Below are 43,390 nucleotides of genomic sequence, written 5' to 3' on the forward strand. Positions count from 1 at the left end.
TAGAATCGATAAATGATGAAATATTGGCGAAGCTATGATTAAGGGGCATAAAAAAATCCGATGACCTGTGATCATCGGATTTTGATCCTATTATGCCAAATGTCAATTGCTTAACTGATCGGCATTGAAGCAATGCTTGGCTTTTTATTCATGGCTTACAAGCTTTCACTGTACTCAGTCATGACTTGTTCAACCCAGCTTGCGATACGTTCATCACTAAGCTCGTATTGGCTGTCTTCATCAAGGGCTAGGCCAACAAATTGTTTGCCATCTTCAGTGAGTGCTTTTGACGCCTCAAATTCATAACTTGCATCGTTAGGCCATTTTCCTAGCAAGGTAATGCTTTGATCACAAATTTCATCGTGTAACATGCCAAGTGCATCTTGGAACCACTGACCATAACCTTGTTGATCGCCCATACCAAACAGAGCCACGGTTTTGCCGTTTAGGTTAACATCTTTAATGTCATCCCAGATTGATTCCCAATCTTCTTGCAACTCACCAAAATCCCAAGTTGAAATGCCGAAGATCACGAAATCAAATTGCTCTGCATTTTTTAATGGCTCATCTTTGATATTGTGAAGGCTCACGATGTCGTGACCAATAATATCGCGAATTTTCTCTGCCGCTATTTCTGTGTAGCAGGTTGTAGAACCATAAAATAAACCAATCTGCATCGTATTTATCACTGTGTATTTGCCTGATATGATAGGCGTAAGTTTACCGTAAGGTATAATCAATTGATACCTTGATAAGGATGAGAGTACGCGTGGCTGATAATAATTCACAAGCCCAAAAAGGTGTAATAACAGCAAATAACGCCGAACATTTAGAGTTATTTTTAGATACGCTGTATCTTGAGCAGGGAGTCAGCGAAAACACATTAGCCGCTTATCGCAGTGACCTTGAAAAGTTTTGCCAATTTTTAAAAGATAAAGACCTACTGGCTGTCCGCTCAGATGATATTGAAGCGTATTTAGCATACCGTGTTGATTTAGGACTGAAGTCGCGCAGTACAGCGCGAAGCATCAGTGCACTTAAGCGTTTTTATCAGTATTTTGTACGCGAAAAAGCCATTGCTGATTCGCCGATGGTCAGTATTGCTCAGCCAAAAGCAGGGCAGTCATTACCAAAAACACTGTCAGAAGCCGAAGTAGAAGCTCTGCTTGCAGCCCCAGACATAGAAGATGCAATGGGGCTTCGCGATAAAGCCATGCTTGAGCTGTTATATGCCACAGGGCTTCGTGTTACAGAGCTGGTGGGGCTCAGAATGGAGCAAATTAATTTGCGCCAAGCGGTGGTCTTTGTAAAAGGTAAGGGTAATAAAGAGCGTTTAGTTCCCTTAGGCGAAGAAGCAATGTACTGGCTTGAGCAGTTTTTAAAAGTGGGTCGTTCGCAAATGATTAAACATGCCACTGACTTTGTGTTCCCATCAAAGCGCGGGATTGGCATGACACGACAAACTTTTTGGCATCGCATCAAACACTATGCTATTTTGGCATCAGTTGAATCGCCGTTATCACCGCATACGCTCAGACACGCGTTTGCAACGCATTTGCTTAATCATGGGGCGGACCTTAGAGTCGTGCAAATGATGTTAGGTCACAGTGACTTATCAACAACACAAATTTATACCCATGTAGCGAATGAAAGATTGAAGTCGGTACACGAGCAACATCATCCACGTGCTTAGTGCAAGATTTTTAAAGATGTACCGGTCTATATAAAAAATGATCAGGATATAGGATATTTATGAAAAAGTTAGTTTTAGCCACAGCACTACTAGGCACAAGCTTAAATGTGTTTGCCAATGGCGTATCAACAACAGACGCTGCTGATGCCCCTATTATTGCTAAGTTTGCTGAATTAGGCGTAACCGTTAAGCAAATCAACCCAAGCCCAGTGGCAGGTCTTAAAGAACTAATTACTGACAAAGGCGTGTTGTACGCAAGCCCTGACGGTCAATTTCTAATGCAAGGAACACTGATTGACCTTAATAATCGAGTTAATTTAACAGAGCATGCTCTAAGTGACGTTCGTAAAGAAGGTGTTGCTGAGTACGAAGACTCAATGATCGTTTACAAAGCGAAAGACGAAAAGCATTCGATCACAGTATTTACCGATATCACCTGTGGTTATTGTCGTAAATTACACCGTGAACTTGATGACTTCTTAGATGCGGGTATCACGGTTAAATACCTTGCTTTCCCACGTGGTGGTTTACGTGGTAAAGGTTACCAAGATTTAATGAATGTATGGTGTGCTAAAGACCCTGCTGAAGCATTAACAGAAGCAAAAGCGGGTGCAGAAGTCGCTGCCGTGCCTGGTTGTAACGCACCAATTGCAGAGCACTACCAACTAGGCCAAAGCTTTGGAATGTCGGGCACACCGGCAATTATTTTAGAAGATGGTACCATGATCCCAGGTTATCAATCAGCTGCGCAAATTAGCCAAGCGCTTGATGCTTTACCAAAAACATCTTCATAACCGATTTTTTAACGAAAAGGCCTATTTGTCGTAGGCCTTTTTTATTTGTCTTAAGCAAAGAAGTACCATTTCCGACATGGAAAAAATAATTCAAGCTCGTCCTCATGTTGATGATTCGCATTTACCACACCATTTACATCCTGTAATTAAGCAAATATATGCGACTCGACAGGTGCAAAGTGCCACTGAACTCGATAATAGCGCTGCAACATTACATGACTTTAAGCTGTTTAAAGATATCGACAAAGCTGTTGTGCTATTGCAACAAGCGCTAGCTGATCAAAGTCGCGTGTTAATCGTCGGTGACTTTGATGCCGACGGTGCAACCAGCACAGCAACCTTAATGCAAGGTCTTGCTATGTTCGGCTTAAAGAACCTTGATTACTTGGTACCAGACAGATTCAGCCTAGGTTATGGCCTAAGCCCCGCACTTGCTGAGCAAATAGTAACCATGCAACCCGAGCTTGTGATCACCGTTGATAACGGTATTTCATGTATCGATGGCATTGCCATTGTAAAGCAAGCAGGTATTAAGGTGCTGGTAACTGATCATCATTTACAAGGTGAAGCCCTACCAAATGCAGATGCTATTGTGAATCCGAATCGCCATGACTGTCAGTTTCCATCGAAATCGATAGCAGGCGTTGGGGTGGCTTTTTATCTGCTGATTGCTTTACGTAGCCACTTACGTGAACAAGGGTACTTTCAGCAAAATCCAATGCCAAATTTGGCTGAGTTACTTGATATTGTAGCCCTTGGTACCGTTGCCGATGTGGTCGCGCTTGATGCCAATAACCGAACCTTAGTTCATCAAGGTTTAGCACGTATTCGCAGTGGTAAAACACGCCCAGGTATTAGTGCCCTAATCGAAGTGGCAAATCGCAATGCGGCCCGTTTAAGCGCCAGTGACTTTGGTTTTTCATTGGCACCACGCTTAAATGCAGCAGGGCGTTTAGATGATATGAGTTTAGGTATAGCTTGTTTGTTATCAAGCGATATAAACCAAGCTCGCCGTATTGCCAGTGAGCTCGACAGCCTCAATCATGAGCGCCGTGAAATAGAGCAGGGTATGCAAACTGAAGCACAAGCGGTGCTTGATCGTTTAGCATTTAAAACCGAGTCAGTGCCTGATGCCATTTGTTTATACCAAGCTGATTGGCACCAAGGCGTGATTGGTATTTTGGCTGGTCGCTTAAAAGAAAAGTATCACCGCCCGACGATTATTTTTGCAGCGGGTGATAACGGCGAAATAAAAGGCTCTTGCCGCTCTATTGAAGGGCTGCATATGCGTGATTTGCTTGAGCGAGTAAATACACTCTACCCGCATTTGATCAGTAAATTTGGTGGCCATGCCATGGCAGCGGGGCTGAGTATCAATGAGCAGTGTTTTATTGAATTTAAAACCGTGTTTGAGCAAATGGTGACAGACACACTCACTGAAGAGCATAAGCAAAGTATTTTACTTACCGATGGTGAATTACCTAATGAGTGCTTTTCGATGGAGTTTGCAAACCAGCTAAAAAATGCCGGCCCCTGGGGTCAGCAATTTCCAGAGCCAGTGTTTGAACATGTATTCGAAGTAATACAGCAGCGCATTGTCGGTGAAAAACACTTAAAACTAGTTTTAAAACATCAGTCTGGACGATTAGTTGATGGCATTGCATTTGGGGTTGATGTGCGTGCATGGCCAGATACCGAAGTGCGTTATGTGAAAGCTGCTTATCAACTCGATATAAATGAATTCCGTGGTAAATTCTCGTTACAGTTGATTATTCGAGAGCTACAAAAAGCGACATAAAAATATCGTTATAATCGACATAAAAGGCTAATAAAACGCTCGGTTTTTTGTTAAAATCGGGCGTTTTTAATATTTGTAGATAATTTACCGTATTTATTGTCGATATCGGTGCGCGGTAAATCAGCCATTTTGGAGTAATGTACATGTTTGAAGTGAATCCTGTGATTAATCAAATCAAGGAAATTCGCGAACGTACTGAACTGCTTCGGGGGTACCTTTGACTACCCTCTTAAGAAAGAGCGGTTAGAAGAAGTTAACGCAGAACTTGAAGATTCAGCAGTGTGGAATGAGCCAGAGCGAGCTCAAGCACTTGGCCGTGAAAAGTCGGCACTCGAAGCTATTGTTGAGACCATTGATAATCTAGTGTCTGGTACCGAAGATGTTGAAGGTTTAGTCGAGCTTGCTGTTGAAGCAGAAGATGAAGAAACCTTCGCTGAAGCTGAAGCTGAATTAGGCGATTTAAGCGCACAGCTTGAAAAGCTAGAGTTCCGTCGTATGTTCTCAGGCGACCATGACCAAAACGATGCTTACCTTGATTTACAATCAGGCTCTGGCGGCACTGAAGCCCAAGACTGGTGCAACATGCTACTGCGTATGTATTTACGTTGGGGTGAAGCAAAAGGTTTTAAAGTTGAACTGGTTGAAGCAACTGATGGTGATGTGGCTGGTATCAAAGGCGCAACTGTGCGCTTTGTTGGCGAATATGCATACGGTTGGTTACGTACAGAAACAGGTGTTCACCGTTTAGTGCGAAAGAGCCCGTTCGACTCAAGTGGTCGTCGTCATACCTCATTTGCATCGGCATTCGTTTACCCAGAAATCGACGATAATATCGAAATTGATATTAATCCGGCAGACTTACGTATTGACGTTTACCGCGCATCAGGCGCAGGTGGTCAGCACGTAAATACAACAGAGTCAGCGGTTCGTATTACTCACATACCAACCAACACTGTTGTACAGTGCCAAAATGAGCGTTCACAGCACAAGAATAAAGACCAAGCAATGAAGCAGTTAAAAGCGAAATTGTTTGAACTTGAAATTCAAAAACAAAATGCTGAGAAACAAAGCCAAGAAGATGCTAAATCTGATATTGGCTGGGGTAGTCAAATTCGTTCATACGTACTTGATGACTCGCGCATTAAAGACTTACGTACTGGCGTTGAAAACCGTAATACACAAGCGGTTCTTGACGGCGACTTAGATAAATTTATTGAAGCCAGCCTTAAATCTGGCCTATAACCACCAAGCTAAAAAAGAGCTAAAAAATGACTGATCAAATCCAAGACGAAAATAAGTTAATCGCTGAGCGTCGTGGCAAATTAGACGCAATCCGCGAAAATTGCCCAGCCAACGGTCATCCAAACCAATTCCGTCGTGAACATTACACGGCTGATTTGCAAGCTGAGTTTGGTGATAAATCGAAAGAAGAATTAGTTGCTGAGCAACATGTTGTATCAGTTGCAGGTCGTATTCTTGCAAAACGTGGTCCTTTCCTTGCGTTACAAGACATGAAAGGCCAAATTCAAGCGTACGCATCAAAAGACGTACAAAAAGAATTAAAAGCAAAATACGGTCAACTTGATATCGGTGACATCATCGGTGTTAAAGGCGCACTAAATAAATCAGGTAAAGGTGACCTTTACGTAGAAATGACAGAGTACGAGTTACTGACAAAGTCATTACGTCCGTTACCAGAAAAATTCCATGGTTTATCTGACCAAGAAACTAAATACCGTCAACGTTATGTTGATTTAATTACGAATGATGCGACACGTGAAACTTTCCGTATTCGCTCAAAAGTTGTTGAAGGTATCCGTCGTTTCTTAGCTAATCGTGACTTCATGGAAGTTGAAACACCGATGCTACAAGTGATCCCAGGTGGTGCGTCTGCACGTCCATTCGTAACACACCACAATGCACTTGATATCGACATGTACTTACGTATTGCCCCTGAGCTTTACTTAAAACGTTTAGTTGTGGGTGGCTTTGAGCGTGTATTTGAAATCAACCGTAACTTCCGTAACGAAGGTTTATCAACGCGTCATAACCCAGAATTCACGATGATCGAATTCTACCAAGCATACGCTGATTACATTGACTTAATGAACATCACTGAAGACATGTTACGTACTGTTGCGACAGACGTACTTGGTTCACCAATTGTGGTAAACACAACGAAAGATGAAAATGGTGAAGTTGTAGATTCAGTAGAGTACGACTTTGGACAACCTTTTGCGCGTTTAACAATGAGCGAGGCTATCCTTAAGTACAACCCAGACTTTGATGCTGCGGTATTTAATGATCCTGAAAACCATTTTGAAGAACTTAAAGCGTACGCAAAGCAAGTACACGTTAAGATCCCAGAAAACTGTGTATGGGGCCCGGGTAAATTCTTATGTGAAATCTTCGAAGAGACAGCTGAGCATAAGTTAATTCAACCAACTTTCATTACCGCTTACCCGTGGGAAGTGTCTCCACTTGCGCGCCGTAACGATGAAAACCCATTTGTGACTGACCGTTTCGAATTCTTCGTAGGTGGCCGTGAATTAGCAAATGGTTTCTCTGAGCTTAACGATGCACAAGATCAAGCTGAGCGTTTTGCTCGTCAAGTTGAAGAGAAAGACGCAGGTGATGATGAAGCAATGCACTACGATGAAGATTACATTCGTGCGTTAGAGTACGGCTTACCACCAACAGCGGGTGAGGGTATTGGTATCGATCGTCTAGTGATGTTATTTACTGACTCACCAACAATTAAAGACGTGATCCTATTCCCACACATGCGTCCTCAAGCTGACTAATCAGCTAAATGTTCTGAAAACGCCGCTTTTTAGCGGCGTTTTTGTTATCAGAATTTTCTGATTTTTATTGCTCTCAATTTTTATATTTAATTGTAATTAGCTGATCTAAAAGAAAATGCTGAATTATTCTTCAAACGAAGTTACTAAGTTGTAAAGTTTTTCTACTAATTCTAAGTCCGATAGTATTATTTTTAGACAAGATATGACATCATTACGCCATTCTCTTCAACGTTTAAACGGACTTAATAATAATGACAAAAAAGCCTTCGCAGTCTTCAGTAGAGACAACGCCAAGCGAGCATCAACGTGAAGCTTTTTATCGTGCCTGCATCGCCGAATTCCAACAATTGGGTTATCAAGACCAATACCTAGCCGAATTAACAGATGAACTAATCCCACTGACGGGTCTTGAGCCGTTGAGTGATAAAGAAAAAACGACTAAAGGGTAAACAAAAACGAGTTGTTTTTGTGCGTTGTGGATAATCTATAACCATCTGTACGATTTTCCTTGAAAAGTGTTTGACATATTTCCTGAAGTCTTTATTATACGCCCCACAAGACGGAGAGGTGGCCGAGTGGCCGAAGGCGCTCCCCTGCTAAGGGAGTATAGGGTTTGTAGCTCTATCGAGGGTTCGAATCCCTCCTTCTCCACCATTTTTTTTAAAATGGCATGTCTTGAAAGTAATATGTGTGGACGCGTAGCTCAGCTGGATAGAGTACCTGGCTACGAACCAGGCGGTCGGAGGTTCGAATCCTCCCGCGTCCGCCACTTTTTACTTTGACTCTGCATCGAGTATAAGATGTTAGTAAATTTGGTCGGAGGTTCACTCTTTCAAGAGACGTCCCGCGTAAGCCAATTTTTACTTTAACTCTGCTAGGAGAATAAATTAGCAATATTCAAATGTGCGTGTGGACGCGTAGCTCAGCTGGATAGAGTACCTGGCTACGAACCAGGCGGTCGGAGGTTCGAATCCTCCCGCGTCCGCCATATTTGAAAGCTCACATCGAGTATAAAGATACAAATTTGGTCGGAGGTTCACGTCTTTCAAAAGACGTCCCGCAACCGCCATATTTGAAAGCTCACATCGAGTATAAAGATAAATCATTGCAAGATTATAAAATGCAACTGCGGACGCGTAGCTCAGCTGGATAGAGTACCTGGCTACGAACCAGGCGGTCGGAGGTTCGAATCCTCCCGCGTCCGCCACTTTCTCTTAGAAAGTGACATAAGCCGACAAGCTGTCGGTTTTTTTGTGTTTAAGACATGGTCAATGCGCGACTTAAACATGCGAAACATACTGCGGACGCGTAGCTCAGCTGGATAGAGTACCTGGCTACGAACCAGGCGGTCGGAGGTTCGAATCCTCCCGCGTCCGCCACTTTCTCTCATGTAGAGTTAAAGTGACATAAACCGACGAAAGTCGGTTTTTTTGTGCCTGCAATTCGCGTAGGTGTGGTTGTAGGAGCGACTTCAGTTGTGAACATCACGCTTCCACACCACAAATTAAATCCCCAACTCAAAATACAAAAAATGCACCCCGTAGGCGTGAAACTTGTTTCGCGCGCATCTAGATGCTGTCGCCATAAATGGCGACCTACAGAATAGGATCATTCTTTAAAATAAAAAACTCATGCTTAATCGAACTGTGCGTGGCTCAATGGGGTGAAAGTGATTATCTTCTACCCCTTCTGTTGGTTCGCCCGCTAGTCTTGATGAGTAGTAGTAATCAATGTCATGGTCATTACTATCAAACAAGTTAAGCAATTCAAGTGCTGCTTTCCAATGAGTTTGCTGATAACTCACTAAACCATTCACCACAGTTAAAGGCTCTGAACGTTTGCTGCCATCATCACTCAACATACGTTTACCTATATGGCGTAAACGTAATGAGCTTTGCCACTGTTGTGCAAACTGCCAGCTAATCCCGGCACTTGCAACCACTGGTACAGCTCCCTCAATACGGTTGTTGTTATTGCTAATGTCTAAACGAGAATACGTAAATGACGCTTCTGCATCTAAGCTTAATGTGTCACTAAGCCAGTAGTAGGCACTTAGTTCTATACCATAGCGCTGTGATGCATCACTGGCCTCAGTGTTACCTGCATCACCAACAAACAACAATTCTGAGTCGAGTTCTAGCCACCAAAGGGCTGCAGAAAAGTTAAATTGTTGCTCATCGAAGTAGCGCAACCCTAACTCTGCACCGTTACTCTTAACGAGTAAGTCTACGGTGTTTGTTGCCTCAAATGTTACTGGGTCTTGAGCAATGGTTGCGCCACGAGCATCATTTGAATGAAAAGACTGCCCCCAGTTTGCATAACCAGCAAGGTTATCAGTAAATAAGTAAGTTAGACTCGCCTTAAAGCCGAGTAAATCATCATCTGCATCTCCAGAATTTAAACTGTTGTCGCTATCAACGTGAGCATCTAAATAATCATATCTAACACCAAGGGTTGCCTCTAACTGTTGGCTTAAATGAAGTTGTGTTTGCCAGTATGCTGTATAGCTTGTTTCCTCGACACTGTCTTGTCGTACTGTTGAAAGGTACTTTCGGGCTTGTGTATTGTATAGGCCAACTTTATTCACATTATCATGCCGAAGCTCTGTTCCAACGGTATGATTAACGGGAATATCACCTACATTAGCTGTAAATTGATAGCTTAGTGTTCCACCTGAGATAGTGCGATTATCTCGTTGGTTAAACTGATCGCCATTAATTGGATCATTAAGGAAATATGAGAAGTTAGAGTATAAATTTAGCTCGTAGTCGATGAGGTATGCACTTACTGATAAGTTTTGTCCTTGCCAATTTGTCGATAAGCTATACCGACTTGACTCTCCGCCAAGTGTTTTATCGAGTGAGCCAAGCTCTGAAATGATACCTTGCTCAATAGCCCTTTGCGGGATCTGATCTGCTGAATTCCAACTGTTGTCATAAGCCATTGCCGTAATTGATAAGTTACCTTGTTCTGAATCACGACTATAACGTAGCAATGCGTTTTTTTTATTAACGTCTTCATTAATATCCTGCCAAGGCCCATCATAAACTTGCCACTCTGTCGCGCCTACCAGTTTGCCACTACCGATTGAGGTACTCCCTAATGCAACACCTCTATAGAAGTTATCTTCCCCTACAGTGATACTGAGCTGATCATGTTTAGGGTTGTCAGATAAATGAAAATAAGCACTGCCAGCCGTTGAAAAGTCGCCTTGGCGCACATCATAACTGCCTTTTTGATAACTAACAGTGGCAATTGTTTCTGGAATTATAAAGTTTAAGTCAGTATAGCCTTGCCCATGACCATGACTGCGCATATTGATAGGCATACCATCAATGTTCGTGGCAAAGTCTGTTCCATGATCAAGATTAAAGCCACGAATAAAATATTGATTCGCTTTTCCAGAGCCGCTGTGTTGGGTGACAGCCATACCGGGAATTAACTCAAGCAATTCAGTAGATCGAAGCATGGGTCTATTTTCTATTTCACCCTGACCAATAATACCGCTAGAGGCGCTTATAGACTCACCAATTAATCCAGTACGGTGACCATAAACCGTTATTTTTTCTATATTAGCAAACGCGTTAAAAGAGCAGCAGAAGGTTACAACACTGATACATAGCTTATTCATTTGAAAGATCCTTATTTGAAAGGTGCTAATCAACAAACGAGTAATTGCTAATATTGGATGCAAGAAACGTTTAAAAAATTGAGTTAATTTGCTTCATGGTCAATTTGTGTTAGATTTAATAAAATATTCCAAAAATAATAACAAGTGGGAATTTTATTTTATGTATGTGAAAGGTGCATATCAAAACAGGCTGGCTATAAGTTGCACCCTGATACTCTTGGCAGGTTGTCAAACAAGCACTGAAAAAGCCCCGATAACCGACCAACAATACTTCGAGCAGGTAATGTTAGCGCCTGCTATTTTGCCAAACGATTTAACCAATACTGGCTGTTTATCGCTTGAGAGTGAAACTAAGCTGCAAGGCTATAAATCAGCGGCTGAGGTTAATTACCAGCAAGCAGGTTGGCAAAACAGAGTGGCAGCCGACTGGCAGTATTTTTTAGCCCCAGAGCAACCGGGCAAGCTACTCCTAATCGATTATCAAGTTCAAGCAGGGCAATTAGCTTACCGGTATTTAAGTGACGGCAGCCATAATGAGCTGTATGAACCTTGGAGCTCATCGAAGGTTCAAGCGTTTAGCGGTGCGCTGTCAAAAGTAAGGCAAACTCACCCAGAGCTTGGTGCAGCTTCTTTTGCTGGTGATACGGCACTCGCTGATTTGATCAGCAGTATCAATAGTTACGAAGCATTTGGCAAAGCCGATGGTAATTCAAATGCGATAGCCAGTTATTTTGTCAATGTAGCAGGGCGCGAGTATTTACGTGGGCTTTTTAATGATGGCTGGCTAAAACTACAGGATCAGCGTTTGTTATTTAACGGCGCATATGGCTCAGAGCAGTTTATGCCATCAGACGAATACTGGCATAACCCTGCTAATAATGAGCTTGATGCAAAGATAAGCCGGTACAAAGCAAGCAGTGATGATCCTGGCTATTTGGGGTATCGTTGTGAGGGTTGTGGTTTAACGGGCAACAAAGCAATGACCACACTTGCTCAAGCGGAATGGTTAAAACGTCTGGTTAGTCATCAGCGTGAACCAAGTACGCAAATGCCTTTTTTACAAGCAAGTGATGTTGATGTGCTACTTAACGGCACAGGTCATACAGATGAACATGCTCCTGTAGGCGGTATGATGGTGGGTATCAGTCATATCGTTACAAATGCATTGGCAAATGTTATTGCACCAAATGATAGTCGCTCAGCAAAAGAAGTGCTCGATAGCGCAACGAATGGGCAGTGGCGTGTTTGGCAAAAAATTGGCTGGGGGCCAAGTGAAACGCGCTCCACCACAGAAACAGTTATGTTGGCACATGTGTGTTTAGGCAATTATCAAGGTGGCCGTGAGTTTACTTTTAGTGTGCAGCAGTCAACTTTGGGGGCCGACGAAGCCAATTTACCAACAGTCGGTAAGCAAATGCAGCAAAAGTTGCAGCATGCTTTTACAAAATTATTAGATTAACGCGTTCAATAAGAATTAAGGTACAGCTATGCGTCGTTCAATTATCGCTTTATCAATTACTTTAGGTGTTGCTTTTAGTGCACCTATGCATGCTGAGGGGTGGCAATCAGATGTTATCGGGGTCACGCAGTCACAGCTTTCGCCCAGCTACTGGCTAGCACAAGGTGCATCGGCAAAAGTGATCATGACAGAGGCGCAAATTGCGGCCTTCAACGAGAAACTAGTAAAAGATAATAAATACATTGTTGATCCTCTTTCATTTCAAAAGTCGCTCACTAAAGACGAGCTAACAAGCGCCATTCATTCAGCAAGTTCAATTCCAAAAAGCCCGCGCTTTTTTACCGATGGCCGCCAACTCACAGCGAAAGATTTTGCTAAATATCAGGAAAACTTAAACCTTAACAAAGTCGGAGATAACAATGAGGTACGCTTTGCTGTGGTCGTTAAGCGCACCGCATTACGCACTTTTCCAACCTGGGATCGGGTATTAAATAGCGGCCTTGATCAAGACTTAGATCGTTTTCAAGAAAGCGGTATGTTTCCGGGCGAAGCGGTTGCTGTATTGCATCAAAGCGCAGATAAAAAATGGTTGTTAGTTCGTGCTTACAACTACCTTGCATGGACGCCAGCCAAAGATCTTGCCTTTGCTGATGCGGATAAAATAAAAGCTTATCGCGAACAAGCTAACTTTTTGGTGGTAACTGGGGCAAAGGTCAATACTGCTTATGTGCCAAGCGATGAAACCCTCTCAGAAGTGCAGCTCGATATGGGAGTACGCTTACCATTGGTTGATAGTGAGCAAGTACCGTATTTGCTCAACGGCCAAAACAGCTATGCTAGCCATGTTGTACAGTTACCAACCCGCGATGAGCAAGGCAAACTTGTAATTAAACCGGCGATGATCAGTAAAACTGCCGATGTAAACTTAGGCTACCTAGACTACAACGAACAGAATCTGATTAAACAAGGCTTTAAGTTTTTAGGTGAGCGTTATGGTTGGGGCCATGATTACAATGGTCGCGACTGCACTGGGTTTGTTGGTGAAATTTATAAGAGCTTTGGCCTACTAATGCCGCGTAATTCAGGGCAGCAAGGCAGTAGTGAATACGGGCAAAATAGTCGTTTTGATAAAAATACTGCGGCAGATGATAAGTTGCCGACGGTTAAGAACATGGCGATTGGCGATCTAATTTATATTCCGGGTCATGTAATGATGTACTTAGGAGAGCATCACGGTGAGCCTTATGTTATTCATGACGTTAAAGGCTTAGGTTATAACAAAGGCGATGGTAGCTTTTATAGTAGTGCCTTGAATGGGGTGTCGGTCACGCCATTATTGCCACTTAGATTATCGCAAGAAACCAGCTACTTAGATCGTGTTTATAACATTAAGCGTATTCGTTAGAGGCCAGTATGAAAATTAAAGCTGTTCGCTTTGCAAAGCTCAAAGTGCCATTAGTTACCCCATTTAAAACCGCACTGAGAGAAGTGAGTTTTATCGAGGATTTAGTGGTTTTAATCGACACTGAATGTGGTCAAATTGGCTATGGCTCTGCGGCCTCAACTCCGGTTATTACAGGCGATACCCATCAAGGAATGATAGCGGTCATTCAGCAGTTTATTGCTCCTAAATTAGTGGGGCAAGAAATCGAAAACATTAATCAGCTTACCCACATTATTCAATCAACGGTGGTTGGTAACAGTAGTGCAAAAGCGGCTTTAGAGTTGGCGGTTTACGACTTGTGGGGCAAGCTCTATCAAGCGCCTTTATATAAGCTACTTGGTGGTGGTAAATCAGCGCTAAAAACCGATATCACCATTAGTGTCGATAACATAGATAAAATGCTCAGTGACTGTCAGCGAGCGATTGAGCAAGGCTTTGATGTATTAAAAATAAAAATCGGCAATAACCTTAATCAAGATATTGAGCGTGTAAAAGCAATTCATGCAAGTTTTGCCGATAAGGCTCAGCTGCGTTTAGATGTAAACCAAGGTTGGAATGCCAAACAAACTGTGTTTGCACTGCAGCAACTTGAGCAAGCCGGCGTGGTATTAGAGTTGGTTGAGCAGCCAGTAAAAAGCAGTGATATTCAAGGTCTAAAATATATTACTGAGCGAGTGAACACCCCGATTATGGCCGATGAAAGCGCCTTTTCACCGAAGCAAGTAATACAACTTTTAGAGCTTGGCGCAGTTGATATTATCAATATTAAATTAATGAAAACGGGCGGTTTAAGCCGAGCAATTGAGATTGCTAATATCACAGCCCAATACCAAGCAGAGTGTATGATAGGTTGTATGCTAGAGGGCAGTATTGCCGTAGCTGGTGCTGCACATTTAGCCTCTGCCAAAGCACAGCAAATCAGTAAAATCGATTTAGATGGTCCAGCCCTTGGTCAATATGACCCTGTGCAAGGGGGCGTTGAATTTAGCGGCCCGCAAATACGCTTATCGGATGCCCCAGGTCTTGGTATTGAATCAATAACGGGGCTTGAACTAATTACAAACGGAGTATGGCCAGCATGAAAAAACTAGTCAGTCTTATTGCAGTTATGAGTTTATCGGCTTGTGCCAGTAAAGAGTTACCTAAACCTGTTATTGATAACAGTCATCAACAGCTCGTGGTGGTGGTAGCCAATGACAGTGATGCCATTGATGCTACCTTGTATCGCTTTGAAAAAACCGCTGGTAGTTGGCAACAACAAGGCCAGCAACACGCGGTGGTACTAGGTCGTACTGGCCTTGCGTGGGGAGTGGGGCTGCATCCTGCACAGCCGGGTCAGCAAAAACAAGAAGGTGATGGTAAAGCCCCGGCAGGTATTTTTGAGCTTGGTACTGCTTTTGGCTATTTAGATTCATTACAAACGAACCTTAGTTATCAAGCAATGACAGCAAATGATTATTGTATCGATGTGAAAGGCTCACCGTTTTACAACCAATTGGTTGATAAAGCACAAGTAGGTGAAGATGCCGTAAAAGACTCTTCAGAATGGATGCGTCGTGATATTTACAGCCAAGATAACCTTTATAAAAAAGGCATTGTTGTTAAGCATAACCCAAGCAATATCAATGGCGCGGGCAGTTGTATCTTTATGCATTTATGGCGGGCGCCAAGTAAGCCTACAGCAGGTTGCACAGCAATGACAGAAAGCAATATGGATGCGTTACTTGCGTGGTTAGATGAGCGTAAAAAGCCGCTATTAGTCAGCTTAACCAAAGCGCAATATCAACAAAAGCAAAGTCAGTGGCAATTACCTAACTTAGCTAAATAAAAATAATGAAATAAAAGTATTTTAATTTTGTCATAATAATGGAATAATATATTCCATCAAGGTTTGGGTTAGGATAATAAATGAGTGCAAATTACGCTTTTCTCGATTGGCTAGTATTCGCAAGTTACGGTGCAATTTTATTGCTAAGTGGCTGGTGGTTTAATCGCAAACGCGCTAACTCAAGCCAAGATTTTTTTCTAGGCGGAAATAGCATGCCAACGTGGATGGTGGCTATTTCTGTTTTAGCGACTTCGCAATCAGCGGCAACGTTTATTGGCGGGCCTGATCAAGGCTATCAAGGTGATTTTTCTTATATTGCGACTAATATCGGTGCCTTTATTGCGGCCTTCATAGTATCGGCATTTTTAATTCCGAAGTTCTACCAGCAAAAAGTGTTCACTGTATATGAACTGCTTGAAAAACGTATCGGGCCAAAGGCCAAGCGCCGTAGCGGCATGATGTATTTATTTGGTCGTGTGTTTGCCAGTGGCGCCCGCTTATACATGGCAGCGATTGCTGTGGCGATGATTCTGTATGGCAATATCGATGCCGATAGTGTGGTCATCGCGACTTTAGTATTGGCGCTTGCGGGTCTGCTTTATACCTTTTTGGGTGGCATTCGCAGCGTTATTTATTCTGATGTACTGCAAAGTATCGTTTATGTCAGTGCGGCTATTGCGGTTATTTGGTGCTTGTTGAGTGTTATTCCGGCTGATTTCTCAACCATTATTGCAACTTTGAGTGAGCCAAGTCCTGGTGCAGATTCAAAACTTGCGCTGTTTAAATTTGATTTAGATTTTGGCCCGTCAGGTGTGTTTAACATGGCCTCTGTGTTAACGGGGTTTGTGCTATTAAACATCGCTGCATTTGGTTTAGACCAAGATATGACGCAGCGCTTATTAACCTGTAAAAGTCCAAAAGAAGGCAGTAAAGCGTTATTACTATCGGTGGTGATGGTGATCCCAGTTATGGCTATTTTTATCTTTATTGGTTTGCTGCTGTATATTGTTTATCAGCAACCTGCACTAATGAATAGCGAAGCTGGGCAAACGGTCGTACAAGAATTTAATGGCGAAAAAATTACTATCTTTATGTACTACGTATTAAACGAAGTACCAGCCGGGGTTAAAGGTTTAGTCAGCGTGGGTATTATTGCTGCCGCTATTTCTACTTTGAACTCTGGGCTTAGTTCGATGTCTTCAGTCATCGTACAAGATATCTATCGCCCTTACTTGGAAAAACACAATAAACAAGTAAATGACCATCACTTTGTAAAAGCGGGTCGTGTAGGCATGGCTTTAGTAAGCCTTGCTTTAGCGCTTATGGCTATTCTTTGCTATTTCTGGCAGCAATACAGTGATATGCCATTATTAAAATTTGCGCTAAGTGTCATGGTGTTTTCGTACAGCGGTTTGTTAGGTGTGTATTTTACTACCTTGTTCACCAAACGAGGTAGTGAAGGTTCAGTGTTAGCGGCGCTAATAGCGGGCTTTATGGTGACCTTATTAATGCAGCCCTACATGATTGATTGGCTACTACCTGAGTCAATGCGCTTTTACTTAGGATTTACTTGGCAGCTATGCATAGGTACATTGCTCGCAACACTTGTATGTTGCCTAGGTAAAGCGGCACACGAGAAGAGCGCATAAATGGCCTTACGCTATATTTTAGCCATCGATGGCGGCGGCACCAAAGTGTTAGCTGAGCTAAAAGAGCAGGCAAGTGGTGCGACTTTCCGTGCCCAAGCGGGTTCGGCATCAATTTCGAATGATCTTGATTTAGCGTTAGAAAACATTGTTAAAGTGACCCGTGATGTTTGCCAGCAAAGTGGCGCAAAGCCGAGTGAAATTGTCACCGTTATGGGTGTTGCTGGTGGCTCATCTCAGAGTCTTGCTGAGCAATTAACAGTGATGCTCAAGCTAGTTTACGAAATAGAATTTGCCAGTTTGCAAATTACCAGTGATGCAATTACGTCATTATATGGTGCTAATCTTGGTGACCCATGTGTGGTTATTGCCCTTGGCACCGGTGCTGTCGGTGCACGATTAAACGCCCAAAAGCAAACAAAGTTGGTGAGCGGCTGGGGCTTTTCCGTTGATGATTTTGGCGGTGGTGCCCGCATCGGCCTGATGGCAGTGCAGCAATTATTAAACGATATAGATATTTATGATTTACCAAAAAGTCTATTAACGGTTCGTTTGAGTGAGCAGCTAGGATGCACTCGTCAAACAATTAGTAGTTGGCTTAAACAAGCAAAACCTGCGGATTATGCAGCATTTAGCCCATTAGTGTTTAGCTTACAAAACGACTGTGAGGCGGCTAAAACGGTATTAACAGAGCACACCCAATCGGTGGTTAGTTTAATAAATAAAAGCCGAGGTAACTCGCCGTTACCGGTGATTTTAATTGGTGGTTTAGCGAAAGTCAGCCAACCATTATTGCCACGTGCCTTACAAAACGAATTATCTCCTTGTAAAGGAGATTCATTAACTGGTGCCGCCATTTTAGCGGCAAAGCATTACCATGACATTATTGAAAAAGGACAACCCAATGAGCCCTGAGCACGTCTTTAAGCAACAACGTGAGTTACTCGAAGAGTTAAACGGTATTGTCTCCGAAGGGCAAAACCCAGACACTTTGGATATCGATCTGCTCAGCTCCACCGAGATCCTCACTAAGATCAATAATGAAGATCACAAAGTAGCGGGTGCCGTGAAACAAGTGATCCCACAAATTAGTGAAGCTGTCGATCATGTGGTTGACGCATTTCAACAAGGTGGCAGGTTAATCTACATTGGCGCTGGCACCAGTGGCCGCTTAGGTATTTTGGATGCAGTTGAATGTGCGCCTACCTATAGCGTTAGCGATCAGCAAGTGCTCGGTATTATTGCAGGTGGTGACACCGCGGTTAAAAAAGCCGTAGAAGGCGCTGAGGATAGTACAACACTTGCTGTTGAAGATTTAAAAAATGTGAGTTTAACCAGTAAAGATGTCGTGGTTGGCATAGCTGCCAGTGGCCGTACCCCCTATGTTTGCTCGGCAATTGAATACGCTAAATCGTTAGGTTGTGTCACTGTGGGTGTTACTTGTAACCCAGACTCAGCTGTGATGCGTTTACCACAAATTGGTATTTGCCCTGTAGTTGGTGCAGAAGCTGTGACTGGTTCTACACGTATGAAATCGGGCACTGCACAGAAACTGGTGTTGAATATGCTAAGTACAGCCAGCATGATCCGCACAGGTAAAGTCTATAAAAACCTGATGGTTGATGTAAATGCCAGTAACGAAAAGCTACATGCTCGTGCTATTCGTATTGTGATGCAAGCAACAGAGTGTTCGCAGCAGCAAGCCGTTGATGCATTAAAGCAAGCAGGGCAAAGCGCAAAACTGGCTATTTTAATTGTGTTGACCGGAAAACCAGCTCCTGAAGCAAAACAGTTATTGTCAAAAGCAGGTGGCTTTTTACGTAAGGCGGTTGAAGAATAATGCGTTTATTAGTTATTTTACTTCTTAGTTGTTTTGCGCTTTTAGGTTGCCAAGAAACACCTGCACAAGCGCCTAAAAATGCACAGCCTTTACAGGTTGGCGCAGCCAATTTTCAAGCTTATGTTCCTGCATTAAAAGGTAAACGTGTTGGCTTGGTCGTTAATCAAACGTCACTGGTGAGTGGTCAACATTTGGTTGATGCATTACTTGATAATGGCGTAGTGATCGGCAAAATATTTGCCCCAGAGCATGGTTTTCGCGGCGATCATGACGCCGGTGCTCACGTTAAAAGCACAGTAGATGCTAAAACCGGCATTGATGTTGTGTCGATTTATGGCAGTAATAAAAAGCCAAGCCCTGAGATGCTTGCAGATCTAGATGTCATTATTTTTGATATTCAAGATGTTGGTGTGCGTTTTTATACTTACATCAGCTCAATGCATTACGTAATGGAAGCTGCCGCTGAAAATGGTAAACAGGTTGTGGTACTCGATAGACCTAATCCGAATATTGCCTATGTTGATGGGCCTATTCTTGACCCACAATTTCGCTCATTTGTTGGCATGCACGAAATTCCTGTTCTACACGGTATGACAGTGGCTGAACTTGCTCAAATGATCAAAGGCGAAGGCTGGATAAATGACGCAGATAAGCTTGAGCTAAGTGTCGTGCCTGTTACAAACTACGACCGTGCTATGGCTTATGAGCTACCAATAAAGCCAAGCCCTAACTTACCAAATGCCCAATCAATTGCGCTTTATCCATCTTTGTGTTTCTTTGAAGCAACGCCTGTGACTATTGGCCGTGGCACTGATTTTCCGTTTCAAGTTGTCGGTTACTCGCCAGTTAAACTGGGCGAATTTAGTTTTACGCCTAGGGCGATTAAAGGCGCTTCAATGCACCCTAAATTCAAAGGGGTTGAAGTATTTGGTCAAGACTTACGAGATGCTGATATTCAAGGTTTAGATTTAAGTTTGTTTATTTCGGCTTATCAACAGTTGAGCGCGAATGATCAAACGTTTTTTGAACGAGCTGGTTTTATGGATAAACTTGCAGGAACTGATAAATTGCGTTTAGCGATTGAAGCTGGCCAAACTGAGCAACAAATCAAGCAAAGCTGGCAAGCGGATTTGAACGCTTTTAAACGCAAGCGAACGCCATATTTGCTGTATCAATAATAATTAGATAAATAACAACGAGGCGCTTGCCTCGTTTTTTATATTTCTAAAAATTAATTGTGGTATATTCAGGGACTTGATTTATAAGGATATACCATGAAAGTTCATTTAATTGCTGCATTTGCTTTACTCGCTGGTTGCTCACAACTTCCAAACAGTGCAACAAGTAACTCAACCGATGTGCTCGACCTTCGTGATGATAAAAACGCAGCAGAGCAGCTGTGGACACTTAAACATGCAACAAAGCCCAACTATCCTCAAGCTGCTTTAATATCTAAGCAGACAGGTTGTGCGCGCTTTATTATTACTATTGATAAACAAGGTAATACCACCGATATCCGTTTTGTAGAGAGCTTCCCAGAAGGGCTGTTTGTCGATGTGTCGCGAGAGTCACTTAAACATTGGCTGTGGCAGGCAAGTAAAAGTAACAGCGAGTCACGAGCGATAACCCGAACGGTGCAGCTAGACTACTTCATGAAAGAAGCGGCTAATATAGATGCTGCAAAAGCATTTTGTACAATTTAAGTTTTTACTGTTTTTGAGGCATAAAAAAGGGCCGCAATAGCGGCCCCAACAGGATTGATTAACTTAGAACTTGAAGTTAACTGAAAGCTGCAAACTACGCGGGTTATAGTAACTGCGTGATTCACCATAGTTTTCATCAAGTACATATGGGTTTTTGTTGTAACCTGTTTGGCGGTTAAAGACATTAAATATATCTGCGCGGAATTGTAATTCCATATCACCTGAGAACTTAAAGTCTTGGGTGTAGTTTAAGTCAAGTTGCCAGTGACTTGCTGTTCTTCGAGAACCTGCAGGCTCGGCATAGCGGCTAACATGGCTGGTTGGATAACCATACATAGTACCATCCCAGTTTTCCCAAGCTTGACCAGATTGGAATACAAAGTAAGCACCAATGTTTGCTTCCCACGGCACAGTGTAGTAACCATACACTTTAACTTTATGTGGCTTATCACCGGAAAGAGTCCCGTATCGGTTATCCCATGAGTAACGACCGCGACCATCACCATAGTATGATGAGCCGATAAAGTTATTTGCATCATTACTTGTTGTGGTATTGTCTTGGTCGAAATTACCGTAGTAATGGCTCCAAACATATGAAGCATTGATGTAGCTGTTTTCACCTAAGTATTCAGCTTCGATGCTGGCTTCCCAATATTTGGTTTCACCGCCATCGACTTCAGCAATCACATAAGAAGAACCACCAATTTCATCGCGGATTTCATCTAGGTTATCTACATATAAACCTTTATCTGCAATATGTTGCGGTACGCCATCAGCATCAACGCCAGAGTAGTCAGTTAAGCGTGCAGTGTTTGGCATATCTTCCCAAAAATGCATACCTTTACGGTGACGTACGTGAGCACGTAATACTAAATCAGAACCCACGTATTTAGTGGTACCAAGCGTGAACTCATTAATTCGACGAGGCTTCATGCCTTCTTGGAATGCTTTACCTGACGAGCCGCGTCGAGGTGACGCAGAAAGAATATTACCTGATTCATCAAGTAGTAATTCAATTTCAGCGCGAGTATTACGATCCCATGAAGCTGCACGAGCCAAAGAGCTTGCTTCAGGGTTATAAATAGCAAAGTTCGCAAATACTGAATCTTCGCCAGAGTATGTCCAGGTTGCACCTAAACGAGGTTGAAGCATATCACTCCAATCTGTTTTATACATTTCGTACTTATTTCCTGGAGCCAACTCATAACCTGAAACGGTTCCTGACTTCGCTTTTAAGCCTTGTCCGTACCAAGTATCTTGGCTCACAAGTAAACCGATATTATAAGTCCAGTCACCATGCTCAATAGTATCGTTTATTTCGAAATTGAGGCTGCGCATTTCAGAATCGATACCTGAGACTGTGCTTCCATCTTCGGTTGCCAGACTCATTTGTTGTACATGTGCGCGATAAATGGCATCGGCAGGGTCAAAGCCCTCAGTGTCTGCATCAGCATCGACTAAACCGCCAAGGTAAGAGATGCGTCCCCAGCCATTTGATAATCGGGTAAGTTGCTCTTCACTTTCTTCCCACTTAGCACCAAAGTGAAGCGTGTGGTATGTGTCACCCCAGTCAAATTCATGCTCTAAGCTAATTTCAAACGAATCACGATAGAAGTTAATATTGTCATATTGTGAATAAGCGCCAACTCCACCACCGCCTTTTAACACTCCATCTTCCGTGTAACCGTAGGTATTAATTAATCCGGTAGCTCCAGCATTGTAAATAGCAATTTGTTCTTCAGTGAAGCCTTCTTCAGGATCATAGTCTCTAAGGCTTGGTACCGAGAAGTAACCCATCTGAGTAAGGTTGTTAACATCAAGCTGACTATTTAATGAAGGTACGACACTCAACTCTGTATCTGGTTTCGAACCTGTTTCTAATTCAAACTTACTGTATTGGAATGATAGAGTGGTTGCAGAGCCTAAAATCCAAGAGCCATCTAAAGTAAAAATATCTTGGTCAGCTTTACTACCGACAGATACACTGTCAGTTTCGTAAGCGCCAATTGAATCACCTTTAACTTCTTTGTCGGATGTACGTTGTGAAATATTAATTAAAATATCGTCAGTTGGCGCCCAAGTTAATTTACCAAAGTATTCATCGCGGATACTTTCATATTCTTTAACGCCACCATAGGCAGTATCTTTATTCGAGCGAGTTTCTTCTGGGCGATAATAAGAGGTATAGAAATATAAGGTATCCTCAATAAGTGGGCCGCCTAAGCTTGCTGTTAACCAGCTTTTATCGAGCTCATAGCTTTCTTCACCAACAGGTGTTGCAACAAAGCTTTTTGGTTGTACTTTGTATTCTACATTGCCGTGAAACTCGTCAGTACCTGATTTTGATACGGTGTTAATTGAGAAGCCGCCTGAGCGGTTAAAACCAACCGCTTTTGCACCACCGCGGTCCATAGTAACGTAAGCAACGTCGTGAGTTGATGGCTCTGATGCTAAGTTACCAAACATTGGCATTGAAACATTTACACCGTCAAATCCATAAGAGTTATCAACCCCAGAACCACCCGCTGACGGACCTAAAATTGTATTTGCCGAAAGCTCAACACCCGGTACAAGTTTTAATAGGTCACGATAATCTTGACCAACAGGCACGCTGTTGATTGCTTCTTCACCTAATGAGTTAGTTAGTGCAGACTTACCTTGGCGGAATAATTTACTGCCGGTAACCGTGATGACTTCAACGTTTTCGTTAGCACCACCCATAGTGACGTTTAGGCTCGAAGTTTGTTCAAGTAAAACATCCACAGTCATGGTTTGAGTTACACCGTTTTTATCGGTGAAAGTCAGTTCATAAGTACCCGGTTTTAATTGTGGTAAGTCGTAGCTGCCGTCTTCTCGTGTAACGACAGTACGTGGTTTTGGCATCACATTACTTTTTGCTGTAACGGTGATCCCCGCCAGTGACTGCTGTGCTTCTGGTGATGATACCTTACCTTTGATCCCCCCGGTTAGATTTGCAAAGGCTGGCGCGCTGGCGAGTGCCGCGGCCATAACAGCACCGGTTAAGGCTGTTTTCTTTGCGCGAAGTGCATTGCTAGTCGCTTTTGCTATATAGCTCATTGCGAGTGTGGATGCATGTTGTTTCATTGTTTCCCGTCCTTATATTTATATGCTTTGCTGGACTACTTACCCAATTGAGACTTATGAACTTTAAAATTATGTTGCCCATATATTAAACAGGTGTTATTGAATGTGGTCAAGAATATTTTTTTATTTTAAGGTGTGTTTTTAGGAATAAAATATATAACCGATTTTAGGTAAAGCTTAGCAATAACTAGCCTTAGCGAGTGGCTAATTTAGTGTTAGCAAAACTTTGTAAGAAATTATGACTTTTTGGTCAGTACCTTAGCTAAACGAGTAAATGATTTAGAGGGTAAAAATGTATTGTTAATTACAAATATAAAATAGACACAAAAAAAGCAGCCTAAGCTGCTTTTTAGTATTTAAGTAACTTTAATGAAGAAATTAGTTATTCTTAAATTCGCCAACAACTTCATTAGAATGTTCTAGTAACTTACGGCCTTGACGGCTTGATTGCGTTAGGGCTATAAACAAAATATCAATGACAAAATCTTGTGCCGTTCGCGCTAAAATTGACGATAAACGTACAGACTCACCCTCAGCAACCGAGTAAAGTTTTACATCAGCTGAGTCGGCAACAAGGCTACTGCCAAATTTTGTCACTGAGATCACCGAGCTTGAATTTTTCTTGGCTTGCTTAACAACTTCGGCAATTTCGCGAGTCATACCTGATTCACTAATCGCGATGACCAAATCACCTTTCGAAAAGGTCGCAACATACGCAAGTTGTGCATGCCCATCTGGCTCTGCAATTGCAGGCATACCGAGTTTTTGCAATTTATAAGAAAAATCTTTTGCAACCAGCGCTGAGCCACCTAAACCACAAATCAGAATACGTTTTGCTGATTTTAATAGCTCTACCGCTTTTTCGACGGCAGGCGCTTCGTTGAGGTTTTTTGTTTCGGTTAACACCGCCAATTTACTGCTTAATAGTTTTTCGGCGATTTGCTCTAGCGAGTCATTCAGGGTGATCTTGCCATGTAGCTTAGGTTCGCTCGTTTCATCGTTAAGGGCATCAATTACTGCAAGCTTAAAAGCAGGGAAGCCTTTATAACCTAACTTTTGCGAAAACTTCACCACACTTGATTGGCTTACACCAACCACTTTTGCTAGTTCAACCGATGATAAATTACGAATCGCATTCGCTGAATTTAACGTAAAGTCAGCAAGCTTAGCTTCGCTGCTCGATAGAGATTGGCGTAAGGCTTTAATTTTTACAAAAGTAGACATAGGGCTCACTTTGTTTGCTTAACTTAGTCAAAACGCAAAGCATGGTTCTATTATAAACACAGGGCTTGGGCGCATTGTTTGCTTAACACGACGACTTATTTTTGTTTTAGCAGACCTAAGTTTGGAATATTTTTCTTAATTTAGATGGAATAATATAGTTTTATTCCATAATAGATACAACACTAATTATTGAGAAAGCCCTATTTTTAGTAACTTAGCGATAATGTATGCTTTTTATTCTTTAAATTTGAAATAAAATATTTTACATGTTAAGTGGGTGTTGCTACTGTATTGCTGAGAATCGTCAATGCTTAAATCATCAGGTATGAATCTGTTATGAGTTTTACCCCTTTGAAAACATTACTTAAACAGCTGTGTTATCTCAGTAGTGCGGCATTATTAGTAAGCTGTGCCAGTAATCCATATACCTACACACAATCAGCTAATTACAGCCATCGTGTTAAGTTCTTAGTGATGCATTACACCGCTATTGATTACGAAAAATCAATGCGTGCGCTCGTGGATGAAGGGGGATTGAGTTCACATTATTTATTACCCGAATCAGGCGATCCTAGTTACCCAAAAGATGATTTAGAAATTATTCAGCTAGTTGATGAAAAAGATAGGGCATGGCACGCCGGACGCAGCTTTTGGCAAGGACGAGAAGATTTAAACGATCATTCTATTGGTATTGAAATAGTGAATGTACCAAGCTGTCATATTCCTGAGCAAACAAAGCTTGCAATGGAAAACGACGCCAGCAAGTTATGTATTTTTCCAGACTATGATGCCAAACAAATTGAACTACTAATCAAGCTAAGCAAAGATATTCTTGCTCGTAATCCAGATATCGGCCCAACTCAAGTTATTGGCCATTCTGATATTGCCCCAAGCCGTAAGAACGACCCAGGCCCGCGTTTTCCTTGGTATCAACTGTATAAAGCAGGTATCGGTGCGTGGTATGACAGCAACACCGTTGATAAGTATTGGCAGCTATTTAGTGCATCAAAACCTTCTGTTGAATTAATGCAAAAAGCATTGCGCAGTTACGGCTATGAGGTGATTGCAACGGGTCAGCTTGATTCGCAAACGCTCGATGCCCTAAGTGCTTTTCAAATGCACTTTTTGCCTTGGCATGTCAGTGGCAATAGTGATGCAAGAAGTGCCGCAGTGCTATTTGCGTTATTAGATAAATACTTTCCTAAAAAGCTTGAGCGGTTATTCCAAGAATATCAGCAGCAACAGCAAGCGGTTGAGCCTGCGCCAAAAACATTGGCCAATGCACAAGTTGTAGCGCGTATTCCGGCGCTTGATCCGAGTAGCCGCGCGCTAGTGAACGACCGAGGCACTTTTATAGCCTATAAAGGCCGCGGTGAAATCATCATAGAAAATCAAGATGCAACCAGTGCTGATATTTTCATTAATGGTGAAAAAATTAATATTGCCTCACCATTAACAGCTGAAAAAATATATCAATACAGTTTAGCTAAACGCACCCACGATGGCATTAACACTTATAAGGTAGAGAATGTGTTGCCTGAAGGGGCAAGCTTAACCTTACGTTTTCCTTACCCAACGCTTGATACAAACAACAGTCAAAAGCGTTTTAGTGCCGTTGATGAGTTAATTAATCAAGAGATTAAAGAGGGCTTTCCGGGTGCAGTACTTGCCGTTATTAAAGATGGCAAGTTGATCAAACTAAGCCATTATGGCGCGGCTAAAAAGTACCATACTGATGGCAGTGAGCTTGCAAGCCCACAAGCCATGCAAAACGATACCTTGTTTGATATAGCTTCAAATTCAAAAATGTTTGCCACTAACTTTGCACTGATGAAGCTTGTCAGCGAAGGGAAACTCGACGTAGAAAAGCCACTGTTTTATTACCTACCAGAATTTAGGGGCAGCGGCCGTGAACAGCGCTTAGTAAAAGATTTACTCACCCACAGTGCGGGTTACCCAGCCGTGGTCGATTTTCATCGTAAAGACAATAAATTTGGTGAGCGCTTTTTTTCTCAAAACAGCCTGCGTACTAAAAACCTGTTATTAACAGGCGTGCCTTTTGTGGCTGGTCGTAACGTAAAACACCTATATTCTGATATCGATTATATGTTGCTTGGTGTATTAGTTGAGCGTATCAGCGGTATGGCGCTCGATACCTATGTTGAGAGCCAAGTTTATCAGCCGCTTGGTTTAACACATACGGTTTATAATCCATTGCAAAAAGGCTTTTTAGCTTCACAGATTGCCGCTACTGAGATTAACGGCAACACCCGAGGTGGTCGCATTGAGTTTGAAAACATTCGAACCAATGTACTGCAAGGTGAAGTACATGATGAAAAAGCCTTTTATGCTTTAGGTGGTGTAGCGGGGCATGCGGGGCTATTTAGTACCGCTGGTGACTTGTCCGTACTTATGCAGGTGTTACTCAATGGTGGCGGTTACGACAACAAACAAATTTTTACGCCACAAGTACTTGAACAATTCACAAACTCCCAAGCAAGCGATGAGACCTATGGGTTAGGGTGGCGACGCGCTGGGCATCAAGCGCGCAAATGGCATTTTGGCCCTTATGCTAGCCCGCGGGCTTTTGGTCATACGGGCTGGACAGGCACTGTAACCGTTATTGACCCCGAATACGACCTTGCTATTGTACTACTAACCAATGCGCGTCATACCCCTATTGAAGGCTCGCAAAAAAATTACCAGTTTGTCGGCAAGCGTTTTGAAACAGGTAAGTATGGCTCTATTATCTCACTGATTTATGAGAGTATATTAAATCACTAGTCGAATTAAGTTGAGTTTGGTGGCAAAGCCATTAAGCTTAGCAAGTTTTCGCATAATAAAAATAAAATGTTGTTCTTAATTTAAAAGGGTTTTTATGTCTTGGTATTCAATTTTACCACCCTTGATTGCTATCTTAATTGTGTTTTGGCGCAAAGAAGTGATCATGGCGTTATTGGTCGCGGTTGCGTCGTCTGAGTTTTTACTTGCTCTGAATGGTGAAGGTAATACCTTGTTTTTCACCTTTATCAATACCATAGAGCGAGTCATTGAAGTTGCCAGCTCCCCTGGTAATAGCCGTATCCTTATTTTTAGTGTTCTAATCGGTGCTTTACTTGCCTACATTCGTGAATCTGGCGGTGTGGCTGCGACGGTTAATTTACTGATGAACAAAGGGGTTGCAAAAAGTAAGCGCCAAGTGGGTTACTTAACCATGTTCTCAGGTATTGCGGTGTTCATTGAATCGAATTTAAGTGTATTAACCTCGGGGATTTTATCGCGTGGTTTGTTTGATAAATTTAAAATGAGCCGAGCGCGCCTTGCTTACATTATCGATAGTACTAGTGCACCTGTGTGTATCTTAATCTTGCTAAATGGTTGGGGCGCTTATGTGTTGGGCTTGCTTGGCAACTACGAAATGGAAGAGTCAGCTGTATCGGTATTATGGGGCAGTATTGGTTATAACTTCTATGCCATTATCGCGCTACTTATCGTGTTTTATACGATTACTTTCGACAAGGTACATGGCCCATTAAAGCAAGCAGAAGAAAATTTTGAACAACAAGAAACGGAGCTTGCAGAAGAAGTCAAAGGCTCAAAAGCGCGTTACATGCTTGTGCCACTTATCACTTTAATTGGTAGCATGGTTGGCTTTATGTTCTGGACTGGCGATGGCGATATTGCCAGCGGCAGCGGCTCTAAATCAGTACTGTATGCAACTATTTTAGCTTGTGTTGTGGCTTACTTTTTAATGATTAGCTCGCGTGAATTTACGCATCATAAGCTGGTTGATATTGGCTTTAAAGGAATGGGTGAGTTACTGCCATTAGTGTCTATTGTATTACTTTCACTCACTTTAGGTGCAAGCTTAAAAGACCTAGGTACGGGTGTGTTTGTAGCCGGACTAGTCGGTGATTTCTTACCTATTTACTTGGTTGTGCCAGTGCTGTTTTTAACCGGTGCAGTAATTTCATTTACCACAGGTACCTCGTGGGGCACTTTCGCAATACTTATTCCAATTGGTGTACCGCTCATTCAAGCATTAGGTTTACCACCTTCATTGGTCATTGCTGCTATTTTAGGTGGTGGTGTGTTTGGCGATCACTGCTCGCCAATTTCAGATACCAGCGCAGTATCGGCCATTGCATCAGGCTGTGATTTATTAACGCACGTAAAAACTCAAATGCCATATGCCTTATTCGGCGGTGCGCTAACTTTTATTGCTTACCTAGTGACAAGCATAATTGTTTTATAAGTAATAGCTGAAAGCTTTAAGTTATAAGTAGAAAACCACAGAGGAGTCTGTGGTTTTTTATTGCTTGTAACGTAAGTCGTATGTTCAAGTTTGATAGCCGTCAGCCGTCAGCCGTCAGCCGTCAGCCGTCAGCCGTCAGCCGTCAGCCGTCAGTTTGAAAGCTGATGGCTCGTTGAACCATCGCGCGAAATAAAATTCACGCCTACGGTATTCCTTTACTCTTTCCCCTTGTAACTCGCTAACTCGTTTTAAATCTGATAGCTGACGGCTGAAAGCTGATAGCTCTGAGGTGTTGGGTTTCGCTTCGCTCTATCCAACCTACGATTTAGGTACAACCTTATAAACACCGACACCATCAACACCTAGGTATAAATCACCATTAGGGTGAGTGGCAAGGCTGCGCACGCGACCTACACCTTCAAATACCTTGCTGTGGCCTGTTACTTTGTCACCATCAAGTTTCACCAAAACAAGGTGACCAAACTTCATCGAACCTATGGCAATTTGACCTTGCCACTGCGGGTATTTATCGCTGGTGATAAATTCCATTCCAGAAGGGGCAATTGAAGGCACCCAATACCAATCAGGTTGTTCCATTCCCTCGCGACTGGTTTCGTCAGTAATTTTTGTACCAATGTAGTTGATCCCATAAGTGATCTCAGGCCAACCATAGTTAGCACCTGCTTTAACTATGTTGATTTCATCGCCGCCCCGCGGGCCATGTTCATGACTCCATATAACCCCAGTTTCTGGGTGCATCGCCATACCTTGAGGGTTACGGTGTCCATATGAATAAATACTTTTGTGAGTTGTTTTATGGTTATAAAACGGGTTTGATTTAGGGATAGAGCCATCGCTATTGATACGGTGAATTTTGCCTGCATCATAGTCAAGGCTTTGTGGGTGAACGTCCCTTTTGCCACGGTCGCCAATAGAGAAGTACAAGTAACCTTGTTTATCGAACTCAATACGCGAACCATAGTGTTTTGTTGTTTTAATATTTGGCTCGCCATCAAACAATAATTGCTGATCAATAAGAGCCATATCTTTAAAGCGGGCGCGCATAATCGAGGTGTTATAACCCTCACCATCGCCTTCATAGCCCGAGTACGAAAAGTAAATCCAGCCATTGTCGGCAAAGTTCGGATCAAGCTCTATGTCTAATAAGCCCCCTTGACCTTCATCATGTACTTTAGGTGTGCCTTTAACTATTTGCTCAACGAGTTTGCCATCACGAATTAATCTAAGCTCGCCACGTCTGTCGGTGACGAGTAAGTCACGCTCGTTAAGCCAAGCCATACCCCACGGAATTTGAATTCCTTCACTTACTAATTCTAGCTTGTAGTCATTAGCGCTAGCATCCAGAGGGATCTTTTGCTCCGGCTGAGCACACGCTTGCAAGCTCGACAAGCTAATTGAGGTAATGATTAAACTGTTAAACAAAGACCTTTTCATGGTAACTCCATAATATTTAAACACGATGTTACTAGCCTAGCTGGTTCAGCATTAAATTGTTATTAACATTAGAGCAATGTGCGATTATTGGTAGGAAAAGCGAGGTAAAGAGTGGAGTATTAGCCGTCAGTTTGAAAGCTGATGGCTCGTTGAACCATCGCGCGAAATAAATTTCACGCCTACGGTACTCCTTTACTCTTTCCCTTTGTAACTCGCTAACTTGTTTTAAATCTGCTAGCTTAGCAAGTTCTTATTCTTAAAAGGATTTAACCAGTCGTATGAAGACAGAAAAGTTTTTTAAATGGGTGTGGAATGTTAACGGCCTAATTTTACTTATGGGCTTAATCATTGGAGCAGCAGCAATAGGGTATAACTTTGTTGCTTACTTACTAAAGTCCGATAACCATGTTCAGCAACAAACACTAAACTTAGCTGAAGATGAAAAGCAGCAAGAAAAGTGGAAACTGGGTTACCCGCGTAAGGTCGAGGGGAGTGATTTTTACTTTATCCCGTTGGAATCAGAAAAACTGGATATCGAGGTGAAAGCTGATGTAACAGTTTACAATAATTTTAGCGGTGGTTATAAATACAGACCTACGCGCTCAAAGAACATTTTGTTTCTTAATGACAAAACCAATCACGCCAAGTGGCTATTTAAAACAACGGATCAGTTGATCATAGAGTTTGGTGCTTTAAGCCATTACGAAGAGTTTGATACTCGAGTTTACAATGAGCAAAAAGCCAATGCTCCTAAGGCCGTTTCTTACGAAGTTATCAAAAACGATACCAACAACGACAAACTGCTCGATGGCAAAGATAAGCGCACCTTCGCGCTAAGCAAGATTGATGGCTCAAACTACAGCGAAGTTATTTCAGGTTACAACCGCATTGTAGAGTCTAACCTCAACGCTGAAGGCAATTTATTCGTTGTATTTATTAACAACGATGAAGTTTACTCTATGCTGGTAGACTTAGATACATTTGAAGTGATTAGTAAAAGCATGTTGCCGAAGGTAGGGGAGTGAGATTGATATTAGGGATCAGATGTCAGAAAAATGATCTGGCATCTGAAGACTAACTACGCGGGGTAAACCAGCTGCTACCTAAAAACTTGCGACTTTACTCTTGTAACTCGCTAGGTTGTTTTAAATCTGATAGCTGAAAGCTCTGAGTGTGTTGGTTTTCACTCCGTTCTAACCAACGTCACGTAGGTCGTCATTTATGGCGAAATATGCTTTATCACTCATACGTGGCGGGCTAAAGCCCGACTTACAAGAGTATGGATTGCGGCCACCGCGCGAAATAAATTTCACGCCTACGGTACTCCTTTACTCTTTCCCCTTGTAGCTCGCTAACTTTTTTAAATCTGACTGCTCTGAGTGTGTTGGGTTTCGCTACGCTCTACCCAACCTACGAGCTCGCTAACTCGTACACTTTTTCGCCTCATGGGTCAGTTGTTTGAGTGCGATGATTTGGCCTTGTTTGTTCTGGTCTAGGGCCAGTAGGTCACCTTGGTGAATATGTGTATCTAGGGTGCCGTGTTTTTGTAGTTCTTCAAGGAGTGATTGTTTAATTTGTACGATGACATTTTGCTCGCAGTCGGCGATATACCAGTCGTTATCAACACTGACTAGACGGCCAGTGAAGCTGGTGCGGGCTTGGTGATTGGCTAATGCTTGTTGGTAGTTCGCATCTAGGTTTTGTTTTTGTTGTTTAAGATTACTCACATAGCTGCCTTTGGCGTCGAGTTCGTGTACCTCAAGCCATTGATAATCTGATAAATCCACGGCGTAAACATCGGTTAATTCACGGTTGTTGTATTGCAGCATGACAAAACCAAGAATCGCTAAAGCAGCAAAAACTCCGGTCATTTGCAGGCCTAAAAAGCGCTGTGGTCTTGGCGTTGCTGAGAGTGGTTTTTGCATGTGTGAAAGCTCATCGCTGCTTAAGCTGTGTTCTGCCTTACGTTTTTGAAAATGTGCTTTTAAATCAGTATCGAGTTGCTCGTCGTTACGCTTCATGGAGGCCTCCTAGTTGTTGTTTCAGGTTTTGACGGGCATATCGCAGCCGAGTTTTAATGGTCTCTGGGTTACTTTGTGTGATTGCAACAATGTCTTCGAGACTAAAGCCTTCTTGTTGTAAGGTCAGCGCTTCACGTTGTACAAAGCTAAGCGCCATAAGTGCTTTATCAAAGGCTTCATAGTCGTAGTGATAACTTGCATCCTGAGATTCAGCAAATAGTTGGTTATCTTCTAATTCAACGAACTTTTGCTGCTTACGAAATTCATCAATTAATAAATTACGAGCTAAGCGAAAAAGCCACGCTTTTGGGTTGTTCTGATCATTGTAAAAGTCGCGTTTATCAATAACTTTTAACCAGGTTTGCTGGCATATATCAAGGGCAAGATCTTTATCACTTTGTGTAACTAGATAGTGATAAAGATCGTTCCCGTATTGAGCAACGAGTTGGTTAAGGTAACGGTTGTCGCCCGTTTTAGCATACTGCGCCAAACAATCTGTGTTTGGCTTGTCAAATAACCATGTCTTGATGCTCATTAGCATAGGCAGTTATCCATCTATTTTAAAATCAAGTTGAACGCTTTGGTTTGTTTGCAATTGTGCCACACCTTCAACAACTTTAGGGCGATATTTCCAACGTTTAATGGCGCGAATTGCTTCACGGTCAAATACCCGTTTTGGCTCAGCATCAATAATAACAGGATCAATCACTTCACCAGTCGGTGAAATACTAAAGCTAATTTGCACCCAACCTTCAATGCCGTCGCGAGCTGCTACCGGAGGGTACTTAGGGTTAATACGCACAATTGGCGTTGCATCTCCTGTTGGTTGATTAATAGTTTTGCTCAGTGTGTCGCCAATGTTATCGAATGTCATTGTTGGTGTTAAATCAGCTACCACAACTGTATCGGTCGTATCAATGGTTGGCCGCGGTGGTACTTTTGGTGGCATTTTAGCAACTGGCGGTGGCGGCAGTGTTTGCTTTACTTTTACTTTTGAGTCTTCCGGTACTTCATAAATTTCAACCGTGATGTCTGGGCCTGTTTTTACATCGGCTCTTTGCTCAGCAGAAATTAAGTACTGCATAAATGCAAATGCTGCAAAGGTCATGACACCACCACCAATAATTGCTGCGGTTGTCTTTAAAGCAGCATTGCTGTTATTCAAGCTTGCTGAGTTTAGTGGTAAAGTATGCATAGCCGTTCCTCTTTGGATAATTGCTTTCATAGCTAAAACGGCTGGCAAATAAAAAAGGGGTGAAATTTTTTTCACTTTTTATTTTTCACAAGTTTTTTAGGTTGTTATGAAACTTATTCAAATAGATAAAGCCCGTTACCGTAAACATTTAAACCAAGTAATTATTGCTTGTGTAATTGCTTTAGCCGTTGGCAGTTTAGCCATTTCACAAACATTAATTGCGTTATTTCCTGATCCAAGCGGTAGCCATTTTCATTGGAACCTATTAGGTGTTGTTGTGTGTAGTTTGCTGGTGGGCTTTGTGCTTAATAAGTACCGCAATCATGATTACATGACTGAAATTGTCTATGTGTGGGAGCTTAAAAAAGCGCTGAATAAAATCACCCGTAAAATGCCAAAGTTAAAAGCAGCAGGGCGTGAGGGCAATGCCGATGCTTTATTAGCAATTCAATACAGTTATGCGGGGTCACGTTTGTTATGGCAGCTTGATGACAACACTATTACCATGGATGAGTTGGCAATTAAGCAGGCTGAGCTTGATAGTGTTGCGCAGCAGTACAATTTAACTTTAGATGTTGATAAGTATGACGAAAAGATACTAAATCAATACTAAAAAGTTGTCTTTGTACCTATTTTGCTTTATTTTTTGTTGCGTCAAAATTTTAAAGATTGTGAACAATGAAAAAAATAACACATACAGTTGTCTCGTTGCTGCTACTAGGCCCCACTTTTGCTAGCGCTAATGATATTAGTTTTTCGATTGGTGGTGGCTATCCGTACTTTGTAATACCTGAAGTATCTGTTGCTAGTGCTGACTTAAGTCAGCGTTGGTATGGCAATTATAAGATAGGCCTTGATGATGGTTTTTCTGCGGGTTTTGAGCAAGCTATAAGTGATAATAATAAACATGCAATCGGCTTGCTGGTTGGCGCATTAGGAAACAGAGAAGTAGATACTCAGTGCGATGAATCTCAAAATAGCGATGAACTTACAGCAGCATTTGCCAACGCAATTGGTTGTGCTCTCGCTGAAGCGTTTGATGAAGAAACCACTAATGGTATTGGGCTTAGTTACAGCTATAATTTCAGTGGCTTAAACCAAGACGGTTGGCGATTGAGGTTTGAATTAGGGTACGGTGAAGCCTCAAGCGATGATGATAAACGTGTTGATGGTGGTATCAACTTGAGTTATGAGTTTTAAGCAATTTTTTGAAGCAAATAATAAAGGTGGTTCATTTTAATGAAGAAGATTTTGATTGTTTGCTTAGGCAATATTTGCCGCTCACCCACAGCTGAAGCGGTGCTTCGTAGTCGAGCAAAGTCATTAGGTATTAATGTCAAAGTTGATTCTGCTGGCACCATTGGTTATCACCAAGGTAATCCACCAGATCCTCGCTCAAAAGCAGCAGCCGAAAAGCGCGGCTATAGTTTTAAAGGAATTTATTCGCGACCTGTGACTCAAGCTGATTTTTATGAGTTTGATTTAATCCTCGCAGCCGACAAGCAAAATCTTGCTGATTTAACAGCCCAGTGTCCAGAGCACTTACAATATAAGCTGTCGCTATTTTTAAGTCATGGTGACGCAGGGGAAAACGAGATCCCTGATCCCTACTATGGTGGCGATCAAGGCTTCGAAAAAGTACTCGATTTAATTGAGAACGCAGCAGATAAACTACTTAACAAGATATGATAGGGTCGCACTGCGACCCTGTTATTTAGTTGTTGATTTTAAAATCTAATTGCACCCGAGAAGTCGCAGCAATAGCTTGCCCATTTTCAAACTTAGGGGCATAACGCCACTGTTTTACTGCTTTAACAGCTTCTCTTTCAAATGCAGAGCCACCCTCAGAGCCAACCACAGTAATGTTGTCTACAAAGCCTGACGGGGTTACTTCGAACTCCATTACGACACTGCCATCTTCCATACGTTGAACTTTTGATTTTGGATATTTAGGATGTACGCGATATAACGGCTCTTGTTCTTGGCTTTCTTTCCACGGCACCATTTTCGCAATCGCTAAGCAATGTTTAGTTGCTTCGTCGCTTTTACCTGTTTTTTCGTATAGGTGAACTAGCTTTGAATGGGCGTTTAATTCGGTTTGATGATCAAAGTCTAGCTCTTGATCAAATACGCTTACCACGTGATTTAAACGCTCAATGGCGGTGCTGTATTTACGTTGATTTTCTGCAAATGCGGCAACTAAAAAGTCAGCGCTAATACGATCGACAGCGTTATTGGGTAAATTCTCTTGATAGTAATCATCGGCTTCTTCAAGATATTTCTTTGCTGTGTAATAGCGCTCACCAGTGCCTTTATATGCAAGGATACGAGCGGCGGTCATTTTTGCATCTGCAACAAGCTTGGCGGAGTTTTGTTTTTCAGCAATGGCAATGACATCATCTAAATACGTATCTGCACGCTTAGCTGAAGGTGTTGATTCTGCCATGCCGATTAATGAGTCATACACTTGTACACTGAGTTTACCGTGATTTTGTTCTAGTATTTCGTAGGCTGTACGATATAACTCAAAGCGTTGCTCTTGCTCGCTTTTATCTAGGCTGTTTGCATAGTTAATAGCAAGGTTCGCAGTGTTGTCGGCGCTTTCGCCATAAACTTTTTTGCCTAGTTCAAACGCTTTTTTTGCAAGCTCACTACTGTCTTGCTGATTTTTTACAGCGGCGACATAAGCGCGGTAGGTGTCGTTAAACTCTTGTGTGGTCGTTTCATTTGCCATGCTTTGCTGGCTAAATAAAAGTGCCATGCATAAGGCAAGCGAGCTCTTTTTCATAATATTCCTTATTATTTTGCCCTGAGATAGAGAAGGGAATTAATACTAGTTGATGATAATCATTATCATCATTAGGTGCAAGGTAGCAAGTTACACTCGCTGTGTCACTGTTGAATATTAAGATACATAGTATGTTTTTATTAACAATTTGAACAAGGTCTGACTGTTTATCGAGATTAAACTAATCTATTTTTTCGAATATTTTGAATGTGATTTTTTAAAACGCATTACAATTCAATTAGGTAGCTGTATGACGGCGAGTTTTCATGTGTTTGATGAGCGCCACTAAAGCGAGGCGCAAAGCTCGTATCTTGGGGTGGTTTGAGTGTATAATACTTGAATTGCTGGTAACTGCCTCAATATTAGTTATCACTCGTCGTATGTTGCATCCTTACAACCTCAAGCTGTTGTAATCACATTTGCAGTATCGCATTTATTTTTTAATTTGGATTTGTCGTGGCGCAAGTAAGAGCAAGAGTCCAGCTGAATGTTGGCAAAAACAGTGATATCCCTGCAGAAATCGTATCTTTTAGTGGCTTAAATGATGGCCAAGAACATGTTGCTTTAGTGTTTAATCAAGCAGACACAGAGCAAGATGTTCCTTTAATTCGAATGCATTCAGAGTGTTTAACGGGCGATGTATTTCACTCTTCACGTTGTGATTGTGGTGAGCAATTAAATGAGTGTATCGAGATGATGCACCAGCAGGGTGGTATTTTACTGTATTTACGCCAAGAAGGCCGTGGTATTGGCTTATACAATAAGATTGATGCTTACGTATTACAGTCGCAAGGTATGAATACGTACGAAGCAAATAACCATTTGGGTTTTGCTGATGATTTACGTGATTTTTCAGACGCGGTATTAATGCTCGAAGCATTGAATCAAAAGCATGTTAAGTTAATGACTAACAACCCAAATAAGCTCAAAGCACTGCGTGATGCGGGTATTGAAGTTGATTCAGTGGTTGGCACTCATGCGCACATTAAAGCGGGTGTGGTAGGTAACCGAGCTTACCTTGAAACGAAAATCAAACATGGCTCGCACATGCTTGATATTAAAAAAATTAAAAAGCCTGAGTAAATTTCACAACAGGTGACTATAAACAAGCGGCGCACCCAGTTATACTCGGTGCGTTTTGTCGTTATTGAATGAGAAACTATGTCGATCGAAGTACGTATTTTTAAAGCTGATGCGGGCGTTAAATGGTTTAAAGCTGGGTGGGAAATCTTTAAGCTGCAACCTTTGACTTTTATTTTAATGCATCTGCTAATCGTGATAATTAGCTTTTTGGCATTGCTGCTACCTTTACTGCAAGTTGTTGGTGCATTTGTGACGCCATTTTTGATGGCAGGTTTTTATCAAGCAGTGCTAACAAAGCAGCAAGGCGGGACTATCAGCCAAGCAGATATTTTTAAGCCATTTAGTAATAAAGGAAACCGTATAGGTTTAGTGCGCGTTGCCGTGTATCAGATGGCGGCAGGTATTTTATTAGCCTTACTATCTAATTTCATTTTTGCAGATGCCTACGCAGTTATTTCGAGTCAAACTTTCGACCCACAAAACCAATCACATATAGCAGACTTATTAGCAACCATTTCAATGGGGCAAGTTGCGGTATTTCTATTGGCGATCTGTGTGTATTTAACTGCTTTTGCCTATGCAGTGCCTTTGGTTTATTTTCAAAAGCAAAGCAATATGTTTCAGGTTTTAAAAACCTCATTCATGGTGTTTTACCATAATATGGCGCCACTTGGTGTTTATGGCCTAATTTGCGCTGTTTTAATGGTGATCTGTATTCCTTTATCGTTTATTCCACTATTGGTTTTAATGCCAATTTGTTACATTAGCTTCTTCGTGTCTTTTCAGGCCATTTTTATGCCAGTTGTGCCAAAAGGTGATGACCAAACAAAAGCACCTGAAGCACAGTCACAATCAGGACGCTTTGACGCGTAATGGATGATAAAGAACAAAAGTTAAAGAATTACGTACTTTGGTTATTGTCCCGACAAGATTATTCGCGTCGGGATTTAACGCGAAAGTTACAGCAAAAAGAGGCGACACCTGAGTTTACAGAGCGCTTGTTAGATTGGTGTGAATCACACAACTTTATTAACGAACAGCGCTATTGCGAAGGGTTTGTACGCCGCCATTTAGCTAAGTATCATGGTGTAAAACGCATTCAGAGCGAAGCAATGGCAAAAGGGATAGACCGAGCACTATTAGATAAGACGCTCGAGGAGTTCGAAGTCGATTGGTTCGAACTCGCAAAGGACGCATATTTAAAGAAGTTTTCAAATTCAGGTAAAGAACTCGACCAGAAAGAAAGAGCGAAACGTGTACGCTACTTGATGTATCGAGGCTTTAATTACGAACAAATTGATTTTGCAATGCAAGCACAGCAATAAACGGGTGAGATTTTCACATGCAGCATATGACTACCGCACAGATCAGGCAACAGTTCTTAGACTTTTTTGCCTCTAAACAACACCAAATTGTTCCTTCAAGCTCGCTGATCCCGGGTAACGATGCCACGTTATTATTCAATAACGCCGGTATGGTGCAATTTAAAGATGTATTTTTAGGTGCGGAAAGCCGCCCTTATTCACGTGCAACCAGCTCTCAACGTTGTGTACGCGCAGGTGGTAAACATAACGACCTTGAAAACGTAGGCTACACTGCACGCCACCATACATTCTTTGAAATGCTAGGTAACTTCAGCTTTGGCGATTACTTCAAGCAAGACGCAATCAAATTTGCTTGGGAGTTTTTAACTGACGTTGTAAAACTACCGCAAGAAAAGCTCCTTGTTACTATTTATCACGATGATGAAGAAGCCTTCAACATTTGGCATAAAGAAGTGGGTCTAAGTGAAGACCGTATTATTCGCATTGCAACTAGCGATAACTTCTGGTCAATGGGTGATACAGGTCCTTGTGGTCCATGTTCTGAAATCTTTTACGATCACGGTGAAGAAATTTGGGGTGGTCCTCCAGGTTCACCTGAAGAAGACGGTGACCGTTTCATCGAGATCTGGAACCTAGTATTTATGCAGTATAACCGCCATGCCGACGGTACAATGGAGCCGCTTCCTAAGCAGTCTGTTGATACAGGTATGGGTCTTGAGCGTATTTCTGCAATTTTACAAGGCGTGCACTCAAACTACGAAATCGATTTATTCCAAGCGCTTATTGCAGCAGCGGCTAAAGTAACAAACGCACAAGATTTAGATGATAAATCGTTACGCGTTGTGGCTGACCACATTCGTTCGTGTGCGTTCTTAGTGTCTGATGGCGTTATGCCGTCAAACGAAGGCCGTGGTTATGTATTACGTCGTATCATTCGTCGTGCTGTTCGTCACGGTAACAAGCTAGGCGCAAAAGGTGCTTTCTTCTATAAGCTAGTTGCTGCGCTAATTGAGCAAATGGGTCAAGCGTACCCAGAGCTTGCTAAGCAACAAGAAATTATTGAAAAAGTACTGCGTATTGAAGAAGAGCAGTTTGGTAAAACACTTGAGCGTGGTCTGGCTATTTTAGAAGAAAGCCTAACTGACATCGAAGGTGATGTGATCCCAGGTGACTTAGTATTCAAACTTTACGATACTTATGGTTTCCCAGCAGACTTAACGGCAGACGTTGCGCGTGAGCGTTTCATGACGATTGATGAGCACGGCTTCCAAGAGTGTATGGCTGTTCAGCGTAAGCAAGCACAGCAAGCGGGTAAGTTTGGTGCTGATTACAACCAACAACTTAAGTCTGAAAAACACACAGACTTTAAAGGTTACGATGCAGAACATTACACAGGTACTGTGGTTGAACTTTTCTCTGAAGGTCAATCGGTTTCTGTACTTGAAGATGGTCAAGAAGGTATCGCAATCTTAGACCGTACACCGTTCTACGCTGAATCAGGTGGTCAGGTTGGTGACACGGGTGTTTTAAAAGTCGCTGGTGGTGAGTTTGTAGTGACTAACACCACGAAACTTGGTAATGCATTTGCACACCATGGTCGTGTACAAGGTCGTATTGGTACAAACGATAAAGCAGAGGCAACAATTGATGCAGCACGTCGCGATAGCATCAAGAAAAACCACACTGCAACGCATATCTTGCATGAAACATTACGCCAAATTTTAGGTGAGCACGTAAGTCAAAAAGGCTCACTAGTTGACCCTGAACGTTTACGTTTTGACTTCTCTCACTTTGAAGCGGTAACAAAAGACGAATTACGTCAAATTGAGCGCGCAGTAAACGATGAAATCCGTCGTAACTTTGCGCTTGAAACTGAGCTAATGGCTATCGAAGATGCAAAAGCAAAAGGTGCGATGGCATTATTCGGTGAAAAATACGACGATGAAGTTCGCGTAGTAACCATTGGTGATTACTCAATCGAGCTATGTGGTGGTACTCACGTTAAGCGTGCAGGTGATATCGGTTTATTTAAAATCGTATCAGAAAGCGGTATCGCAGCCGGTATCCGCCGTATTGAAGCGGTAACAGGTGCTGAAGCGGTTGCTTATGTAAGTGAGCAAGAACAACAGTTAAACGATGTTGCAGCACTAGTAAAAGGTGATAGCAGCACAGTACTTGAAAAAGTAACTGCATTACTTGAGAAATCAAAAGGCCTTGAGAAGCAAATTGCACAGCTTAACGACAAGCTAGCAAGTGCGGCTGGTGCATCGTTACTTGACTCTGTTGTTGAAGTGAACGGTATTAAACTACTGGTTGCTGATGTTGCAGGTACTGAGTCTAAAGCACTACGCGGCATGGTTGATGACCTGAAAACGAAGATTGGTTCAGGTGTTATTGCCCTTGGTGTAGCTAATGGCGACAAAGTAAGCCTAATTGCCGGTGTAACTAAAGACTTAACAGGTAAAGTGAAAGCTGGTGAACTTGTAAATCACATGGCTGCACAAGTAGGCGGTAAGGGCGGTGGTCGTCCTGATATGGCGCAAGCAGGTGGTACTCAGCCAGAGAACCTAGCTGCAGCCTTAGAAAGTGTAACGGCATGGTTAACTGAGCGTTCTTAATCACTAGTGGCACTTATCGTCCAAAAATTCGGTGGCACCTCAGTTGGCTCAATAGAGCGAATTGAGGCCGTCGCCGACCTTGTTGTAAAAACCAAACAACAAGGCCATCAAGTTGTGGTGGTGCTCTCGGCGATGTCGGGAGAAACTAACCGTCTAATTGAACTCGCTAAACAAATCGATTCTAGACCCAGTGCTCGTGAGCTTGATGTATTGCTAACCACCGGTGAGCAAGTGTCGGTCTCTTTACTCGCTATGGCTATTATTAAACGTGGTCACTCAGCGGTAAGCTTACTTGCTGATCAGGTCAACATTCGCACCGATAACATGTTTGGTAAAGCACGGATTGAAGAGATTGCGGCGACTCGTCTAAAGCATGAACTTGAACATAACCGGATTGCTATAATAGCGGGCTTTCAGGGCCGCGATATTGAAGGCAATATCACCACGCTTGGTCGCGGTGGTACTGATACCTCTGCGGTTGAGATTGCAGGCGCTATCAGTGCCGATGAATGTCAAATTTACACCGATGTTGATGGGGTATACACCACCGACCCACGTATTGAGCCTAATGCGCGACGTATGAGCCATGTCACCTTCGAAGAAATGCTCGAAATGGCTAGTCTTGGGGCTAAGGTACTGCATATTCGTAGTGTCGAAGCGGCAGGAAAATATAATATACCGCTCAGAGTGTTATCGAGTTTTAACCCGGATCAAGGGACCTTGATCAGTTTTGAGGAGCCGGATGTGCAAGCAAACATTGTGTCGGGTATCGCCTTTAATCGTGACGAAAGCTTGATTTACGTCAATGGCGTACACCAAGGAACGGAAAACCTTGCAAAAATTTTGAAACTTTTTGCAGAATTTGGCATCGAAATAGATATGATTAATCAAGTTAATCATAACTTTGAAAAAATAGACTATGCTTTTACTGTGCACACGAATGATTTTGAGCAAGCCCTTGAAATTTTGACCAGTAACCAAGATGGTATCAGCGCAGAATCTATTAAAGGGATCAGCAATGTTGCCAAGGTGTCTGCAGTAGGTGTAGGGATGAAATCTCACTCTGGTGTGGCAAGTTTATTTTTTAATGCCCTTGCCGATGAAAACATCAAAGTGATGCTTGTATCGACATCAGAAATAAAGATATCAGTTTTAATTGACGAAAAGTATTTAGAACTGGCTGTACGTGCGCTACACAAAGTTTTTTTAACCGAAAATGAATAAGATCTAGAGTTTTTACTTACTTTTAAGTCTAGATTTCATTAGAATGTTTTTGACGCGGAATCTTTTAATTTTTTGGAACATGGGAGCAAGAGAATGCTAATACTAACTCGTAGAGTAGGTGAAACCCTAATGATCGGTGACGAAGTAACAGTTACTGTTCTTGGTGTTAAAGGAAATCAAGTTCGCATTGGTGTAAACGCACCGAAAGATGTATCTGTACATCGTGAAGAAATCTACATGCGAATTCAAGCAGAGAAATCTAACCCAAATCCGGGCAACGTTTAATCAGCGACAGATATTTTAAGAGCCACTCACTGAGTGGCTCTTTTATTTTCGGCCCTAAACCACCTACTTCAGTAGGTGGTTATCATCATTTAGGCTTTGCCTGAAAAAATACTCATGTTAATTCCTTACTTGATTTTTAGCGAAGTCATATAAGGAAAAAACATGAGTAGAT

Annotated in this window: 36 protein-coding genes and 5 tRNA genes; 32 read left to right on the plus strand and 9 right to left on the minus strand. The window is 42.3% G+C overall.

The genetic code is table 11. The features are described from left to right. Positions 1-155 precede the first annotated feature (155 nt). Entirely contained in the window at positions 156-677 is a 522-nt protein-coding gene (gene fldB, locus L1272_RS16460; protein WP_054551247.1) for a flavodoxin FldB, read from the minus strand. A gap of 128 nt (positions 678-805) precedes the next feature. Here fldB and xerD point away from each other — a divergent pair, with 128 nt between their 5' ends. The 11 genes from xerD to L1272_RS16515 all read left to right on the plus strand — a co-directional run bounded on the left by xerD (position 806) and on the right by L1272_RS16515 (position 8,468). Next, a complete protein-coding gene (gene xerD / locus L1272_RS16465; protein WP_442960594.1) occupies positions 806-1,693 on the plus strand; it encodes a site-specific tyrosine recombinase XerD in 888 nt (295 codons plus the stop codon). 59 nt (positions 1,694-1,752) lie between these two features. After that, positions 1,753-2,487: a bifunctional protein-disulfide isomerase/oxidoreductase DsbC gene (gene dsbC, locus L1272_RS16470; protein ID WP_138599639.1), complete on the plus strand. Its 735-nt coding sequence runs from the start codon at positions 1,753-1,755 to the stop codon at positions 2,485-2,487. A 76-nt stretch (positions 2,488-2,563) separates the two neighbouring features. Then, entirely contained in the window at positions 2,564-4,285 is a 1,722-nt protein-coding gene (gene recJ / locus L1272_RS16475; RefSeq protein WP_199530075.1) for a single-stranded-DNA-specific exonuclease RecJ, read from the plus strand. A 143-nt stretch (positions 4,286-4,428) separates the two neighbouring features. Continuing rightward, positions 4,429-5,527, plus strand: a protein-coding gene (prfB, locus tag L1272_RS16480; RefSeq protein ID WP_199530074.1) for a peptide chain release factor 2 whose coding sequence is annotated in 2 segments (ribosomal slippage) — positions 4,429-4,503 and positions 4,505-5,527 — 1,098 coding nt in all. Because the reading frame shifts where the segments join, the coding sequence is not laid out codon by codon here. Positions 5,528-5,553: 26 nt separating this feature from the next. Beyond that, the gene (gene lysS / locus L1272_RS16485; protein ID WP_235373883.1) at positions 5,554-7,089 is read left to right on the plus strand and encodes a lysine--tRNA ligase; all 1,536 of its coding nucleotides are present in this window, start codon (positions 5,554-5,556) and stop codon (positions 7,087-7,089) included. A gap of 251 nt (positions 7,090-7,340) precedes the next feature. Further along, positions 7,341-7,538 (plus strand): hypothetical protein, encoded by a 198-nt coding sequence (locus L1272_RS16490; RefSeq protein ID WP_054551252.1) that lies wholly within the window; start codon positions 7,341-7,343, stop codon positions 7,536-7,538. Between the two features lie 112 nt (positions 7,539-7,650). Next, positions 7,651-7,743 (plus strand) — tRNA-Ser (locus L1272_RS16495). 38 nt (positions 7,744-7,781) lie between these two features. Beyond that, positions 7,782-7,858 (plus strand) — tRNA-Arg (locus L1272_RS16500). Positions 7,859-8,000: 142 nt separating this feature from the next. After that, positions 8,001-8,077, plus strand: a tRNA-Arg gene (locus L1272_RS16505). Between the two features lie 142 nt (positions 8,078-8,219). Beyond that, positions 8,220-8,296 (plus strand) — tRNA-Arg (locus L1272_RS16510). Between the two features lie 95 nt (positions 8,297-8,391). Beyond that, a tRNA-Arg gene (locus tag L1272_RS16515) sits at positions 8,392-8,468 on the plus strand. A gap of 236 nt (positions 8,469-8,704) precedes the next feature. Here L1272_RS16515 and L1272_RS16520 read toward each other — a convergent pair. Continuing rightward, the gene (locus L1272_RS16520) at positions 8,705-10,720 is read right to left on the minus strand and encodes a TonB-dependent receptor (protein ID WP_235373884.1); all 2,016 of its coding nucleotides are present in this window, start codon (positions 10,718-10,720) and stop codon (positions 8,705-8,707) included. A gap of 217 nt (positions 10,721-10,937) precedes the next feature. Between L1272_RS16520 and L1272_RS16525 the strand changes: the two genes are divergently transcribed. The 9 genes from L1272_RS16525 to L1272_RS16565 all read left to right on the plus strand — a co-directional run bounded on the left by L1272_RS16525 (position 10,938) and on the right by L1272_RS16565 (position 20,640). Next, on the plus strand, positions 10,938-12,179 hold the full coding sequence (locus tag L1272_RS16525; protein ID WP_235373885.1) for a hypothetical protein: 1,242 nt from the start codon (positions 10,938-10,940) through the stop codon (positions 12,177-12,179). A 28-nt stretch (positions 12,180-12,207) separates the two neighbouring features. Further along, a complete protein-coding gene (locus L1272_RS16530) occupies positions 12,208-13,584 on the plus strand; it encodes an SH3 domain-containing protein (protein ID WP_199530071.1) in 1,377 nt (458 codons plus the stop codon). Between the two features lie 8 nt (positions 13,585-13,592). Further along, positions 13,593-14,705: a dipeptide epimerase gene (locus L1272_RS16535; protein ID WP_235373886.1), complete on the plus strand. Its 1,113-nt coding sequence runs from the start codon at positions 13,593-13,595 to the stop codon at positions 14,703-14,705. Then, on the plus strand, positions 14,702-15,451 hold the full coding sequence (locus tag L1272_RS16540) for a L,D-transpeptidase family protein (RefSeq protein WP_082389162.1): 750 nt from the start codon (positions 14,702-14,704) through the stop codon (positions 15,449-15,451). The genes L1272_RS16535 and L1272_RS16540 overlap by 4 nt, the downstream gene beginning before the upstream one ends. 80 nt (positions 15,452-15,531) lie before the next feature. Beyond that, positions 15,532-17,100 (plus strand): sodium:solute symporter, encoded by a 1,569-nt coding sequence (locus L1272_RS16545; protein ID WP_138617555.1) that lies wholly within the window; start codon positions 15,532-15,534, stop codon positions 17,098-17,100. Beyond that, complete coding sequence (locus L1272_RS16550) at positions 17,101-18,012, plus strand: BadF/BadG/BcrA/BcrD ATPase family protein (protein WP_199530067.1); 912 nt, start codon at positions 17,101-17,103, stop codon at positions 18,010-18,012. Further along, on the plus strand, positions 18,002-18,937 hold the full coding sequence (gene murQ, locus L1272_RS16555) for an N-acetylmuramic acid 6-phosphate etherase (RefSeq protein WP_138601982.1): 936 nt from the start codon (positions 18,002-18,004) through the stop codon (positions 18,935-18,937). The genes L1272_RS16550 and murQ overlap by 11 nt, the downstream gene beginning before the upstream one ends. Further along, positions 18,937-20,115, plus strand: coding sequence for an exo-beta-N-acetylmuramidase NamZ family protein (locus tag L1272_RS16560; RefSeq protein WP_199530066.1), 1,179 nt, complete (start codon positions 18,937-18,939; stop codon positions 20,113-20,115). Before murQ ends, L1272_RS16560 begins: the two co-directional genes overlap by 1 nt. Before the next feature lie 96 nt (positions 20,116-20,211). Next, positions 20,212-20,640, plus strand: coding sequence for an energy transducer TonB (locus tag L1272_RS16565; RefSeq protein ID WP_199530065.1), 429 nt, complete (start codon positions 20,212-20,214; stop codon positions 20,638-20,640). 63 nt (positions 20,641-20,703) lie between these two features. Here L1272_RS16565 and L1272_RS16570 read toward each other — a convergent pair whose 3' ends face one another. Together L1272_RS16570 and L1272_RS16575 are read right to left on the minus strand one after the other, a co-directional pair. Next, a complete protein-coding gene (locus L1272_RS16570) occupies positions 20,704-23,745 on the minus strand; it encodes a carboxypeptidase regulatory-like domain-containing protein (protein ID WP_235373887.1) in 3,042 nt (1,013 codons plus the stop codon). Between the two features lie 378 nt (positions 23,746-24,123). After that, on the minus strand, positions 24,124-24,969 hold the full coding sequence (locus L1272_RS16575) for a MurR/RpiR family transcriptional regulator (protein ID WP_054551264.1): 846 nt from the start codon (positions 24,967-24,969) through the stop codon (positions 24,124-24,126). Positions 24,970-25,305: 336 nt separating this feature from the next. On the opposite strand from L1272_RS16575, the gene pbp4b reads away from it, so the two are divergent. Together pbp4b and L1272_RS16585 are read left to right on the plus strand one after the other, a co-directional pair. Next, on the plus strand, positions 25,306-27,753 hold the full coding sequence (gene pbp4b, locus L1272_RS16580) for a penicillin binding protein PBP4B (protein ID WP_235373888.1): 2,448 nt from the start codon (positions 25,306-25,308) through the stop codon (positions 27,751-27,753). Positions 27,754-27,847: 94 nt separating this feature from the next. After that, positions 27,848-29,224 carry a Na+/H+ antiporter NhaC family protein gene (locus L1272_RS16585; RefSeq protein ID WP_138601972.1) on the plus strand — a complete coding sequence of 459 codons (1,377 nt, stop codon included), beginning with the start codon at positions 27,848-27,850 and terminating at the stop codon, positions 29,222-29,224. Between the two features lie 318 nt (positions 29,225-29,542). Here L1272_RS16585 and L1272_RS16590 read toward each other — a convergent pair whose 3' ends face one another. Continuing rightward, complete coding sequence (locus L1272_RS16590) at positions 29,543-30,679, minus strand: PQQ-dependent sugar dehydrogenase (protein ID WP_199530063.1); 1,137 nt, start codon at positions 30,677-30,679, stop codon at positions 29,543-29,545. A gap of 278 nt (positions 30,680-30,957) precedes the next feature. Between L1272_RS16590 and L1272_RS16595 the strand changes: the two genes are divergently transcribed. Continuing rightward, positions 30,958-31,704, plus strand: a complete 747-nt coding sequence (locus L1272_RS16595) for a hypothetical protein (protein WP_166338076.1) — start codon at positions 30,958-30,960, stop codon at positions 31,702-31,704. A gap of 396 nt (positions 31,705-32,100) precedes the next feature. Here the strand turns inward: L1272_RS16595 and L1272_RS16600 are convergent, their stop codons facing one another. Genes L1272_RS16600 through L1272_RS16610 form a run of 3 tightly spaced genes read right to left on the minus strand, consistent with a single transcriptional unit; the run spans position 32,101 to position 33,895 of the window. Then, complete coding sequence (locus L1272_RS16600; RefSeq protein WP_235373889.1) at positions 32,101-32,700, minus strand: hypothetical protein; 600 nt, start codon at positions 32,698-32,700, stop codon at positions 32,101-32,103. After that, on the minus strand, positions 32,690-33,241 hold the full coding sequence (locus L1272_RS16605; RefSeq protein ID WP_235373890.1) for an RNA polymerase sigma factor: 552 nt from the start codon (positions 33,239-33,241) through the stop codon (positions 32,690-32,692). Before L1272_RS16605 ends, L1272_RS16600 begins: the two co-directional genes overlap by 11 nt. Positions 33,242-33,247: 6 nt before the next feature. Further along, positions 33,248-33,895, minus strand: a complete 648-nt coding sequence (locus L1272_RS16610) for an energy transducer TonB (protein ID WP_235373891.1) — start codon at positions 33,893-33,895, stop codon at positions 33,248-33,250. Between the two features lie 106 nt (positions 33,896-34,001). On the opposite strand from L1272_RS16610, the gene L1272_RS16615 reads away from it, so the two are divergent. From L1272_RS16615 to L1272_RS16625, 3 genes are all read left to right on the plus strand, one after another. Beyond that, entirely contained in the window at positions 34,002-34,508 is a 507-nt protein-coding gene (locus L1272_RS16615) for a DUF3087 domain-containing protein (RefSeq protein WP_054551273.1), read from the plus strand. A gap of 65 nt (positions 34,509-34,573) precedes the next feature. Next, the gene (locus tag L1272_RS16620; RefSeq protein WP_199530059.1) at positions 34,574-35,095 is read left to right on the plus strand and encodes a hypothetical protein; all 522 of its coding nucleotides are present in this window, start codon (positions 34,574-34,576) and stop codon (positions 35,093-35,095) included. A 39-nt stretch (positions 35,096-35,134) separates the two neighbouring features. Then, complete coding sequence (locus tag L1272_RS16625; RefSeq protein WP_199530058.1) at positions 35,135-35,584, plus strand: low molecular weight protein-tyrosine-phosphatase; 450 nt, start codon at positions 35,135-35,137, stop codon at positions 35,582-35,584. A gap of 25 nt (positions 35,585-35,609) precedes the next feature. On the opposite strand, the gene L1272_RS16630 is transcribed toward L1272_RS16625, so the two are convergent. Next, positions 35,610-36,683, minus strand: a complete 1,074-nt coding sequence (locus tag L1272_RS16630) for an energy transducer TonB (protein ID WP_199530057.1) — start codon at positions 36,681-36,683, stop codon at positions 35,610-35,612. 456 nt (positions 36,684-37,139) lie between these two features. Here L1272_RS16630 and L1272_RS16635 point away from each other — a divergent pair, with 456 nt between their 5' ends. The 6 genes from L1272_RS16635 (at position 37,140) to csrA (ending at position 43,218) form a co-directional block, all read left to right on the plus strand. Further along, the gene (locus L1272_RS16635; RefSeq protein ID WP_054551277.1) at positions 37,140-37,766 is read left to right on the plus strand and encodes a GTP cyclohydrolase II; all 627 of its coding nucleotides are present in this window, start codon (positions 37,140-37,142) and stop codon (positions 37,764-37,766) included. 78 nt (positions 37,767-37,844) lie between these two features. Further along, positions 37,845-38,639, plus strand: a complete 795-nt coding sequence (locus tag L1272_RS16640; protein ID WP_199530056.1) for a BPSS1780 family membrane protein — start codon at positions 37,845-37,847, stop codon at positions 38,637-38,639. After that, complete coding sequence (locus tag L1272_RS16645) at positions 38,639-39,091, plus strand: regulatory protein RecX (protein ID WP_054551279.1); 453 nt, start codon at positions 38,639-38,641, stop codon at positions 39,089-39,091. Before L1272_RS16640 ends, L1272_RS16645 begins: the two co-directional genes overlap by 1 nt. A gap of 17 nt (positions 39,092-39,108) precedes the next feature. Then, a complete protein-coding gene (gene alaS, locus L1272_RS16650; protein WP_054551280.1) occupies positions 39,109-41,709 on the plus strand; it encodes an alanine--tRNA ligase in 2,601 nt (866 codons plus the stop codon). Positions 41,710-41,715: 6 nt separating this feature from the next. Then, positions 41,716-42,933 carry an aspartate kinase gene (locus L1272_RS16655; protein WP_235373892.1) on the plus strand — a complete coding sequence of 406 codons (1,218 nt, stop codon included), beginning with the start codon at positions 41,716-41,718 and terminating at the stop codon, positions 42,931-42,933. A 93-nt stretch (positions 42,934-43,026) separates the two neighbouring features. Continuing rightward, the gene (csrA, locus tag L1272_RS16660; protein ID WP_036970495.1) at positions 43,027-43,218 is read left to right on the plus strand and encodes a carbon storage regulator CsrA; all 192 of its coding nucleotides are present in this window, start codon (positions 43,027-43,029) and stop codon (positions 43,216-43,218) included. Positions 43,219-43,390 lie beyond the last annotated feature (172 nt).

It is taken from the genome of Pseudoalteromonas sp. PAST1, from assembly GCF_021532515.1.
Lineage (GTDB): Bacteria > Pseudomonadota > Gammaproteobacteria > Enterobacterales > Alteromonadaceae > Pseudoalteromonas > Pseudoalteromonas simplex.

Excerpts from the sequence above, each read along its gene's own strand:
- L1272_RS16605 (WP_235373890.1), bottom strand. The coding sequence starts at position 33,241 with ATGCTAATGAGCATCAAGACATGGTTATTTGACAAGCCAAACACAGAT.
- L1272_RS16545 (WP_138617555.1), top strand. The coding sequence starts at position 15,532 with ATGAGTGCAAATTACGCTTTTCTCGATTGGCTAGTATTCGCAAGTTAC.
- murQ (WP_138601982.1), top strand. The coding sequence starts at position 18,002 with ATGAGCCCTGAGCACGTCTTTAAGCAACAACGTGAGTTACTCGAAGAG.
- L1272_RS16565 (WP_199530065.1), top strand. The coding sequence starts at position 20,212 with ATGAAAGTTCATTTAATTGCTGCATTTGCTTTACTCGCTGGTTGCTCA.
- L1272_RS16575 (WP_054551264.1), bottom strand. The coding sequence starts at position 24,969 with ATGTCTACTTTTGTAAAAATTAAAGCCTTACGCCAATCTCTATCGAGC.
- recJ (WP_199530075.1), top strand. The coding sequence starts at position 2,564 with ATGGAAAAAATAATTCAAGCTCGTCCTCATGTTGATGATTCGCATTTA.
- L1272_RS16490 (WP_054551252.1), top strand. The coding sequence starts at position 7,341 with ATGACAAAAAAGCCTTCGCAGTCTTCAGTAGAGACAACGCCAAGCGAG.
- alaS (WP_054551280.1), top strand. The coding sequence starts at position 39,109 with ATGCAGCATATGACTACCGCACAGATCAGGCAACAGTTCTTAGACTTT.
- L1272_RS16535 (WP_235373886.1), top strand. The coding sequence starts at position 13,593 with ATGAAAATTAAAGCTGTTCGCTTTGCAAAGCTCAAAGTGCCATTAGTT.
- L1272_RS16620 (WP_199530059.1), top strand. The coding sequence starts at position 34,574 with ATGAAAAAAATAACACATACAGTTGTCTCGTTGCTGCTACTAGGCCCC.
- L1272_RS16570 (WP_235373887.1), bottom strand. The coding sequence starts at position 23,745 with ATGAAACAACATGCATCCACACTCGCAATGAGCTATATAGCAAAAGCG.
- L1272_RS16600 (WP_235373889.1), bottom strand. The coding sequence starts at position 32,700 with ATGAAGCGTAACGACGAGCAACTCGATACTGATTTAAAAGCACATTTT.
- L1272_RS16595 (WP_166338076.1), top strand. The coding sequence starts at position 30,958 with ATGAAGACAGAAAAGTTTTTTAAATGGGTGTGGAATGTTAACGGCCTA.
- L1272_RS16640 (WP_199530056.1), top strand. The coding sequence starts at position 37,845 with ATGTCGATCGAAGTACGTATTTTTAAAGCTGATGCGGGCGTTAAATGG.
- L1272_RS16645 (WP_054551279.1), top strand. The coding sequence starts at position 38,639 with ATGGATGATAAAGAACAAAAGTTAAAGAATTACGTACTTTGGTTATTG.
- L1272_RS16520 (WP_235373884.1), bottom strand. The coding sequence starts at position 10,720 with ATGAATAAGCTATGTATCAGTGTTGTAACCTTCTGCTGCTCTTTTAAC.
- lysS (WP_235373883.1), top strand. The coding sequence starts at position 5,554 with ATGACTGATCAAATCCAAGACGAAAATAAGTTAATCGCTGAGCGTCGT.
- L1272_RS16615 (WP_054551273.1), top strand. The coding sequence starts at position 34,002 with ATGAAACTTATTCAAATAGATAAAGCCCGTTACCGTAAACATTTAAAC.
- L1272_RS16630 (WP_199530057.1), bottom strand. The coding sequence starts at position 36,683 with ATGAAAAAGAGCTCGCTTGCCTTATGCATGGCACTTTTATTTAGCCAG.
- L1272_RS16530 (WP_199530071.1), top strand. The coding sequence starts at position 12,208 with ATGCGTCGTTCAATTATCGCTTTATCAATTACTTTAGGTGTTGCTTTT.
- L1272_RS16550 (WP_199530067.1), top strand. The coding sequence starts at position 17,101 with ATGGCCTTACGCTATATTTTAGCCATCGATGGCGGCGGCACCAAAGTG.
- L1272_RS16540 (WP_082389162.1), top strand. The coding sequence starts at position 14,702 with ATGAAAAAACTAGTCAGTCTTATTGCAGTTATGAGTTTATCGGCTTGT.
- L1272_RS16560 (WP_199530066.1), top strand. The coding sequence starts at position 18,937 with ATGCGTTTATTAGTTATTTTACTTCTTAGTTGTTTTGCGCTTTTAGGT.
- csrA (WP_036970495.1), top strand. The coding sequence starts at position 43,027 with ATGCTAATACTAACTCGTAGAGTAGGTGAAACCCTAATGATCGGTGAC.
- L1272_RS16590 (WP_199530063.1), bottom strand. The coding sequence starts at position 30,679 with ATGAAAAGGTCTTTGTTTAACAGTTTAATCATTACCTCAATTAGCTTG.
- pbp4b (WP_235373888.1), top strand. The coding sequence starts at position 25,306 with ATGAGTTTTACCCCTTTGAAAACATTACTTAAACAGCTGTGTTATCTC.
- fldB (WP_054551247.1), bottom strand. The coding sequence starts at position 677 with ATGCAGATTGGTTTATTTTATGGTTCTACAACCTGCTACACAGAAATA.
- L1272_RS16585 (WP_138601972.1), top strand. The coding sequence starts at position 27,848 with ATGTCTTGGTATTCAATTTTACCACCCTTGATTGCTATCTTAATTGTG.
- L1272_RS16610 (WP_235373891.1), bottom strand. The coding sequence starts at position 33,895 with ATGCATACTTTACCACTAAACTCAGCAAGCTTGAATAACAGCAATGCT.
- L1272_RS16625 (WP_199530058.1), top strand. The coding sequence starts at position 35,135 with ATGAAGAAGATTTTGATTGTTTGCTTAGGCAATATTTGCCGCTCACCC.
- dsbC (WP_138599639.1), top strand. The coding sequence starts at position 1,753 with ATGAAAAAGTTAGTTTTAGCCACAGCACTACTAGGCACAAGCTTAAAT.